Source organism: Paenibacillus sp. FSL K6-3182 (assembly GCF_037976325.1).
GTDB lineage: Bacteria > Bacillota > Bacilli > Paenibacillales > Paenibacillaceae > Pristimantibacillus.
Map to the genome: position 1 here is coordinate 15,001 of NZ_CP150265.1, position 57,671 is coordinate 72,671.

Consider the following 57,671-nt stretch of genomic DNA (forward strand, 5'->3'; position numbering starts at 1 on the left):
CCTGTACCACCGAAGATTGTTTGAGCAATGGGGTGACACAGAAGGGCAGTGACGCGGACTGATGGAATAGTCCGTCCAAGCAGTGAGGCTGATCGATAGGCAAATCCGTCGATCATGAAGGCTGGGCTGTGATGGGGAGCGAAAATTGCAGTAGCGAAGGTCATGTACTCCGGCTGTCAAGAAAAGCCTCTAGTGAGATCTAGGTGCCCGTACCGCAAACCGACACAGGTAGGCGAGCAGAGCATGCTAAGGCGCGCGGAAGAACTCTCGTTAAGGAACTCGGCAAAATGACCCCGTAACTTCGGGAGAAGGGGTGCCTCGGTAGGGTGAATAGCCCGAGGGGGCCGCAGTGAAAAGGCCCAAGCGACTGTTTAGCAAAAACACAGGTCTGTGCGAAGCCGTAAGGCGAAGTATACGGGCTGACGCCTGCCCGGTGCTGGAAGGTTAAGGGGAGCGGTTAGGGGTAACCCGAAGCTGTGAACCGAAGCCCCAGTAAACGGCGGCCGTAACTATAACGGTCCTAAGGTAGCGAAATTCCTTGTCAGGTAAATTCTGACCCGCACGAATGGCGTAACGACTTGGGCGCTGTCTCAACGAGAGATCCGGTGAAATTTTAATACCTGTGAAGATGCAGGTTACCCGCGACAAGACGGAAAGACCCCATGGAGCTTTACTGTAACTTGATATTGAACTTTGGTACGATCTGTACAGGATAGGTGGGAGCCTTTGAAGCATGAGCGCCAGCTTGTGTGGAGGCAACGTTGGGATACCACCCTGATCGTATCGGAGTTCTAACCTAGAACCGTGAAACCGGTTCGGGGACCGTGTCAGGTGGACAGTTTGACTGGGGCGGTCGCCTCCTAAAATGTAACGGAGGCGCCCAAAGGTTCCCTCAGAATGGTTGGAAATCATTCGAAGAGTGCAAAGGCATAAGGGAGCTTGACTGCGAGACCTACAAGTCGAGCAGGTACGAAAGTAGGGCTTAGTGATCCGGTGGTACCGAATGGAAGGGCCATCGCTCAACGGATAAAAGCTACCCTGGGGATAACAGGCTTATCTCCCCCAAGAGTCCACATCGACGGGGAGGTTTGGCACCTCGATGTCGGCTCATCGCATCCTGGGGCTGAAGTAGGTCCCAAGGGTTGGGCTGTTCGCCCATTAAAGCGGTACGCGAGCTGGGTTCAGAACGTCGTGAGACAGTTCGGTCCCTATCTGTCGCGGGCGCAGGAAATTTGAGAGGAGCTGTCCTTAGTACGAGAGGACCGGGATGGACGTACCGCTGGTGTACCAGTTGTTCCGCCAGGAGCACCGCTGGGTAGCCAAGTACGGACGGGATAAGCGCTGAAAGCATCTAAGCGTGAAGCCCCCCTCAAGATGAGATTTCCCAGTATGTAAGACCCCTTGAAGACGACGAGGTTGATAGGTTCGGGGTGGAAGCACAGCAATGTGTGTAGCTGACGAATACTAATCGGTCGAGGGCTTATCCTAAACACGTTTACTGTGACCCATACATCCAGTAGACAGCAGCATAAAGGCTTCAGCAAGCCTAATCTTTCGTATCCAGTTTTCAGCGTGCAACACGCTACGTTTGGTGGCGATGGCGGAGGTGAACCACGCGTTCCCATACCGAACACGACCGTTAAGCCCTTCAGCGCCGATGGTACTTAGACCGCAGGGTCTTGGGAGAGTAGGACGTCGCCAAGCACGAGAGACCTATCGCATGTGATGCGATAGGTTTTTTGTTTCTTCCGTGTCTAATTTAGATTAAAAATTGAGGCCTTAGAACGCTCTGTATGAGCTTCTAAGGCCTCTTTGTTATCTGCGATAATAAGATGCTTCTCTAGACTGAAGCCTAAGTACGCCGTCCTTCTGCTCCTTACGGAAAGAGAAGGACAGAAGCATACGCGGGATCAGCAGCCATAGGTGCCAACTTACAATGCTAATCATCAATGATTCTTTGATCCATGGATATAGAAGCGCAATGGCACAAAGGCCGATCCAGAACATATGACGATGAACTCGGCGAAATAGGAACAGCTTGATATCATTAGCTGGTTTAAATCCAATCCATGGCGGTGTAATACGCCAGACCCATTGCCTATCTGCTGCTTCGTCCACTCGGATAAATGTAAGCAGTATAATCGCGATATGGATGATTTGTACGACTGCAAAGCCGAAAAGCCATGAAAATAGACCATCCATTTCATACATGAGCATTTGGAAAGCCAATAATACGGCTGCAATAAGCAAATGGCTCTGAATAAGCTCAGGGCGAATGATTTTTCGTTTTACAAGCTGATATTGATAAATTGTAGCATTTTGTTGTTCGGATAATTTTTGACGCATATTTACTTTTCCTTTCCTTCTCAGAGATACTGTGACTCTCGTTAACTATATCGGTATTTACAAGCATTCTGTCCATAGCTTTATGAAACATTTTTACATATGCTGTAACCATTAGCCCATACGGGGCATACGATATATAAATATTTGAAATGCGCTATGAAACAAGTATAAATAGATAGACTATGTGTCATAATAATAGTTAATAAGGGACGATCAGAAAGCGGGGATTGTTATGGACGATAATCGCGAGTATCAGTGTATTATTTGTAACGAGGAAAAGGCTGAAGGTCAGGGTATTCGGATAGTGACCGGTTTTATCTGTGATACCTGTGAAGCGGAAATGATAAGAACAGATGTTAAAGATGCCAAATACCCTTTTTTCATTAATCAAATGAAGCAAATATTTTTGGGTAAAAATGCATGAGCGGTTTCTGATTACAGAAGCTGCTCTTTTTTTGTAGTGTTTATTGAATATTATATATAATAGAAATAGGAATGAATGTTTACTGGAGAGGATTGTACTTAAACAATGAAGCCCTTTATTGCTCCGTTATTTGAAGCGCTTGTGAATCATACCCGTACTAAGCCAGTCGGATTTCACGTACCCGGCCATCATGGGGGACAAGCACTTAAGCAACCATCATGGAATGATCAATTAAATGATGATGTAGTCGATTATTTTTATAAAATAATGCAGCTTGATTTAACTGAAATCTCATCAACCGACGATTTGCATCATCCTGTAGCTTCTATTAAAGAAGCACAGCAATTGGCTGCAAAAACATTTGGTTCAGAGGAGACTTACTTTTTGGTTGGAGGAAGCACCTCTGGTAATATGGCGCTGCTGCTCGCTGCATGTGATCCAGATGATATTGTTATCGTTCAACGGAATGTACATAAATCCATTATAAATGGTTTGAAGCTTGCTGGGGCTAAAGCAGTGTTCCTCTCGCCTCAGATTGAACCGTTATCGGGGTTAGCAACGATTCCTTCTGTACAGCAAGTGGAAGAAGCGCTTATTCAATATCCTGATGCAAAAGCTGTCTTTTTGACTAACCCGAATTATTACGGTATTAGTGTGAAACTTAAATCATATGTTGAGACTGTCCATCGGTATAATAAGCCGATTTTCATAGATGAAGCACATGGTGCGCATTATGGCTTGGAGCCAGCTTTTCCGCTGTCGGCAATGTCAGAGGGAGCAGACGGCGTTGTACAGTCAGCGCATAAAACATTGCCGACACTTACGATGGGGGCGCTTCTTCACATTCAAGGCAACAGAATATCAAGGGAATTGCTGCGTCAGTCGCTTGCGATGATTCAAAGCTCAAGCCCGTCGTTTCCGATTTTGGCTTCAATAGATATTTCCCGAGCAATGATTGATGCTTTGGGTACTGATCTTTTTAAACAAAGTCTTGAATCAGCGGCGTTTTTCCGTCAGTGGCTGCATCGTCACTCATCCGTTATACGGGAGATGAAAATCGATGGAAATAGCGAATCAGACTTGCGATCAGATCCGCTGCGACTAGTGTTATACGATTCTAGCGGTAAGCGAACCGGTTATGAGCTGCTGAAGCATATGGAGCAGCATGGCTGTTTTGCTGAGATGGCAGATCCTAAGTATATTGTACTTGTTGTCGGTATTCAGACATCATTAGAGGAGATAAAGAGGCTGCAGGAGGCTGTTGAGGCACTTGAGTCCAATGCTACGACAAATAAAAATTCTGATGGGCTGATGGCTGATGATAAAGAGGGGTGTGCGCTGCCAGCAGCTTCAATAATTACATGCCATGAGAGCCGCTTGATATCAGAGCCTGTTTCGTTTGCGAGATCTAGGTTTAAGAACAAATCAAGTGAGCGAATACAGCTGAAAGATGCTGTACATCATATATCAGCAGAGATGGTCATACCTTATCCGCCTGGCATCGCTATTTTGTATCCAGGAGAGAGAATCACGGCAGAGTTAATTGAGCATATACAACAGCTTGCCGAGATGGGTGCAAAGTTTCAAGGTGCTGCTGATGGAATGATGAATACCATAGCTGTTTACCCTGAATAAGCTGAAAAGCAGAACGATTATGAACTTGAAGTAAATGTTCATTGTACTAGGAGTACCGCTTTGTTAATATAGAAGAAAGTATAGTTAACATAACGTTAGGAGAAGCCTTAGTTTGAAAAAAGGTGTATTCATTACCATAGAAGGCGGCGAAGGAGCCGGCAAATCGACACTGATTGAACAATTGACGAATATAATGCTTCAAAGGGGAAAGTCGATCACGACGACGAGAGAACCAGGAGGCATTCCCATTGCAGAACAGATTCGCGCCGTTATATTGGATCGCGAGAATACTGCAATGGATGCAAGAACAGAAGCACTGCTGTATGCAGCTGCGAGAAGACAGCATTTGGTGGAGAAGGTCGTTCCAGCACTGGAGAAAGGCGAGTTTGTTATTTGTGACCGCTTCGTAGATAGCAGCTTGGCTTATCAAGGTTATGCGCGTGGGCTTGGGATAGATGAGGTCTGGGCCATCAATCAATTCGCGATTAAAGAAGTGATGCCTGATTTGACGATCTACATGGATGTGTCTCCGGAAGTAGGTCTCGGACGTATCGCACAAGCATCAGAGAGAGAAATCAATCGTTTAGACCTAGAGAAGCAGTCTTTCCATGAGAAGGTGCGAGAAGGCTATATGAAGCTGTTGCAGCAGAACCCGGAACGAATCGTGCTTGTAAATGCCGAAAATAGTGCGGATTTGGTGTTTGCTGACGTTTTATCAGCAATTGATGAGCGTTTTGCAGGATTTTTTGCAACCGATGTCAAACTTTAAAGTATAGACGAAATTCTATGCATCAAGAGATTTGTCGTTATGGGGCTTGAGATTCAACAAATGGTTTAATGGTTAAAATTGCAAGTTATTAATAACCTATTCTAATAGTAGTCAAGGGGGAATGAAGATGAAATTAGTAATCGCGGTTATTCAAGATAAGGATAGCAACAGACTGTCAAATGCACTTGTTCGTGAAGGGTTTAGAGCAACGAAGCTGGCAAGTACGGGTGGATTTCTAAGAGCAGGCAATACTACCTTTATGATTGGTATTGAGGACGAGAGAGTACATGAGGTTCTTCAAGTCATTAATGCAAATTGCAAAGTAAGAGACCAATTGGTTACTCCTGTATCACCGATGGGCGGATCAACAGATTCCTATATTCCTTTCCCTGTTGAAGTACAGGTTGGTGGAGCAGCTGTATTCGTAATGCCTGTTGAACGATTTGAGCATTTCTGAATGGGCGTGATATAGGGTGAAAATTGATCAAGGCTTTCGACCATTGGGACAAAACCGTACAAACAACGAAGCCACAAACAAACAGATACAGCCAAGAAGCTTTGCTGATGTGATGGTTCAGCAGGATGCTGATCGCACACAAGAGCAGCTTCAACTGAAGCTGCAGGACATTCATAGACAAGGTGATCGACTTGCTAGAGTGATGACTGTCCGTGAATTGAAAATTTATCGTCAAATGATCAAGCAATTTTTGGAGGACACCATCCGGCGCGGCGTTGTGCTGAAGGAAGTCAAAGGCTTCGATCGCAGAGGACGAATTAAACGATATAAACTGCTGGATGAGATCGATGCGACACTCGTCTCCATGGCTGAGGATTTACTCGACAGTGAGCAAGGAAGAATTGACTTGCTTAACAGGATCGGTGAGATACGAGGCCTTCTTATTAATTTATTGTTTTGATGATAAGAGAGCAGGGAAAGGTAAGGAATGGCGATGAGCTTCGAAAATATTCCGGGGCAATGGAAAGCGCAGCGGATTTTGACCCATGCTTTGCAGAGCGGTAAAATTTCTCATGCCTATTTATTTAATGGTCCTTCAGGTACGGGAAGAATGGCGATGGCTCGCGAATTTTCAAAGGCATTGTTCTGTACGGCAGGTATTGCCGCTGCTTGCGGGGAATGCTTGGAGTGCAGAAAATTTGAACATGGCAATCAGACAGACTTAACGACGATAGCGCCAGATGGCCAGTCCATAAAAATTGATCAAATTCGCGAGCTGCAGCGGGACTTTTCTTATCGCAATAGCGGGACGAAGCGCAAAGTGTATATGATAGAGCAAGCTGACAAAATGACGCTGCAGGCTGCGAATAGTTTACTGAAATTTTTGGAAGAACCGTTGTCGCCAGTTGTTGCTATTCTGATTACGGATAATGGACAAGCTGTTCTTCCTACTATTCGTTCTCGTACGCAGTGGGTGCCTTTCCTGCCGATGTCGCCTGAGATTATGCTGCAAACTCTTATTGCTGAGGGTGCTCCATCTATTTTAGCCCGAACCGTTGTTCAATTAACATCAGGTTTAGACGGTGCAAGACAATTTCTCCAGCAGAATCAGTTTGCAGAAATCAGAACCCTAGTGATACAATTAGGCAAGGAGAGTTTGACCCGATTCACCGCGGCGATGATCACTGCTGGACAACAGCTATTTAAAACAGATTTGGTAGAGCATACGCAACTGCTGTTGTCGTTATTAGTTATATGGTTTAAAGATTTGATACAGTTCCAGGCCGGCAGGCAGGACAACATCGTTTTTATAGATCAGTTGGATTGGATAAGTAAACATGCATTTAATCGTTCGTTCGCAGGTTGGGTGTCCTGCATCGAGCATACGTTAGAAGCGAGTAAGCGTATGCGAGCGAATGTTACGCCTCAGCTCGCATTTGAGCAACTATTGGTAAACTTACAGGAGGGCTAATTCTTGTATAATGTCATCGGCGTCCGCTTCAAGAAAGCGGGCAAGATCTATTACTTTGATCCGGTTGAGCATCCCGTGGATAAGGAACAACATGTTATTGTTGAAACAGCACGCGGAATCGAATACGGTAAAGTGGTGGTGGGACAGAAGCAAGTCGGTGAATCGGATGTTGTTCTTCCTCTTAAGAAAGTGATACGTATTGCAAGCGATGTGGATGCAAAAGTTGTTGAAGAAAATCGCGCCGCAGCCAAAAATGCGTTTTCTACTTGTCTTGAAAAAATTAAAGGTCATCAGCTTCGCATGAAGTTAGTTGACGTTGAGTTTACGTTTGACCGTAACAAAATTATTTTTTATTTTACGGCAGAAGGCCGAGTTGACTTTCGCGAGCTAGTAAAAGATTTAGCCAGCGTATTTCGAACTCGGATTGAACTCAGGCAAATCGGAGTTCGGGACGAAGCAAAGATGCTCGGTGGTATTGGTCCATGTGGACGAGTGCTTTGCTGCTCCTCTTGGCTGGGTGACTTTGAGCCCGTATCGATCAAGATGGCCAAGGATCAGAACTTATCGCTTAATCCGACAAAAATTTCTGGATTATGCGGTCGTCTCATGTGCTGTCTGAAATATGAGCATGACAATTACGAAAGCATTCGAGAAGAACTTCCGGCAATTGGAAAATTCGTAGTCACCTCATATGGTGAAGGCAAGGTAACTGGTATTAATACATCCACCAAAAGTGTGTATGTGCAATTATTTGATACACCAGGTAAACCGAAAGAACTGTCGATGGATGATGTCGTCATCAAATAAGCGGCAGAGTGCGATTCTCACGGGTGAGGTTACACTCACGCTTGAAGCTCTGGGGTGGGAACTTGGAGAAGAACAATATTTTTGCGAAAATGGATGAGCTGGATAACCAAGTAGGTGTGTTCCATAAGGAGCTTACGGACTTGAAGCAGAAGGTAAAAGAGCTGCTCGAGGATAATAAGCGTCTAAGTGAGGAGAACAACCAGCTGCGTCAGTTGTTTAAGAGAGAGGCTGAGCTAGAGCATGAAGTTGTTGCAGCTCCAGCCAAAGGAATTAAACCGGGAGTAAGCAAAGAGGAACAGGTCATCACTGACCATGCATTCGCGGAAGCGGGAGCAGCAATTGGTGAAGGCCATGACAACTTAACTCGGTTGTATCACGAAGGATTCCACATATGCAACGTTTATTACGGGCATTTGCGGACGGAAGGCGACTGTTTATTCTGTCTATCCTTTCTTAATAAATAGTGGAATCCGTACGACATGCCGCCCTTGCCGCAAGGGGCGGTATTTTTATTAAATATACAATCAAGGAGCGGCCCAAATCGTGTCGGAACATATAACCTTAGCAGAAAACGAACGTCTCGATGATCTTATGACAGAAAATGGTTTGAAAATTATACAAAGCCGGGAAGTGTTCAGCTTTTCACTTGATGCCGTATTATTGTCACGGTTTGCAAGTGTGCCAAAGCACGGGCGAATTGCTGATTTATGTACGGGTAATGGAGTTATACCGATGCTTCTTACAACGAGAACAAATGCGCAAATTGATGCGGTTGAGATTCAACCAAGATTGGCGGATATGGCTAGAAGAAGCGTGATGCTGAATAAGCTGACGGAGCAAATAAACGTTATTGAGCAGGATTTGAAATTGTATCCTAAGATTGCGGGTAACGGGGTATATGATGCGATAACGGTAAACCCGCCTTATATGCCAATAACAGCAGGTGAACAAAACGAAAACGAACACTATGCGATCGCAAGGCATGAGATTCATTGTACGCTGGATGATGTCGCTGAAGCATGTTCTAGGCTGGTGCGCCCTGGCGGCAAGGTTTCGATGGTTCATCGCCCTTCGCGTCTGCTTGATATTGTGGAAACGATGCGTAAATGGAGACTTGAGCCGAAGCGGATTCAATTTGTGCATCCTCATGCAAATGCAGAAGCAAACATGGTATTAATAGAAGCAATGCGTGATGGGAAGCCTGACATCAAGCTTCTTCCGCCAATAATGGTATATGAGAATGGGGTGCAGATCGTTTGAATATACAAAAAAGCTTTGCCGATGCTTCCAAAGAAAATGTTGGAAGCCTTTATTTGGTCGCGACACCAATTGGAAATTTAGAAGATATGACATTCCGTGCGATTCGTACATTGAAGGAAGTACAGCTTATCGCTGCTGAAGATACGAGGCAAACACGGAAGCTGCTTACACATTTCGAGATTGGAACTCGTATTGTCAGCTATCATGAGCACAATAAACAAGCCAGCGGCCCTGAGCTGATCAGATTGCTTCTAGAAGGGCAATCCATCGCATTAGTTAGTGATGCGGGTCTGCCGGCTATTTCTGATCCAGGTGCGGATCTGGTGAAGGACGCTATTGAAAATGGTATTTCCGTTATTCCTATTCCAGGAGCGAATGCAGCATTGTCTGCACTTATTATATCGGGTCTGCCTACGGACCGATTTTTGTTTGCTGGATTTCCGCCGCGCGAGCGAAAGTCATTAATGAAATGGCTGCTCGATATGCAAGCACAGAAAGGGACCCTGCTTTTCTACGAGTCACCCCATCGTATAAACAAAACACTTGATGCACTTCAGGAATGTCTCGGCGATCGCCAAATAGCATGTATCAGAGAACTGACAAAACGCCATGAAGAAGCGGTCCGCGGCCGAATTTCAGAATGTATAGCATGGTTTGAGGAGCATCCGCCACTCGGAGAATTTTGTGTTGTGGTGGAAGGATCAGAGGGTGAAGGGGCAAGTGAGCTGCCAGCGGCAGATATTTGGTGGTCTGAGCTTGATCTTGCTGCCCATGTTGCTCATTATGAGGAACAATTTGATCGTAAGGAAGCCATTAAGAAGGTTGCGCTCGATCGAGGTTTGCCTAAACGCGAAGTATATAATGAAGTAAATAGATAGATGATTATCATATATGTGAAATAGTAGACAAAAAAAAGACCTTCCTGGCCGGGTTCAAGCGCAGGAAGGTATCAAGGAGTATAAAAAAGGTTAGAATTAACAAGTTAATAAGTACAGTATAACTTATTTTTTTTATTTTGTCACAGGTGTTGGCATTTCTGACAAACAAACATGACAAACAATTTTTCCTTTGAAATAAGATACGTTTTCTGCGTTGCCACAGAAGATACATGCAGGCTCATATTTCTTAAGCATGATGCGCTCGCCATCTACGTAGATTTCAAGAGCATCTTTCTCGCCTATTCCAAGTGTACGGCGCAATTCGATCGGTATAACGACGCGTCCTAGCTCATCAACCTTACGAACAATACCAGTAGATTTCATCATAATCTATTATTGCCCCTCTCAAAATACGTTTCGTCATCGTTCGACATAGTTTTTGCTTTTATGATTACTATAATACCAACGATTACCATAATAGTCAACCAGGAATATTCCCCGGATAGCTGAATTCACAAGTATTTGACTAGTTAGTACGGTCATATTACTCTGTAATAGAATACAACAGCTTCGACAATTTGGAAACTAATTTCCGACACTATTCGACATGAAAATCATTTTTTGTGTCGAAAATATGAACAAAGGAGATGAGAGACTATGAAAAAACAGCTGACCGAAGAGAAAGTTTTTAAGGATCCTGTTCATCATTATATATATGTACAAGACCAAACGATTTGGGATTTGATCAATACAAAAGAGTTTCAAAGACTGCGCCGGATACGACAGCTAGGAACCTCCTATTTGACCTTCCATGGAGCAGAGCACAGTCGGTTTTCACATTCACTTGGCGTATATGAAATTACTCGAAAAATTATTTCTCAGTTTGAACGAAACAGCTATCCTGACTGGCCAGTCGAAGAAAAGCTAGTCTCGCTTTGTGCTGCTTTATTGCATGATGTTGGTCATGGTCCGTTCTCGCACTCCTTGGAAGAAGTATTCGACACGGATCACGAAGAGTGGACATGTAACATCATTTTGGGAGATACAGAAATCAATCGCGTGCTAAGTGCTGTATCGGAGCAGTTTCCTGCTCAGGTCGCTGCAGTCATACAAAAAAAATATCCAAAGCCGATTGTTGTTAGTTTGATTTCAAGCCAAATGGATGCTGATCGGATGGATTATTTGCTCCGAGACGCGTATTTTACAGGTGTTAACTATGGAACATTTGATTTAGAGCGCATTTTGCGCGTATTGCGTCCTTATAAAGGGCAAATTGTAGTTAAAGAGAGCGGTATGCACGCAGTTGAACATTATTTGATGTCTCGTTATCAAATGTATTGGCAAATTTACTTCCATCCGGTTACAAGAAGCTCGGAAATTATTCTACGTCAAATATTTCGTAGAGCACAGGAGCTTTACGTGGGTGGCTACTCCTTTCAGTGGATGCCTAAGCAGCTGAAATGCTTGCTTCAGAACACGATGACGGTGCACGACTATCTGAAGCTGGATGAAGCACTCGTTCAGACCGCTTTCGCAGAGTGGGCGGAGGAGCATGATCCTATTTTAAGCGATCTATGTGAACGATTTCTGAACAGGCATTTATATAAGTACATTACGCTTGAAAACCCGGATGAAGAGCTGCTAAATGAGATTAGCGAATGTTTCTCTTCTATAGGAATGAATCCGGATTATCATATGGAAATCGATTTTCCATTTGACCTGCCGTATGACGTATATCGACCAGATAAAAAAGAAGGAGAAAAGAAAGAAAAAGCGCCGATTTTGTTGTTAGATGGTTTGGAAGATATAAGCGAAATATCCTCTAAATCCGACATTGTTCGTTCTATTACTGGCCTGCATCAAGGACAATATCATCTTTATTATCCAGAAGAGCCGCTCAAACAAAATATTCATCGATTGCCGGAATCACTTCGTAAGCTTTTCAAACTAGATTGAAGGAGCATAACATCAACATGACATTACTTTTTGATACACATACCCATTTAGATTCGGAAAAATTTGATGAGGATCGCGACGAGGTCATCCAGCGTGCGAAGGATGCAGGCGTGCATATGCTTGTCAATATTGGTTTTAACCGTGAAACGATCCCTACAACGATGGCGCTAGCAGAGAAATATGATTTTATATACGCAGCAGTTGGTTGGCATCCAGTTGACAGTATAGATATGCTTCCAGAGGATTTGGAATGGATTGAACGTCTATGCGCGCATGAGAAGGTTGTCGCCATTGGTGAGATTGGACTCGATTATCACTGGGATACTTCTCCAAAAGAGGTACAACAAAGGGTTTTTCGTGAGCAAATTCGTCTTGCTCGTAAGGTGGGCAAGCCAATTGTCATTCATAATCGGGATGCTCATGAGGACATTATTCGTATTCTTCAGGAAGAGAATGCAGCAGAGGTTGGCGGTGTCATGCATTGCTTCTCCGGCAGCTGGGAAACGGCTAAACAATGTCTTGATATGAACTTCTATATATCATTTGGAGGACCCGTTACTTTCAAAAATGCAAGGGTGCCAAAAGAGGTGCTTAAGCAGGTTCCGATCGACCGAATTTTGATCGAAACTGATGCTCCATATTTAACTCCTCACCCGTTCAGAGGGAAGCGAAATGAGTCCTCTTACGTCTCTTTAGTTGCAGAGACAGCAGCCGAATTATTGGGCAAAACGGTAGAAGAAATAGGCGTAATTACGACTGAAAACGGTCGAAGATGTTTTGGTATTGTCTAAAAACGAGAGGAATAATGAGAAATAGAGACCTTTATCGCGTAAAAACTAATTTTTATAGCGATAATCGCTTATTTTTTCCTGCTTTATCCTGCTTTTTCGCTTAAATCGTCTTTTATCGTATCTTTACAATTGACCTCGTATGAAGGTATGATTCATCTCAGAGCAATAAAATTTTGTATTGGATTTCCAGTTTACGCTTAATCTCCATTCGGAGAGCGGGGGAACCATGTACGGTTTTTGAAACCGTATTTTGAATTCTTCAGGGGTGAATTTCGAAGCCATTGCCATGAGCATTGTGTAACGAATAGGGCGACTCTCTTGTCCGAATCCGTCAGCTAACCTCGCAAGCGTTATAGAGAGTGATCAACCTCGTGCATCCATTTTTCTGTATCCCAGTGAATCATTTAACCGGGAAGCCACGAAACAGATCCTCTGTCGACGGCTTCTTTTTATTTTCGAATAATCGGGAATTTGTCGACATAGGGATAAAAGATGGGGGTGGGAGGATCGATAGCAGTACTGGATTGCGTGCTCGCACGCCAATATACTATAGTCGCGTCAGTTGTATCATGCGTAACACTTGGCGGCGGGGCTATGAAGGAGGACCGATGAAGTGGGAATACTCCAGGTTAAGGACACCCATGGGAAACGATCATCCAGCATGTCTTTCGCATTGCGATGGAAGCGTGAAAACTTGCGTTTGATTCTTTTGAGTGCTACTATCTCAATCGCTATGACTTTCATGTTTTTGGTGTTGTTGTACGGAACGGCTGTCAAAAGCGTCTCCGTAGTAGTGAACGGACAAGAAACCATTGTGGAAACGAAGCAATGGGTCCTGCAACGCCTACTGGATGAACAAGCTATCGCAATTGGACCACATGATGAGGTGTCCATACCGCTTAATGCGGCAATAAAGGACGGAGATCGTATAGAGGTGACTCATGCGATACCGGTAATTGTGAAGGCTGATGGCAAGACCTCTACTGTATATACGACAGAGAGAACAGTGCAGGCAGCGATCGAGGAATTACATATTCCAGTTCGTGGTCAAGATAAAGTAATACCTCCGCTTCATACCGTTTTGGACAACGAAATGACTGTAACCGTCGTTCGCGTAGATAAGAAGGTAGCTGAGACAGAGCGTGCAATGCCATTCTCTATTGTGAAGAAGAACGATCCAACGCTGGAAGCGGGCAAGCAGAAGCTTGTTCAACCCGGCAAGGAAGGTCTGATCGTAGAGAGTATCGAGAAGCAGTACGAGGATGGAATTCTTATATCGAAGAAGATGGTCAGCAAGGTGGTTGAAACCGCTGCGGTTAATCAGGTTGTCGCCATCGGAACGAAGAAGGAAGAGCCTAAAGTATCTGTGCTCTCGAACAAGAGCCCGAGCTTTACTTCGCTTACGAAGAGCGGTGTAACGTTTAAGGCTAGAAAAGTACTTAAAAATGTCACGTTGACTGCTTATTCTGCAGACCTCTCTTCAACAGGCAAAGATGAAAGCCATCCGGAATACGGGATTACATCATCAGGCACTCGGGTGCAAGAGGGTCGGACGATAGCTGTTGATCCGAAGGTAATTCCCATCGGTTGGTGGGTTTATATTGAAGGAATCGGTTTCCGCCGCGCTGAGGATAAAGGAAGTGCGGTTAAAGGCAACAAAATCGACGTATACTTTGATAGTACAAAGATTGCGAACAAATTCGGCAGGAAAAAAGGCATCACCGTATATGTGCTGGGGCCGAATAAACCAACTGCAAGCTAATTGTGCGGTTACCATCATCTTATCGCAATAATCAATTAAATATGCCATCATAAGGAGAGGCACTGCCTCTTCTTTTTGCATGTCTAAGGGTCAAATACAGTTTATGTAGAAGGGGATGATCTTGGTGATCAAAGAGATCATTGTCGTTGAAGGCAAAGACGATACCGTTGCAATAAAAAGGGCGGTAGATGCAGATACCATAGAGACGAATGGTTCCGCTATCGGTGAGGATGTATTGAAGAGGATTGCGCTGGCCAATGAGCGTCGCGGCGTTATTATATTCACTGACCCTGATCATGCAGGAGAACGCATTCGCAAAATTGTTGCACGTCATGCGCCAGGATGCAAGCATGCTTTTTTGCCGCAGGAGAAGGCTTTGTACAAAGGGGACATCGGCATCGAAAATGCGAGTCCTGAAGCTATTCGTGCGGCGCTCTCTGAGCTCCGTACAGAATCGGCAGATGAAGCGGGAGAAATTAGCTGGGAAGACTTAATGGATGCAGGTCTGATTGTACATCCTGATGCGTCTAATCGTCGCTTGGTTATAGGCAAGCTGCTCGGAATTGGTTATGCGAATGGCAAGCAGTTCTATAAGCGCTGTACAAGCTTTCGGATTTCCAAAGCAGAGTTTACGGAAGCTTTCCGTCAAATGGAAAAGGAACTGGAGGGATAGCTGAATGAGTCAAGAGCATAGTGAGCTTAGCAAGGAAACGGTAAAGCCATCCGCGATAGAGGTGGCTACGCCCAAACGCACCAAAGAAATCATTGCGAAATACGGTTTTTCCTTCAAAAAGAGTTTGGGACAAAACTTTCTGATCGATCAAAATATATTAAATAACATCGTAGCGGCAGCTGAGCTTGATGAAACGAAGGGCGCGCTTGAAATCGGCCCCGGTATTGGCGCGCTCACACAGCGGCTTGCCAAAGCGGCTGGTAAGGTGACGGCTGTCGAAATCGACAATAGGCTCATTCCGATTTTGAAGGATGTGCTGGAGGGCGAGGAGCATACAACCGTCATTCATGGCGATGTGCTTAAGCTTGATTTGAAGAAGCTGTTCGAAGAGCAGTTTGCGGACGTAACAGGTGTAAGTGTTGTTGCCAACTTGCCTTATTATGTGACAACGCCAATTCTTATGAAGCTGCTTGAAGAGAAGCTGCCGCTTGAGCATATCGTCGTCATGATTCAGAAGGAAGTCGCGGAGCGGATGGCAGCGAAGCCAGGCGGCAAGGAATATGGCAGCCTCAGTGTAGCCGTTCAATATTACTGCGTGCCTAAGGTTGTCTGCATGGTGCCTCATACGGTGTTTATACCGCAGCCAAATGTAGATTCAGCCGTTATTAAGCTGTCATTGCGTGACAAGCCAGCTGTTGATGTACCCGATGAGGATCATTTCTTTAAAGTGGTGCAAGCCAGCTTTGCACAGCGACGGAAGACACTGGCGAATAATCTAACTGCATTCGTGGGCAAGGAGCGCCGCGAAGCATTAACGGAAATGCTTTTAAGCAACGATATTGACCCTATAAGACGCGGTGAGACGTTGTCGCTCGAGGAATTTGCGCGGATTAGCCGCAGCATGCTGGAGGCCGGCTGGTAGAGCTAGGCCGTTTCATCATAAAATACTCACCATTCGCACGCTCTGCCCATAGGATAGACGAAGAGGTGATTTACCCATGAAGCAAGGGGACCTGGTCGTCCGCAAATCGTATGGCGGTGACGTGCTGTTCAAGGTTGAGGCTATTCGTACACATACTGCCGTTCTGAAAGGCACGGATTACCGATTGCTTGCGGATGCTCCGATTCCTGATTTGTCGGTCATACGCGATCCAGAAACGACAAGTGCGGTGCAAGAAGTTCGAATTAAAGTGAATGATTCATTAAGACGCATGCATTCTGAACGGGAACGTCAAGCGGTTGAGAATGAGGAGCATATTCGGCATGCGCTGCAGCAGACTCAACCATTCTTTGAAGTGCCAGGAAAGGTACTTCACCTTGATGGTGATAGTAATTATTTGAAGAAGAGCATGCAGCTGTACAATACGATGCAAGTTCCTTCCCACGGTCTCCATGTGCATGAGTCTCAGATGGCTGATGTGCTTTACCGTCTGCTGCCCCAAATTCAACCGGATATTGTCGTAATAACAGGTCATGATGGCGTACTGAAAAGCCGTTTGCCCATGGATCTGTACAGTTTAAGCAGCTATAAAAACTCACAACATTTCGTTAATGCCGTACGCGTCGCTAGAGAATATGAGAGAAGCCGTGACGGGTTGATCGTTATTGCAGGTGCTTGCCAATCCCATTTCGAAGCTTTGCTGCAAGTGGGCTCAAACTTTGCAAGCTCGCCAGGACGAATATTGATTCATGCGCTCGATCCTGTTTATATAGCGATTAAAGCAAGCTATACATCCATAAAAGACACGATTAACTTAGCAGATGTCATTCATGGTACGATAAGCGGAATTGACGGCGTGGGCGGTATTGAGACAATGGGCAGCTTCCGTGTAGGTCTGCCAAAGCCAAAAATTACGTCACCGAACTCTGTATTAAAGCAGTAACAGATAACGATATGTTCTGAAGGGATGAATAGAGACTATTTTCAGGCTGAAAATAGTCTAATCAAACATGTCCTTTTCGCCACAATTTTGTATCAAATGTTACGTTTAAATTGAATCAACTTCTTAATATGTATATTTTTTGCTTCGTTATGTATGGTTTTTTAAAAAATGGGTGAAATCACCGTTGACAAGTAAATATACCGACTGATATAATATTTTGCTTTGTTTGACAACCCTCCTCCTTTTGGTTATAATGGACAAGGAAAGAGGTGGTAGTGGACAATGGCAAAAAATGCGCTATTGGATATTAAACGCAGCTTGGAAGCTCATGTTGGCTCCAAAATCCGTCTTCGAGCGAACGGTGGACGACGAAAGACCATCGAACGAACCGGTACGTTGGAAGAAACCTACCCTTCTGTTTTCATTGTAAAGCTGGATGAAGAGCAGCATGCCTTTAAGCGTGTCTCTTACAGCTATGCGGACATACTGACTGAGTCGGTGGAAGTGACCGTATGCAATGATGAAGGTCAAGTCCGTATCGCCCATTTGCAACAATAGAATATATATCGCCTAGTGAGGCATGTTAGCGCAGATCGCATCTGCGCTTTTTTTTTGCATTCATTCATTTACCTTTGCGAAAAGAAGGCGGCCATTTCCATCTCCGTATGGTCGCTTGTCATTTGAAGCATACTACCTGTGCAATAGTGACAGCCGTATATTTTGATTAGAATGACGTAAATTTGAATATGGAGGTAATGAAATGGGTCGCAGAAGACGCGGAGTAATGTCTGAGGAATTGAAATATGAGCTTGCTAAAGATCTTGGTTTTTATGATACGGTGCAGCAAGAGGGCTGGGGAAGCATACGCGCGAAGGACGCCGGAAATATGGTGAAACGCGCAATACAAATCGCTGAACAGGCTGCTGCCAAAACAAATCAACCCTAAGTGATGGCTCCTATTTATACGTGAAAAAGCTAAGCAGATGACTGTCGAAAAACATTCGATTGTCATCTCTTAGCTTTTATTGCGTTGGTTTGATATAATGATGCTTAAGCTTACGAACGAACGGGTGAACTTATCAGATGAAAATTTATGAAAAAGCTCCTGCCAAAATTAATTTATTGCTCGATGTACTCCGCAAGCGTGATGACGGCTACCATGAAGTCGAAATGATTATGACGATGGTTGACCTTGCAGACCGACTTGAAATGGAAGAGCTACCTAGAGATACGATCATTATTTCAAGCCAAGTTGGATACATACCGTTAGATGAGAAGAACTTAGCGTTTCAGGCAGCTAGGCTTATTAAAGACCGTTATGATGTTAAGCAAGGCGTATATATTCATTTAGACAAAAAGATACCAGTCGCTGCGGGACTCGCTGGCGGTAGCAGTGATGCTGCTGCTGCTTTGCGAGGGCTAAACCGTTTGTGGAAGCTGCAGATCCCTGAGGACGAGCTGTGCAAGCTAGGCGCAGAGCTTGGCTCTGACGTTCCGTTCTGTGTAACAGGCGGCACTGCAATCGCAAGGGGGCGTGGTGAGAAGCTTGAGCATATCGCCAACCCTCCGCAATGCTGGGTTGTACTTGCCAAGCCGCCAATCAATGTATCGACGGCTGACGTATATGGCAGATTCCGCGCAAATGAGCTTAAAGAGCATCCATCCATTTCAAATATGGTTGGTGCACTTGAGCGCGGTTCTTTTGCCGATATATGTGAAGGACTTGGCAACGTACTCGAGAAAGTTACGCTGGACGTGCATCCTGAGGTTATGCAGCTGAAGGAAAGTATGATTCGGCTTGGTGCCGATGGCGTGCTTATGTCAGGCAGCGGACCTACTGTATTCGGCCTTGTGTCGAAGGAAGCCAAGCTTCCTCGTATTTATAATGGGCTCCGCGGTTTCTGCAAAGAAGTATATGTGGTAAGAATGCTCACATAAGGCTGACGTTCTCCTTGATTAAATCCGTATAAAAATGTTATATTTACATTATAATATTCGGATTTAGGTGGGGGGAGATGTGTTTGAAAAAGTTGAAACGGAGCTCGCGGTTGGTAGAGATGACCCAATACCTGTTAAGTCGACCCCACACGTTAATTTCACTGACAGCATTTGCTGATCGATATCAATCGGCAAAGTCTTCAATTAGTGAGGACCTGGCGATCATAAAAGAAGTGTTTGAGGAAGAAGGTATCGGCGAGCTTCATACACTTGCAGGAGCAGCAGGCGGAGTAAGATATACGCCTAAGATGCAAGAAACGACGGCTCTTACCATTATGACAAGCATATGCCGCCAGTTAGAGCAGCCTGAAAGGGTCCTTCCCGGCGGTTATTTGTATATAACGGATATGTTAGGCCAACCAGAGCTTCTCGCGGATGTCGGCAGAATGTTTGCAACTGCGTTCGCAGACCGGAAGATTGACGTCATTATGACCGTTGAGACAAAAGGAATACCACTAGCTTACGCTACAGCTGCGTGCTTGAATATTCCGGTTGTTATTGTACGGCGTGACAATAAGGTAACGGAAGGCTCTGCAGTGAGTATCAACTATGTATCAGGATCAACCAAGCGGATTCAGACGATGTCACTCGCACGTAGAGCGCTTAAGGAACAATCCCGCGTTCTCATTATCGATGACTTTATGAAGGCAGGCGGAACGATCCAAGGCATGATGGATTTGCTGTTTGAATTTAAAGCTATCGTCGCAGGCGTTGGCGTATTTGTTGAGTCAGGCGAGGTAGAACTCGAGGAACGGCTTCTTGAGGACTATGTCTCACTAGCTAAACTGACGGCTGTTGATATGAAGACAAAACAAACGACGGTAATTCCAGGCAACTATTTTAAAGAATAGATACGTGTAAATGAGAGCTTATTACATCTTGTTAGGAAGGCTGGGACCATCATGACAACAAAGCAACAAATGCAGGTGATTGCAACGGACAAAGCTCCTGCAGCGATCGGACCTTATTCGCAAGCGATTAAGCTCGGAGGATTATTGTTCACTTCAGGACAAATTCCACTCGATGCGGCTGGGCAGCTTGTTGATGGCGGCATTGAGGAACAAACGCATCAGGTGTTTAGAAATTTGGAGGCCGTGCTTGCTGCTGCAGGTGCCAGCTTTCAAGATGTCGTAAAAGCGACCGTATTTATGAAAGATATGAATCAATTTGCAACGGTAAATGGCATTTACTCCTCTTACTTCGGAGAGCATAAACCGGCTCGTTCGGCCGTGGAGGTCGCAAGGCTGCCAAAGGATGTTCTTGTCGAAATAGAGGTCATTGCATCGACAATTGTCGAATGAAAACGAAAAAGATTCAAAATAAAAAAAATATTTTAAATTGAGTATGATTTTACCAAAAATGTAGAAGGAATTGGCACAAAAACGTGGAAGTATACACCAAGTCTCTGATAGACAAAGGTGGTGAACACAAGTGCAAATTACTGATGTCAGACTCCGCCGTGTAAATTCCGAAGGGCGTATGAAGGCAATCGCATCCATTACTATTGATAATGAATTCGTTGTTCACGATATTCGTGTCATCGATGGAAACAATGGTATGTTCGTTGCAATGCCAAGCAAACGTACTCCGGATGGAGAATTTCGGGATATCGCTCATCCGATCTCTTCAACCACCCGGGAGAAAATCCAGGCTGCTGTTCTCGCAGAATACGAGCGCGCAGCAGAAGAAGTTGCGATTGAAGAAGGAGCTTAAGGCACTGCATTTTATGTTTTTGGGGTTGATTGGAGAAGAGAGCCATGGCTCTCTTCTCTTTTTTTTGCGAGAGGTGATTGCTAAGCATGTGATTACGTGCGACTTATCTTTTTACTATGAAACGAATAGGTTGTAGTGTAGAATGACAGGCAGCGATTCCATACACTTGGAAATCGAGCAACATATTCGTATAATGGAATAGGATGTACGACTTGAATCTTTGCAGCTTTCAGCGTTTGCTGATGAAGATAGCACTTTTTTCACACTTATAAAGCTATACTAAAATAATCATTTATTGCAGGTCTAGGGGGTCTTTCATATGAAAGTTATGGCGATTGTGCTTGCTGCAGGACAGGGCAAGCGTATGAAATCGAAGTTATATAAGGTGCTGCATCCGGTGTGCGGCAAGCCGATGGTAGGCCATGTGCTTGATGTTGTGAAGGAAGCGGCTGCGGAGCGCGCGGTCGTTATTGTAGGTCACGGAGCTGAAAAGGTTAAATCGTATTTGGGCGATGGCGCTGAATACGTCTTGCAGGAGCAGCAGCTCGGTACCGGTCATGCGGTGCTGCAAGCGGAAGCACTGCTTGGCGGCGAGAAAGGTACGACGATTGTGATTTGCGGCGATACTCCGCTTGTGCAAGCATCGACAATTGAAGCCATGCTTGAGCTGCATCATTCGAGCGGAGCTGCTGCAACGGTGCTGACAGCCGCTTTTGACGATCCTACAGGCTATGGCCGCGTTATTCGTGGCGAAGATGGCACTGTACAGCGGATTGTTGAACAAAAGGACTGCTCAGCTGAAGAAGCGGCAGTTAAAGAAATTAATACAGGCACATATTGCTTCGACAATGAGAAGCTGTTCGCTGCGCTTGCTAAGGTAACGAGTAATAACGCACAAGGCGAGTATTATTTGACGGATGTTATCGGAATATTCCGTGAAGCGGGCGAATCTGTTCAAGGCTACTGCACGACAGATGTGTCAGAAGCCATAGGCGTGAATGACCGCGTGGCGCTTGCTGAGGCAGAGCGTTTCATGCGCGATCGAATTAACCGCAATCATCTGCTTGGCGGCGTCACTTTGATTGATGCGTCCTCAACTTACATCGAAGCGGGTGTTCAGATCGGATCTGACACTGTCATATATCCAGGTACAGTGCTTCGCGGGTCAACAATTATCGGAGAAGATTGTGTTATCGGTCCTCAAGCTGATATTGCGGACAGTACGATCGGCAACGGCGTCGCGATTAAATATTCAGTTGTTTCTGAATCTGTAATTGGCGATACAAGCGCTGTGGGGCCATACGCTAATTTGCGTCCAGGCTCGAAGCTTGGCGTTGGCTGCAAAGTTGGTGACTTTGTGGAGCTCAAAAACGCATCACTTGATGATGGCAGCAAAGTATCGCATCTAAGCTACGTTGGTGACGCTAAGGTTGGCAAAGACGTGAATATCGGCTGCGGCGCCATAACGGTCAATTATGACGGTTACAATAAATTTGTAACGGAAATCGGCGATAATGCCTTCATTGGCAGCAATGTCAATTTGATTGCACCATTGAAAATTGGCGATGGCGCATATGTTGTTGCCGGCTCTACGGTTACGCATGATGTACCTGCTGGTGATCTTGCGATCGCACGCGAACGCCAAGTGAATAAATCAGGTTATGCGGATAAGATCCGTGGACGTGCAAAAGCAAAAAAAGAAAAGAAACAATCATAATACCAAATGGTTGATATAGAGGATGCAGTGACGATTTCAGAGGATGAATTCGTTGCTGCATCTTTTTTTATGCAAATGTCGTTTAGAGTTTAATTTTTGGCTGTAGTGGGTAAGTTATAGGGAAATCAAAACAGAAGCGAGTTTTTGCTTCACAAAAACTAAGCGTATGCTTACGAAGCGAGTTTTTGCTTCACAAAAACTTTAGGAGGTAATCAATATGGCGATAGCTATGAACGCGGATCAACGAACTGGCACGACGAAAGGTGAGTTGCGCCAATTGCGGCTCCAAGGGAAAATACCGGGCGTTATTTATGGTAAACAGTTGAGTGATGCAGCACAAGTCATAGTGGATAGTAAGGAACTGCAGGCTTTGCTGCGTTCTCAGCCGAATGCGGTGCTTGAAATTAATATTCCATCCCATGGAAAAACCTCCGTTATGATCGCAGAGGTGCAACGTGATTCTTTGAGCAGGCAAGTGCTGCACGTTGATTTCCATCAAATTAATATGAACGAGAATGTGCGGGCGAACGTTCGTATTCATGCAGAAGGCGATTCTCAAGGTGTACGCGAGGGCGGTATCTTGCAGTTGATTTTGCATGAGCTTGAGGTGCAATGCTTGCCGGGCAGCATTCCTGATTCTATTTCCGTCGACATCTCGTCGCTGGAGATTGGCGGAAGCATACTCGTAAGCGATTTGAAGTTGCCGAGCGGCGTGGAATTACTAGCCGAGCCTGAGCAGGTCGTTGCAACGATTCTTGCGCCGCAAAAAGAGCTTACAGAAGAGGAAGCAGAGGCTGCTGCAGTGGAGCTTACAGAAGCAGAGTCACGCTCCAACGAAGCGAAGCTTGAAGGCGTTAAGAGCCTGTAGAATCTCTTTTGAAAAATTACGTATACTACGCAGTACCGAGCATATTCAGGCGCCGTCCTCCATCAGGGCGGCGTTGTTTGCTTTTTGGGCAAAATAGAATGAAAGTTCTGACGCAGAACGGCTTCCGATGTTTACGCTTGTAATAGATTATGTTACATTTGTCCGTAAAGGAGTGGAGTGAGCAATGAGGTGGATTGCAGGACTTGGCAATCCCGGTGCTGCTTATCAAGGAACCCGGCATAATGTCGGATTTATGGTTGTTGATGAGCTTGCAAGGCGCTGGGGCATTAGTGTAACGCAAAATAAATGCAAGGCATTAATCGGAGAAGGCAACGTACAAGGCACGAAGGTTGTCCTTATTAAACCGATGACATATATGAATTTGTCTGGAGAGTCAGTAAGATCATTTCTAGATTACTTTAAGGCTGAGGTTCAGGACGGCTTAATCGTTTATGATGATTTGGATACGGAGATCGGCAAGCTTCGCCTTCGTTATCAAGGCAGTGCGGGCGGGCATAACGGAATCAAATCATTGATTCAGCATTTGGGCACGCAAACTTTTGACCGCGTTCGGATGGGCATTTCGCGCCCGCAGCCAGGCATGAACATTGCGGACTATGTGCTCTCCACTTTTCCGAAGAGCGAGCATGAGAAATTGTCTGCTATGGTTGCTGACGCTTGTGATGCTATTGAGTTTAGATTGAAGGCGCCTTTCGAGGAGACAATGGCAAAGTTTAACCGATAATCTGTTAGAAATTGATTATGAGGGCATACTGAAGGATATAACTACCCTTCAGGAGGCATACATATGGCAGTAAACTATATTTGTCGGCACTGCAGAACATCGATGGGGTCGCTTAGCGGGTCAAATATAACGGAGCATCAACTGGGCTTCCATTTCTTGACCCCCGAAGAACGCAGCGATATAATAGCGTATGACCCAAATGGGGATGTAACGGTAAAAGTGGTCTGTGATTATTGCCGCGAGGCGATTGATGCGAACCCAGAGCTTCATTTGGTAACTAGTCCTCTTCAATGACGGAAAGTGAATAGTATGAGCCTTAGCAGATGGCTGAGGCTTATTTTCAATGTACAGGGAGCGATCGTATCACTCTCCGATTGTGTAAAGAAACGGGGTGTCGCAAAAGTTGAAAGCTTTAATTAATGCTTTTGCCGCGGATACGGACGTTCAGTCCGTTATATCCGGTATTCGTAAAGGCATGCGTGAGCAGATGATATCTGGCCTCGCAGGCTCTTCCAGACAAGTGCTCATTGCAGCGCTGCGGGAGGATGTAGAGCGTCCTATGCTTGTTGTGACGCATAACATGTTCTCTGCGCAGAAGATTGCGGAGGACCTGCAGGAATGTCTTTCGTCAGAAAATGTATTATTATATCCCGCAAATGAGCTGGTAGCTGCAGAAGCGGCGATCTCGAGTCCTGAGACGCTTGCGCAGCGAATGGATGTGCTGATCAAGCTGTCCCAAGGCTATCGCGGGATTGTTGTCGTGCCCTTCTCCGGCGTTCGGCGCTATTTGCCTATAAGCAGTGTTATGGCTGAAGCGCAAGTAGAGGTTCAAGTTGGCCAGTCACTGCCGATAGATGCTTATCTGCGGCAAATGACCGCTCTTGGTTATACACGGGCTGACCGCGTAGAATTGCGCGGCGATATGAGCGTGCGCGGCGGGATTGTTGACTTCTATCCGCTTACGGCTTCACAAGCGTACCGGATCGAGTGGTTTGGCGATGACGTTGATTCCATACGTACCTTTGATCCAGCAGATCAACGTTCTTTGGATCGCTTGGAATCTTATGTGGTTCCGCCATGCCAAGAGCTGCTCGCAGACGGACACCGTATGGAGACAGCGGCTAATCATGCGCAGCGGCTGCTAGAGAAGCAGCTCGATAAGATGACAGATCGTACAGCCAAGGATCGACTTCGCACGGAGCTGGGCGGAGAGATTGAAAGGCTGCGTGAGCATGTTTATTTTCCGGAAATTTATAAATATATTTCGTTGTTATACCCAGAGCGTCAAACGATTCTTGACTATATGCCAGCCGACACGCTGCTAATACTAGACGAGCCAACGCGTTTAATAGAGACAGCGAAGCAATTGGAGCGGGATGAAGCGGAATGGTCCATGCATTTGCTGCAAAACGGCAAGTCGCTTCCGGATCTTGCTCTTGCCCGCGATACAGAGGAGATTTTGCATCACCGTCCGTTTCCAACGCTTTTCTTGTCCTTATTCTTAAGGCAAATTCCGCATTCGCAGCCGCAAAATATATTGAACATGACAAGCCGCTCGATGCAAAATTTTCATGGGCAAATGAATGTGCTGAAGGCAGAAATGGAACGTTGGCGCAAGACGGGTGCCACAGTAATGATGCTTGCCGGCAATGCAGAGCGCATGGAACGCATGCGCCGAGTTCTTGACGACTATAGCATTGAGACGCCTACTCTGCTAGAAGGTAATTTGCAGTCCGGTTTTGAGCTGCCATCCTCTCACCTTGTCATTATTACTGAAGGCGAGATGTTCTCCCAAAAGCAGCGCAAAGCCCGGAAAATGGATAAAAAAGTTGATAATGCCGAGCGTATTAAGAGCTATACAGAGCTTAAGGTCGGCGACTATGTCGTTCACCATAACCATGGTATAGGCAAGTATGTAGGCATTGGCACGCTTGAAATAGCAGGTATTCATAAAGATTATTTGCATATTCTCTATGCTGGCGGCGATAAGCTGTCTGTTCCAATCGAGCAAGTGGATATGATTCAGAAGTACGTCGGCAATGAAGATAAAGAGCCTAAGGTCAATAAACTCGGCGGCAGTGAATGGACACGGGCGAAGAGCAAAGTAAAAGCATCCGTTCAGGATATTGCTGATGATTTGATCAAGCTGTATGCGGAGCGGCAGACGGCACCGGGGTACGCTTTTGGACAAGATACGTCGTATCAGAATGAGTTCGAAGCGATGTTCCCTTATGACGAGACGCGTGACCAGCTCAGAGCGATCGAAGAGATTAAGAAGGACATGGAGAAAACCCAGCCGATGGATAGGCTGTTATGCGGAGACGTCGGTTACGGAAAAACCGAGGTCGCCATTCGTGCTGCCTTCAAATCAGCAATGGACAGCAAACAGGTAGCGGTGCTAGTTCCGACGACAATTTTGGCGCAGCAGCATTATGAGACATTCCGCGAGCGTTTTGCAGGTTATCCGATTAACGTTCAGGTGCTCAGTCGTTTCCGTTCACGCAAGGAGCAGAATGAAACGATGAAGGGCCTGAAGGCGGGAACAGTAGATGTCGTTATTGGGACGCATCGACTGCTGTCGCAGGATATTATTTTCAAGTCGCTCGGCCTTCTGATCGTGGATGAGGAACAACGTTTTGGCGTATCGCATAAGGAAAAGTTGAAGAAGCTGAAAACTAATGTCGACGTGCTTACGCTGACTGCAACACCAATTCCAAGAACGCTTCATATGTCGATGCTTGGCGTGCGGGACTTGTCTGTTATTGAAACGCCGCCGGAAAATCGTTTCCCTGTGCAAACCTATGTTGTGGAGTACAGCCCGTCCCTCGTACGGGAGTCGATAGAGCGCGAGCTGGCACGTGGAGGCCAAGTCTATTATTTGTATAACCGTGTTCAAGGCATCTACCAAATGGCGGAGCAAATCAATGCCCTTGTACCAGGTGCTAGAGTTGCGGTCGGCCATGGGCAAATGTCAGAGCAGGAGCTGGAGAAGACCATCCTTGATTTCCTCGATGGTGAATCCGATGTTCTGGTAAGCACCAGCATTATTGAGACAGGCGTCGATATTCCGAATGTGAATACGCTTATTGTGCATGATGCTGATAAAATGGGACTCTCTCAGCTGTATCAGCTGCGCGGACGCGTTGGTCGTTCGAATCGTATTGCATACGCGTATTTCACGTATCAACGGGATAAGGTGCTTACGGAGGTTGCCGAGAAGCGTCTGCAATCCATCAAAGAATTTACTGAGCTCGGCTCAGGCTTCAAAATCGCGATGCGCGATCTATCGATTCGTGGAGCGGGCAACTTGCTCGGGGCGGAGCAGCATGGCTTTATTGCCTCGGTAGGCTTCGACATGTATTCGCAGATGCTGGCTGATGAGATCGCGAAGCGCAAAGCGGAGATGAGCGGCGAAGAAATCAAAGAAGAGAAGCCAGTTAGCATGCTTATTGATATTAGCGTAGATGCTTATTTGCCTTCGGATTACATTTATGACAGCATCCAAAAAATTGAGATCTATAAAAAAGTGGCTGCTATCCGAACGTTCGAAGAGGCAGATGATGTGATTGATGAGCTTGTGGATCGTTTTGGCGATTTACCGCAAGCGGTAAGCAATTTGCTCGCAGTGGCTAGATTAAAAGTGTATGGCACGATGTATGGTATTGAACAGCTCAGCGGCAAAGGTGATGATCTGCTGCTTCGTTACGCAGCTAGCGAGAAGCGGAGGATTGACCGTAAGAAGGTTGATCAGCTTTGTCTGAAGCATGAGAACCGCTTTAAGCAGGGCAGCGAGCAGGAGCCAAACCCAAGTATTTTGCTGCGCGGCAAGGGATTGAATATGGAGCAGAAAATTCATATGATTGAACAATTTTTGCAAGCGTACAAGGATGTTCTCCTTTATAAAGACGAATTGCAAGATGCGACAACATAGACAAGATTCGCTTTATACGCCCCTTTTCTGATACAATACTATCAAGTTCTCAATATGAAAGGGGATTCAACATGTTACACAGTTCACGCAAATCGGCATGGCGCAAAGGCGCGCTGCTTATTGTGGCAGTCGTGCTGGTCTTGACGATGGCGGCATGCGGCGGCGCGAAGGAAACAGAAGTTGCAACCTATAAAGGCGGCAATGTGACAGACAAGGAATTCAACAAGTATTTGGATGTATTTACGGTAATGCAGCCAGCGTATGCGCAAGTTATTGAAATTCCGCAATTTAAGGAGCAGCTGCTCCAGCAGTATATTTCCTACAAAATTTTAAGCGGCCAGGCTTCTAAGGAAGACGTTAAAAAGGCTGAAACAGAAGTAAAAGAACAAATGAAGCAGTACAAAACAGCACTTTCCCAAGATGCGGAATTGAAAGCTGCTGTAGATGCTAAAAAATTAAAAGACAAAGATATGGAAAACTATTTGCTTATGACTTCCAAGCTTGTAGCTCATATGAACGCTCAAGTAACTGAGGAAGAAATGAAAGCAGAATATGAAAAGAACGGTATTAACTATGCAACCGTTTCTGTTCGCCACATCTTGGTATCAACCAAAACAACGGATCCAACTACACAAGAAGAAAAAGAGATTCGCACGGATGCAGAAGCATTGGCTCGTGCTAAAGAAGTGAAAGACAAGCTGGCAGCAGGCGGAGACTGGGCTGCCCTTGCCAAAGAATACTCCGACGATCCAGGCTCGAAGGACGCAGGCGGTCTATATGCGGACAAGAAGAATGGTCAATGGGTAGAAGAGTTTAAACAAGCTGCTTATAAACAAGAAATTGGCGTTATCGGCGAGCCTGTGAAAACAGATTTTGGCTACCATGTTATCCTTGTTGAGAAACGTGATACGCCAGCATTTGATAAATTAACTGATGCAGATAAAGAATCAGTAAAAGGTACAGTTGCTTCTGAGAAAATGAACAAATACATGACAGACGAGCTTCCTAAGCAAGAAATCGTCATTAAGCTTCCAAAAGCAAGTGATACTCCTGCTAGCGATGCTCCTGCTGGTGAAGAAACGCCGGCTACGGATGCTCCAGCTACAGAAGCACCTGCAACGAAATAAGTGCAAAACAAACATGTCAGACCCTTTAACCATTCACCGGTTAAGGGGTCTTTTTCTGAAACTATGCTGAGTAAGGATGAATTGTACGCTGAACACAAATCAATATTTGCTGCGTGAAGCCAAAAGCGGGCCGTGAGAAGCTGAAAGGTGTTGTCGATGAAAATACGACAGTCGGCATTTTTGAACTTACAGATAAAGGAGAAATATGGATGTTTGGCGAAAATTCGGGCAGATCGGGTCAAGCCGTGTATAATGCACTGGGTCTAAAAATTCCTGAATCGATTAAAAAGCAAGTGGATGCCAACGACGGCTTTTTCCAGCTGTCTAAAGAAGAACTTCCTGAGTATTCGGCAGATTATATGTTTATGACCGTCTATGACCCGGAGAAGAAGGGTGAGGCGATTAAGCAGCTGACAGACTTAGCGGTTTGGAAAAGCGTAGACGCCGTGAAAAACAATCAATATTTTGAAAATGATTTTAATACATTCTATCGTTATGATCCTATTGCTATAAGCGGACAAGTCGATCTAATTGTAGACATGCTTATTGCAAGAGCAGAAGAAAATAAAAAATAACATTTGAATTTAAACATGTAAACCCAACTTGAGGCATTTGCCTTAGGTTGGGTTTTTTATGTGAATAAAAATGTCATACAATCAACCCTCCGTACATAAAAGAAGTACATCGACAAACAAGTGTCATTATACCTAACATAAATGCGGATGGAACGCCCCTAAATGACCATTTTTAAGTATAAATGTATCCCTTGAAAAAATTAATGTTAACTATATTGACATTAACTTAATTCCCAATCTATAATAAAAGCACGAACAATGGGAGTTAATTCCATGTAAATGTTCGGAAATATAGAGACAAATATGAAGCGATGGGGAGTGGGAAGATGAAAAAGAGAATGTTTTATTCATTTGGCCTTATGTTTGTAGCTTTAACAATCGTATTGACAGGTTGTGGCGCAAACAACAACAAACCAGCATCTACGAATGGGGAAACAGATAAACCTACGAATGCTGCCAATGCCGGATCGGGAGCAGACGGGGAAATAAAAGTGGGAATATTGCACTCACAGAGCGGCACCATGGCAATTAGCGAGGTATCGGTTATCGATGCTGAAATGATGGCTATCGATGAAATTAATGCTGCAGGCGGCGTTTTAGGCAAAAAGATTGTACCTGTACTTGAAGACGGCGCTTCGGATTGGCCGACCTTCGCTGAGAAGGCACGCAAGCTTATTTCCGAAGATAAAGTGGCTACCGTATTTGGTGGATGGACTTCCGCAAGCCGGAAAGCAATGAAGCCGGTATTTGAAGAGTTAAATGGCCTGCTGTGGTATCCGGTGCAATATGAAGGTCTTGAATCTTCTCCGAATATTTTTTATACAGGCGCTACAACAAACCAACAAATCGTTCCATCTGTCTCGTGGCTGCTTGAAAACCGCGGCAAGAAATTTTACTTACTCGGATCGGACTATGTATTCCCTCGTACCGCAAACCTCGTAATAAAAGAACAGTTGAAGGCTGAAGGAGGCGAACTGGTTGGAGAAGAATACACGCCGCTAGGCCATACAGATTACAGCACGCTAATCAGCAAGATTAAAGAAGCTAAACCAGATGTCGTATACAACACGCTTAACGGTGACAGCAACGTTGCGTTCTTCAAGCAATTGAAGGATGCAGGCATTACAGCTAAAGATTTGACTACATTGTCAGTATCGGTTGCAGAAGAAGAGATCCGCGGTATTGGCGTCGATGTGCTGGAAGGCCATTTGGCGGCGTGGAACTATTATCAAACAACGGATACGCCAGCTAACAAAACATTCGTCGAGAACTACAAAAAGAAATACGGTGATGAGCGTGTAACGGCTGACCCTATCGAAGCCGGCTATACAGCGGTCTACTTGTGGGCAAAGGCGGTCGAGAAAGCAGGCTCCACGGACGTAGATAAAGTAAAGGAAGCAGCCAAAGAGCTGGAGTGGGATGCTCCAGAAGGAAAAGTGAAAATCGACGGCGCTACTCAGCATATTTACAAAACGGTTCGTATTGGCGAAGTGCAAGCGGACGGCCAATTCAAGGAGCTGTGGAACTCAGGTGAAGCGGTTAAGCCGGATCCGTATCTCAAAGGCTACGACTGGGCAGCAAGCATTCAACCAACGCAATAATTCATAAGCAAACAATGGTCTAATACACAGCAATTAATGGGGGAGTATTCGATCGCTTCGAATGCTCCCTTCTGCTTTTTTTGTGACAGAGGAAGGCGACAGCCGTTTACGCTAGAGAGGAGCGGTCATATGGAAGTGTTTCTGCTGCAGCTATTTAATGGTTTAAGCATCAGCTCCATTTTATTGCTGGTTGCTTTGGGGCTTGCGATTACGTTTGGCTTGATGAAGGTCATCAATATGGCGCATGGTGAGTTAATTATGATCGGTGCGTACTCCACGTATTTGACGCAAAATGTGTTTCATGATTATTTGCCGAAATCGATGTTTGATTGGTATTTTGTATTGGCTATTCCGGTCAGCTTTATCGTTGCATTTATCATTGGTCTCATTCTCGAAATGTCGCTGATTCGCTTTCTATATGGACGGCCGCTTGATAGCTTGCTCGCCACTTGGGGTGTGGGTCTCGTGCTGCAGCAGCTTGCAAGATCTATCTTTGGGGCGCCAAACGTTGCAGTCACAAGCCCAGCATGGCTAAATGGCGGCTTAAAGATTATGGATGGAACATTGCTTCCTTACAAAAGGTTATTCATCATCGGACTCGTCATCGCTTGTTTAGTTGCTATGTATTTCTATATTTACCGCAGCCATGAAGGCAGAAGGATGCGGGCAGTGATGCAAAATCGCGATATGGCTGCATGCCTTGGCGTTTCGACAAGACGAGTGGATGCGATGACCTTCGCTATCGGCTCGGGTATTGCCGGCATTGCCGGCTGTGCGTTAACGCTGCTTGGTCCTATCGGTCCGTCCCTTGGCACTTATTATATCGTTGATGCCTTTATGGTCGTCGTGCTTGGCGGAGTCGGCAAGCTGGTTGGGACGGTGCTCGGGGCAACAGGGATTGGAATGTTTAATACGTTGTTTGAGTATTGGACGAATGCTTCGCTTGGCAAGGTGCTAGTGTTTGTCTGTATAGTTGCTTTCCTCCAATGGAAGCCTATGGGACTCGTTGCCATGCGTTCGCGGTCGCTTGACTAGGGAAAAGAAAGGTGGAACGCTTATGCGCTTGCAAAAGTTTACTCCTGCGCGGATATGGATCTTAATTGGCTATGCGGCAGCAGCGGCAGCACTCTTCTCCGCTCCGCTATTTGTAAGTGATTTTCGGCTCAATTTGTTAGCGAAATTTCTAGCCTTTGCCATAGTAGCATTAGGGCTTGATCTGATATGGGGCTACACCGGCATTTTAAGTTTAGGGCATGGCATTTTCTTTGGCTTAGGCGCCTACGCTATGGCGATGTATTTGAAGCTGGAGGCAAGCGGAGGAAGGCCGCCGGACTTCATGGGCTGGAGCGGTCTTAAGGAGCTTCCTCTATTCTGGCAGCCATTTCAGAGCTTCTGGTTTGCGGTAGCGATGGGAATTGCCATACCTGCGCTGCTCGCGCTTGTGCTTGGTTACGTCACGTTCCGCAACCGAATTCGCGGCGTTTACTTCACGATCTTGACGCAAGCGCTCGTTATTATTACGACGACACTGCTCATTGGTCAGCAAGCTTTTACAGGCGGTACGAATGGGATAACAGGCTACTCCACCGTGCTTGGCTTCTCTATAGGTTCTCCTGAGACGAAGCGCGTGCTTTACTATATTACCGTCATTGCTCTCATTGCTATCTTCATCTTTTGCCGCTACGTCATCGGCAGCCGCTTCGGCAAGGTGCTTCGCGCGATTCGCGATGGCGAGAACCGGGTGCGGTTTATCGGCTACAATCCCGCAATTTATCAAATGGTTGTATTTACGATTTCGGCTGGCATTGCAGGTATAGCGGGCATGCTGTTTGTACTCCACGTCGGTATTATTTCACCGTCGATGCTCGGAATTGTGCCTTCGATTGAAATGGTTCTTTGGGTAGCGATTGGCGGACGTGGAACGCTGGTTGGAGCCGCACTCGGCGCTATCCTCATGAACTGGGCTAAAAGTGAGTTCAGTACCGCTTATCCGCAGGGCTGGTTATTCTTTATGGGGTTGCTGTTTGTGGTCGTGGTCGTATTTATGCCTAAAGGTGTTGCTGGCTTAGTTGGCCAATTGAAATTACGCAAAAAAGGGAGGGAGCCGAAGCATGAAGGAGTCCGCAATCCTGCTGTGTGATGATGTGACTGTTGAGTTCGATGGCTTTAAAGCGGTCCAAGGCATGAACCTAAAGCTTGAGAAAGGGGAGCTTCGTTTCCTCATTGGGCCAAATGGAGCCGGCAAAACGACAATTCTGGATGTGATTTGTGGGAAAGTAAGGCCTACGGCGGGACGTGTCACATTCGGGAAGGTAGATATAACGAAAAAGAAAGAGCATCAAATTGCTGAGCTTGGCATCGGTCGTAAATTTCAAGCTCCCTCGATATTCCCTTCGATGACGGTCGCTGAGAATTTGGAAATCGCAATGCGTCAGAAGCGTACCGTGTTCGCGACGTTGTTTGCGAAGATGGTTGAGGATGAGCGGGCTAAAATTGACGGGCAGCTCGTTATGATTGGTTTGCAGAAAAAATCGAGCTGGCGGGCAGGCGGTCTGTCGCATGGAGAGAAGCAGTGGCTCGAAATTGGCATGATGCTGCTCCAGGAGCCGGAAATACTGCTGCTCGATGAGCCGGTGGCGGGGATGACCGATAAGGAGACGGATAAAACGGGCGAGCTTCTCCACCAGATAGCCCGTATGCGGTCGATTGTAGTCGTGGAGCATGATATGGAGTTTGTTCGTAATTTTGCGAGCAAGGTCACCGTTATGCATGAAGGGAAGCTACTAAAGGAAGGCTCGATGGACGAAATTCAACGAGATGACCGCGTGGCGGAAGTGTACTTAGGGAAAAGGCGGGATGCCGATGTTAGCCGTTCAACAGCTTGAGGCCGGTTACGGCGAAAGCATTATTTTGCGGGATGTGTCGCTGAAAGTGAAGCAAGGGCAGGTTGTATGTCTGCTCGGGCGGAATGGCGTTGGCAAGACGACGCTGATGAAAAGCATTATGGGATTGCTGAAGGCGCGTGAGGGTTCTGTTTCTTACAATGGTTCGGATTTAACGAAGAAAGCGCCGGGACTGCGGGCTAAAAGCGGAATCGGCTATGTACCGCAAGGACGAGAAATCTTTGCTCAGCTGTCGGTTTATGAGAATTTGCTGCTTGGCCTTGAGGCTTCAAAGTCGAAAATATCTTCTATTCCGGAAGAAGCTATTGCGAAATTTCCTGTACTTCCGGCAATGTATACGCGCCGCGGCGGCGATCTCAGCGGCGGACAGCAGCAGCAGCTCGCCTTCGCGAGGGCGTTAGCTTCAAGGCCTCAAGTATTGCTGCTTGATGAGCCTTGTGAGGGGATTCAGCCCTCCATTGTCGATGATATTAGGGATGTTATTCGCTCAATTAAAGCGGATGGCAAGACGGCTATTTTGCTGGTGGAGCAAAGCCTGGATTTCGTTAAGAGTGTAGGAGACTACTTCTATGTGCTGGAAAAAGGGGCGATTGCGTGGGAGGGCGGCTTGGAATCGCTGGATGATGAGGTCATACGCAAATATTTGACGGTATAAAGCGAATGATGAGCTAGAAGCGCCTTTATGAGAGGCGCTTTTTGCTTTGTGTTGTTAGAGCTGTTTTTGAGCTGTGATGATAGTGGTTTATTCATTGCTTATTAAGGACTTCCAGTAACGCCATGCTTGTAAGTAATCGTCTATATCGTGAGGGTGATGCTTGAGGCAAATGCCTAAGCGGTAATAGAGCTGAATGATCACTTCTTCAATTAGCCTTGGTTGATCCGCCTCCGATTGATTAAGCATAACGAATGCAGGCATTAACGTCTCTATGCTCAAGTCATCAGATGAGGAACAGAATGCATAAAGCAAGTCATAGAGCGGAGGTCCGATTATTGGTGAAGGATCGATAACGCCAATTAACTCGTTATGACTAAAGATGAAGTTGTGAACACCGCAGTCGCCGTGAAGCAAAAATTTCCCCTGAGATTCGCTCATTGTTGCTTTCTTTAAAAGTGGTTTTACAAGGGTATGATCCTCTAATGGCAAGCGGTCGCCGATATAACTTCGAGCGTAATCGACGTTCTCCTCCATAAATTCTCGCCAAGTATTGCGGGGATTCTCCAGCCAATCTCCCCATTTCTGTGAGGGTGAGCAGCTTATGTAATGCTGAATAAGTCCGTTCACTAAAGCCTTCAACCATTGCTCCTTAGAGCCGCCAACATAATCGGTTGAACCCTTGAGAAATGTATAAACGATATATGTTTTATCTGGAGCGGTGTAAGTAAGCTTAGGCAATAGAGGGGCATCTGGATATGTTTTTTTATATTGTTCAACTAAAGAAAGTGCATCTGGCTGATCAAGCTTTAGCACATATTTGGGTGATTCATCAACTTTAATGAGATATACAAGACCTTTCGTCGTTCCGTCCATTTGTTTATGGATTTCGGACTGTTTTTCAATGGCGCCTATATGCCGAAGATTTTCGATGATTTCCTGCACGCCGTTCTTTATTTTCATGTAAATCCCCCTGTATATGGAATGCTTTATGCTTCATCTGGTGAAGTGCTTTTATATTTCTCAGTCCAGCTTTTACGCCACTCTTGATAAGACATTCCTTGAATATCTTCTAAACTTTTGCCGTCTATAGACCAATACCCGCCGTCTGTAGTGTCTCCGTATGGAAATGAAGTTCCTCCTATAGGCTGACCATCAGCCAAATAAACAAAAACATCTACTTTCCCTTTGCTCAGCGGATGGTTCGTTACGGTAAATTTCTGTATATGAATCGTTTTTCCAATATAATCGGAGGGGTTCACGCGCTGCGACCCCCAGTACATCATATAGGGCAATACTGATAATTTCTGTTCGGTAAGCTCATAGCTCTCAACTTGCCCTTCTTTTGAGCTGATTCGATATCCTTTTCCTTCAAGATAGTTTTGAGAAATGGATTGCTCTGACGTTGTTTTGGTTTCTCCTGTACAACCGATCGATAAGGAAAGCAGAAATAGGATTAATAAATATTTCAATGTATTCATCCCTTCTTAATCTCTTTGCATTTTGTGACGAAGCAGCAGCTCCCATTGTTGCAGAAAGAGGTTGGATGTAAAAAGAAATAATTGCTTATATATGTAAAAAGTGATATCATATTTATATCAAAACAATATAGAAAAAGATGAAGGAGTGGGGTTTAATGAACGAGAAGAAAGCCTGGTATGTGAGCGGATACATGGCATTGCTGTTTTCGGTAGTTGCTGCTGCTGGCGGTATTTTTCTAACGATATCGGAAGCATCCAAGGACAGCGGGTCTGGGGTAATTATCGGTGTTGGCGCTTTTTTAATTTTGCTGTCAGTTATTTGTTTATCCTCTCTTACGATCGTGCAGCCGAACGAGGCGAAGGTGGTTACTTTTTTCGGAACGTATATGGGTTCTGTTCTTGAAAGCGGCTTATGGATGGTTCTTCCGCTTACGAACAAGGTTAATATTTCACTTAAAGTACGCAATTTCAACAGCCAAACTCTAAAGGTGAATGATGCGGAAGGAAATCCGGTGGAGATTGGTGCGGTTGTTGTATTTAAAGTAATGGATACGGCAAGAGCGAGCTTCGACGTTGATAATTATGAGCGTTTTGTAGAAATTCAAAGCGAGACGGCGATACGTCACATTGCCGCGCAATATCCTTACGATGTTTTCTCTTCAGACGCGGCTTCCTCACTTAGAGGCAATGCGGATGAGGTAGCGGCGGAGCTAGGCAACGAGCTGCAAAACCGTCTTGCAGTTGCCGGCGTAAAGGTGCTTGAGACTCGCTTGACTCATTTGGCGTATGCTCAAGAAATCGCTAGTGCAATGCTTCAAAGGCAGCAGGCGATTGCGATTGTAGCGGCACGTTCCAAAATTGTTGAAGGTGCAGTTGGTATGGTAGATATGGCACTGCGGCAGTTGGAGGAAAACGGGATTAGCTTGGATGCCGAACGGAGAGCGGCGATGGTGAACAATTTAATGGTGGCGATTGTATCTGATCGCGCAGCAACTCCAGTCATTAATACAGGAACTCTTTACGGCTAGAGGCTGATTATTATGGCTAAAGAAAAGAAAGCATTTCCGCTTCGTTTGGATCCCGATATCCATCGTGCTCTTGAGCAATGGGCCGCAGACGAATTCCGCAGCGTCAACGGGCACATTGAGTTTTTGCTCAGAGAAGCGCTTGGCAAGGCAGGCAGGCTCAAAAAAACGAATCTGATGGACAATAATGAAGGTAAATAATATTCAGGAAAAGGGCGGTTATCGATTCAAATCGATAACTGCCTTTTTTAATCCATAAACAATTAAAAAGCATTTGCTTCTCATGCAAGCAAAAGGGAGAAATGGGGAATGCTGAAAACGAGCTCGGGGAAGCGTAAAACGAAGGCTGGACGATACGTCGACGGCCTTTTTCACAAAGAGATGGAACGTTTGGCTTGAACTGTAGTCCGTGCATAAGAAATTGGGAGCGGATGAATACTATGGTCAGATTCAAAATCTTTTGAAGGAAGTTTCTTCTTCGTTATAAACAAGCTGCAAGAATCCAGTCGATTCAAAATCCTCTAGGAAAGCGGGGCAACAAGAAATGAAAGCAACTGGAATTGTACGTCGCATCGATGATCTCGGGCGTGTCGTCATTCCGAAGGAGATCCGCCGTACACTGCGTATTCGCGAGGGAGACCCTCTAGAAATATTTGTAGATCGTGATGGCGAAGTTATTTTGAAAAAATATTCTCCTATCGGTGAGCTTGGCGACTTCGCTAAGGAATATGCGGAATCGTTATTTGAGGGAACAAATCATGTTACATTGATCACGGACCGGGATACCATAATTGCTGTAGCTGGAGCCTCCAAGAAAGAACTGCTTGATAAGCAGGTAGGCACTGTTCTGGAGAGCTGTATGGAAAATCGCAAGACGCTTGCTGAAGCAAATGGCGGTGCCTTTGAAATTGTGAAGGATACGCAGGAAACTTACAGCTCCTTCGTTATTGCACCGATCATTGCTGGTGGCGACCCCATTGGAACAGTCGTGCTGCTTAGCAAGGATGAATCGGTAAAAATGTCTACTATGGAAACAAAAATGGCTGAAACGGCAGCGGGCTTTTTGGCAAAACAGATGGAGCAATAGTAAGAAATGTGGCTATAACAGCTTCTTTGATCGAGATACACTCGATTGGGGAAGCTTTTTCCACGTTTACGATTGTGAGGTATAATAGATACCAATAGAAATCGTGCGATAGGCAGGAGTGAACGGAATGAACCGCAAGCCGGGGGAAAATGGGCAATCGGCGGAAATGCTGGGGCAGGCGGGCGAGCGAAAAACAAGCGCGGGAGTGGTCGAAGCACGCCAAGCTGAGGCTGAACTCACGGAGAGCCAAGAGCGACCTTATGACGGCGAACAGTCGCTAGCTAAAGCAGCAGAAACAACAGTTGAAGGACGGGTTCAAGTAGAACGAAGCTCGAAGCAGCATCTCATGAAAGGCGTGGCGCTCATGGCGGGTGCGGCGCTGCTGTCAAAGTTGATTGGTGTTTTTCAAAAAATACCGCTGCAAAATCTAGCTGGGGACCGCGTGTTTGGCATTTACAACGCCGTGTATCCGTTTTATCAGCTGGCAGCTGTTCTAGCCACTGCGGGATTGCCAACGGCCGTATCGCTTCTCATTGCAGAGAGGCTTCGCAAGGGAGATGATGCAGAAGGCGTCAGGCGAACGTTATACGCTGCGCTTTTGCTGCTTGGTGTGACGGGTATTATTTCGTTTGGCTTGATGTGGGGTGGAGCGAATCAAGTAGCAGGTTGGATTGGCGATGCGGAGACGGCTGGTGCAGTGCGCTCGGTCTCGTTTGCGCTGCTGCTTGCTCCATTCGTTGCTGCGTTAAGAGGATATGTACAGGGAATCGGACAAATGGTATTGTCTGCCGCCTCACAAGTTGTTGAGCAAATGATTCGTGTAGGCGTAATGCTGCTAGTGCTTGCATTAAGCTGGTCCGCTGGATGGGCAGATGCATCTGTAGCGTCTGGTGTGATGAGCGGTTCGGCATTCGGAGCTTGCGCATCGCTTTTGCTGCTGGCTATATATTTATGGCGCAGACGCAGCGGGGAGCGGCTTAATCGAATGGCAGGGGCAATACGAGCAGAGATGAGAAAGCTTGCCGTTATTGCACTGCCTGTCGCGCTTGGCGCGGTGGTTGTTCCTGTTCTTGGCGTTGTGGATGCCTTTATGGTTCCTCGCTTATTGCAGGAAGGAGGGGCTTCGGAAGCTGCGGCAATGACATCGTTTGGCGTGTACAGCCGAGCGCAGCCGCTGGTGCAGCTTGTTGTTATGGTGGCTGGAGCGGCGGCAGCGGCGCTCGTACCAAGCATTGCGTTAGCACGTATGCGGGGTGCATACGGACAGCTTCGAGTACAGCTCTCGCTTGCTGAGCGGGCGGCTTGGGCAATCGGCGCTGCAGCAGCCATCGGCTTGGCACTGCTCGCGGAACCGCTCAATATGATGCTGTATTCCGATACTCAAGGCACATTTGCCTTCGCTTTGGTTGGCTGCACTGCTCTTGCGGGCAGTGTGAATGCGGTGACGGCTCCTGTGCTTCAAGGATTGGGCGCTGTACGTATTCCAGCTATTCTGCTGCTGGTTGCAGCGCTGCTTAAAGGCGTAATTAACGCTGTGCTTGTGCCCACTTATGGCATTGAAGGCGCAGCCATCGCAGGCGTCGCGGCGCTAAGCGTGGCGGCTTTGCTTGGGATCATTGCAGTGCGGTATGCAGCAGCGGGTTCTGGAGCGGCGCTAGCTGGCGGACGAGCGGGAGTGGAAGGGCGTGTGAAGCCGCGTGAGCGAGTGGTTGGTGAGAGGGTAGTGCGAGAGCGGGTGCTGGGGGAAGAGCGGGGAGAAGTGCAGGAGGAAGGGCAGGGACGAGTGCAAGAGCAAAGTCAGGAGCAAGGGCAGGAGCAAGAGCACGGGCAGGAGCAAGATTGGGAGCAGGGGCGAGTGCGAGAGCAGGGGCGAGTGCAAGGGCGAGAGCAAGGTCAGGAGCAGGAGCAAGAGCACGGGCGGGAGCAAATGCTGAAGGAAGAGCAGGGGCGAGTGCAAGGGCGAGAGCAGGAGCAGGAGCAGGAGCAGGAGCAGGAGCAGGAGCAGGAACAGGAGCAAGAGCACGGGCAGGAGCAAATGCTGAAGGAAGAGCAGGGCCGAGTGCGAGAGCAGGGGCAGGGGCGAGTGCAAGGGCGAGAGCAGGGCCGAGTGCAAGAGCAAGGGCAGGAGCAAGAGTGGGAGCAGGAGCGAGTGCATGGGCGAGAGCAGTGGAGAGAGCAAGAACGAGTGCTCGAGGAAGAGGGACGCCAGCCGTCGCATGGGCGAGCGGCGGCTGGCACGGTCTTTGCGCTCGCGGTCATGGCCGCGGCGCTTGTTATCGCCGAGCGAGCGCTGAGCGCTGCGCTTGGCGGGCTGCCGCCTAGGGCGGCAGCAGCTGCGCTTGCGCTGACGTGCGTTGCCGTCGGCGCTTGCGCCTTTGGCGCCGCAGCTTTGCGCGGCGGCGCTATCAGCGCGCGCGAATTGCGCGCGTTGCCGGGCGGCGCGGTGCTGGCCGCCCGTTTGCAGCGCTGGCGGCTTATTCCGCCAGCGAAAGATGAGCGCTAGCGCCGCAAGTTGGCGGCGGTGAGCGCTTGTAAAGCAAGTGTTTTTCATGGAGTAATATGAAAAACGCCAACTGTCTGAGCTTCACAGGTTACCTCGTGTAGATTATTAGGGTTTTCTCTAAAGTTGAGAAAACCTAAGTATTTTTTCAGCACAATCATTGCTGTGCGGCATCGCTTGCCACGGTTGAACATGTAATTTCTCAACGTGATGAATCCACAGATCTGTTTCTGAACATTCCGCATTTCTAATGCCGAATGGCAAAAAAATGATGCGAAATAAGACTAATATCTAAGCTTATTAGTGGAATATTGATCATTCTGAAGCAAATAGAACTAAATTCTAGTCCTATTTTCGACCATTCCGCACTTCTGCTGCCCATTGGCAGAAAGCGCTACAAGATAAGACTAATATCTAGGCTTATTTGTGGAATATTGATCATTCTGAAGCAAATAGAACTAAATTCTAGTCCTATTTCCGACCATTCCGCACTTCTGCTGCCCATTGGCAGAAAGCGCTGCGAAATAAGACTAATATCTAAGCTTATTTGTGGGATATTGATCATTCTGAAGCAAATAGAACTAAATTTTAGTCCTATTTCCGACCCTTCCGCGCTTCTGCTGCCCATTGGCAGAAAGCGCTACAAGATAAGACTAATATCTAGGCTTATTTGTGGAATATTGATCATTCCAAAGCAAATAGAACTAAATTCTAGTCCTATTTCCGACCATTCCGCACTTCTGCTGCCCATTGGCAGAAAGCGCAACAAAATAAGACTAATATCTAGGCTTATTTGTGCAATTTTGGTCATTCTGAAGCAAATAGAACTAAATTCTAGTCCTATTTCCGATCATTCCGCACTTCTGCTTGCCCAGTGGCAGAAAGCATCGCAAAATAAGACTAATATCTGCACTTACTTGTGCAATATTGGTCATTTTGAAGAAAATAGATCTAGTTTCTAGATCTATAACAATCTCTAGGAATCTAGCAATTATGAGCAGAATTAGTAGAGGTTATTGCATAATCATTACATATTTTTATAAATAATTCTGTTAAATAGGTTAGTTTCACGGGCAATAAACCTGGTCACCAGCTCATTTATTCTGATCAACAACTCTCTCAATTGATGAACTATTTTTGATAGATATATGTCATTAAGACTAAACTATCCGCTATACCCATATTCCATATTGTTTCCTACAAATTGACTATTTCAACCATGAACATCCAGTGTGATATGCTAATCGCAAGCATTTTTTACGGCTATATTGAAGTTTATGTCAAATTGGTTCATTATTGATTTTTGAGCAAAAATAAACGATGATTAATCGTGTTTTTATGTATGTGAGCTCGATTTCGAACTCATTTTCGAATGCATCCGAGCTCTTACCGAACACACTTCCGAACTCGTTTCAATCCCTATAAACGACCCCAAAAGGTCTTTTTGCAAGTCGCTGGCATTATAGCTACTCCATCAAATTTCGACCATAATACGAATGAATAGTTAAGGAGGCTTTACCACTATGGCAACCCCAAATCTTACTGTTGTTGGGCTCGGCTCAGGTGACCCTGACCAAATGACGCTTGGCGTATGGCGCAGGCTGCAAGCAGCGAAGAAAATTTTTGTCCGTACGGCTGAGCATCCTGCAATGTCGATGCTTCTGGAAATCGGTATGGAATATACCTCATTTGATACTTTGTATGAGCAGCATGACTCCTTTCCAGATGTGTACAAGGCAATAGCTGAGGCGCTTATTTCCGAAGCGAAAAGCATGAGCACAAGTGTGGACGAGCCTATTATTTATGCGGTTCCCGGGCATCCAATGGTGGCTGAACGCACGGTTCAGCTGCTGCGTGAGCAATGTCCGGAAGCGGGTATTGAGCTGCAAATTATCGGCGGTGAAAGCTTCCTTGATCAAGCTTTTATTAGTCTTGGAATCGATCCAATAGAAGGTTTTGCGCTGCTTGATGCAGCTGAATTACAGCCGTCTTTGTTGCAGCCGCAGTTGCATACACTGATTGGACAGGTGTATGATGCCTTCACGGCATCTGATGTTAAGCTTGCGCTTATGGAGCGTTATCCCGATGACTACGAGGTTGTGGTTGGGCATGCTCTTGGTGTTGCGTCCCAGCAGCAGATCATTCGCGTTCCGCTATACGAGCTTGATCGCACACCTGGTTACGGTAATTTATCGCTGATTTGGGTACCGCGCTCTGATGATGCAGCGCTTCGCAATCGTTCCTTTGAGCGATTGCATGAGATTGTATCTATTCTTCGCAGCCCTGAAGGTTGTCCTTGGGATCAGGAGCAGACGCATCAGTCTATCCGCAAAAATTTTATCGAAGAGCTGTATGAAGCGCTTGAAGCCATCGATAATGATGATCCGGATGCCATGCAGGAGGAATTTGGCGATGTTATCCTGCAAGTGATGCTTCATAGCCAAATGGAAGAAGAGACTGGCGCATTTTCCGTCTATGATGTGATACAATCACTTAACGAGAAGCTTATTTTCCGCCATCCGCATGTATTTGGGGACGTTGATGCGAGCAATTCGGAAGAGGCGCTGGTTAACTGGGAACAAATGAAGGCTGAGGAAAAACGGATTAAAGGAACCGATGTTTCGCGTACGTCGGTACTGGATGGCATTCCGCCAGATCTGCCAGCACTCATGAAAGCCTACAAGCTTCAGAAAAAAGCGGCTAAGGTAGGTTTTGATTGGGACGAGCTTGGCCTTGTGCTTGCCAAGATTGAAGAGGAGCTTGCAGAGCTGCGCGCAGCGATAACCTCGCAATCGGAAGAGGAGCAGGCATCTGAGCTTGGTGATTTGTTATTTGCAGTCGTCAATGCCTCACGTTTCATCCACGCTGATCCGGAAGAGGCGCTTTCCCGCACGAACAAAAAATTCCGCAGTAGATTTGAATATATTGAGGAACAGCTTCGTATAAGCGGTAAAAATTTTGACCAGACTGATTTAACAGAAATGGATCGTTGGTGGGAAGAGGCAAAGCGTCAATCCTAGCTTGCAATTCGTCATGAATCGCCTTTATTCCGCAACAAACGCAAAAAAATTTCAAATAGCGGCAGGATTTATTTGCTACAAGGCAGAATAAGTATTCTTCGTGAGAGTAAAAATGGGAAGCAAAGGCGGCGCCACAAGCGCCGACCACAAATAATGGTTAAAAATTAGGAGGATTTTATAATGAACAAAACAGACTTGATCAACAACATTGCAGAAAAAAGCGGTTTGACTAAACGTGACGTAGAAGCAGTACTTAACGGCTTCTTGGGCGAAGTAACAGATGCACTTGCTGGTGGCGATAAAGTACAATTGATCGGCTTCGGTACTTTTGAAACTCGCAAACGTGCTGGACGCACTGGCCGCAACCCGCAAACAGGCGCTCCAATCGAAATTTCAGAAGCAAAAGTTCCTGCATTCAAAGCAGGCAACAAGTTGAAAGAAGCTATCCAATAATTTATGCGATTAGATAAATTTCTTAAGGTATCCCGGCTGATCAAACGCCGTACCGTTGCGAAGGATGTATCCGAGCAAGGTCGCGTATGGATCAACGGCCGCGAAGCGAAAGCTAGCAGCGCCGTCAAAGTCGGTGATGAGCTCCAAATCCAGTTCGGTCAAAAAATCGTAACCGTTCGCGTTGAGCGAATTGCGGAGACGACCCGTAAGGATGAAGCCGGAGAGCTGTATACCTTGGTGAAAGAAGAGCAACGCCAGCGCGAGAATACGCTCGACTGGGAAGTACCGCAATAACAACAAGACTGCCTACAAGCATAATACTTGCAGGCAGTCTTTTTTTTGTGCCCAATAAGCAGCTTCTAAATTTTACGAGATTCCCTGTTTCAACATCATAAATTATGTTTATATACTCGGAGGACTGTTCGATGAATCATCTGCAGCTGCCCATTCCCGAGTATCGGCGAAAGGGCTTTTCATTGCTTGCGCATGCTTGTGCTCTCTATTTCAAAAACATTGTACCCATTCTATTTCTAACAGCGATAATTACGATTCCGGTTGAGGCTATTAAAAACTATTACTATTTTGAACCGGAAGACGGCTTTATTTATATGCCCGTCAACAGCATGGATAGTGTGACCAGTCTATTTTTCCTATGTGTCATCACGCCGATGATTATGTATTACATACTTGGTAAAATGTCGGGGAATAGCAGTGGCATTGTGCTGCCCATTCTGTGGGGGCTTCGCAAATGGCCGCGCATGATTGTGTACACTTTTCTACACGGCATCATTGTAATTGCGGGATTTATCGTATTTATTGTTCCGGGTTTCTTGTTTGTCGTATGGCTGATGCTGATGCCTATTATTGTTTCTATTGCTGATACATCGCGGATAAATCCGATGACAGTTAGCCGTGATTTGGCACGCGGGCGTTATTTCAAGCTTGTAGGCTATGCGATTGGCGGATACGTTATGGTCATAGTGCTTACCAGCATTATCGTTTTTATTTTCTCTCTTTTTGTGAATCAATCATTGATAACCGCGACGATATTTGATTTATGCTATAGCCTATTTAACCAGTTGGTAACCATTGTACTATTGCTAGTTTTTCTACAGGTATATACAGAAAGAAACGACGACGCGCTGAATGCTATGAATCAAGCAGATTAGGTTCTAATTCTCGTCCACGCACCATAAGCTAGTCTTAACATATAAGACAGGATAAGCTTCACGCCTATGCCCTTCTTATATTTGAACGCGAAACGTATGCTGCGCCGCACTAGCTCGGCTGTAGCCGTTTACGCCAAGACATGTTAACGAAGCGGAGGACGAGTCTATGGTTGACCAAGGCAAGGGGCAGAAGCGTCAGGAAGTCAAAATGCTAAATCGCAAGCTGCTGGAGCTTACCGGCGTCGTAAACGTAGAGAGCTTTGACAGCGAAGAGTTTTTACTCGAAACAGAGCTTGGCTTCTTGGAGGTTAAGGGCCAAAATTTGCATATGAAGCTTCTTAGCCTTGAACAGGGAATGGTAACTATTGAAGGACTCGTCCATTCGCTCGCCTATATGGACAGCAACAATTCCTCCTCTAAATCCAAAGGGTTGTTCGGGAAGCTATTTAAGTGACGCTTAATATGCAATGGTTAACGATGGCGGTCATGCTATTATCAGGCCTTGGCATGGGAACAGTATTCGACGGCTACCGAGTCGTGACGAATGAGCTCAAGCTTCCGCGCTGGTGGCTTCCGGTGCTTGATGTCGTTTACTGGATGGCAGCGGCATTGATCGTCTTTCGGGTACTGTACGCTAGCAACAATGGCGAGGTGCGAGCGTACGTTTTTATCGGACTGGCTATTGGGATGGTCATCTATTATTTCTTTTTTAGCAGAATCGTTATTCAAGTCGTAAAATGGATCATCGGAGCCGTTCGCAAACTAATCCAAATTGTGCTAAAATGCCTGGATATTCTTATCGTTAAGCCGATTTTACTGCTCTATAAGTTGGTAAAGGTAATTTTGGCATTTGGGTCTGCGCTCACTATTTTCACTCTAAAAATTGTGATACAATTAGTCCGTCCATTTTGGAAATTGTTTGTTTGGATGGCAGGTCCAGTCATTCGTCCGCTTGGACGGTGGCTATCGCGCTACGCTGCCAAATGGCAATTAGTTGGCAAGCTGAGAGGATTTGGACAACGAATAGCTCGATTGTGGAGCAAATGGTTTAGGAGGTAACACCGCTCATGGCAAAAGCAGCTGAGAATAAAACGCCAGGGAATGCTGGCACAAAACGCCGGTTCAAACTATGGATGATGTTCATCGTGCTATTTATGGGCTGGGCGGGGTATACAATTTTTGGCCAAATGCAGCAGAAGAACGCAACAGGTTTGAAGCTGACTACAATTCAAGATAAGCTTGATGTTACCACCAAAGAAACCGAGGAGCTTAAACGTCAAATTGAACGATTAAACGACCCAGAATATATCGAACAGCTAGCAACAAAAGAGCAGGGCATGGTAAAGAAGGGCGAGCAGCAAATTTTCAGTGACTAATTAGGGCGTCAATTCGGGTGAACGTCTGTTGACCTTACTTGAACGGTTCGGTTATAATCACGTTAATAGCGTTTTCGCAAAACTTTTAGCATATGCTTATGAATTCAGTTTTGCTTCGCATAACTTTTAGGGAGGAACATTTTATTTTATGGCAATTGAAGTGGGCGCTAAGTTAGAAGGAAAAGTGACAGGCATTACGCATTTTGGGGCATTTGTCGACTTGTCGGGAGGTGTCACGGGTCTTGTTCACATTTCGGAAATTGCTGATAATTACGTCAAAGACGTGAAGGATCACCTGAAGATCGACGATGTCGTGAAAGTCAAAGTGATCAACGTGGACAAAGACGGAAAGATCGGGCTTTCCATTAAGCAAGCCATTGACCGGCCAGAAGGCCAACCAGCGCCACAACAACGCGAGCGTCACAGCGGAGGCGGCGGTGGAAGCACTGGCGGTAGTGGTGGTGGTGGCGAACGTTTCAACCGCGGTGGCGGTGGTGGTGGCGGCGGACGTCCCTTCAACAAGCAATCGGCTGGCAGACCGGCATACGGTAAACCGTCATTCGAGGATAAAGTGTCACGGTTCCTGAAAGACAGCGAAGAGCGCATCTCCTCTTTGAAGAAGAATACGGAGGGCAAACGCGGCGGACGCGGTGCCAAGCGAGTATAAGCTGAATCGTCATAACATTATACATGAAGCAGAACCTAACCGGTTCTGCTTTTTTTGCATCCAGCTGCACAATATTTCCCGCGATAATGTATAAGCGCATACAGGTTGCTGTCGAAGCAGGACAATAAGACTGCGTATATGCTGGTGAATGTTTGGATGAGCCTCTAATTGTCACGGTCAATGTCGTTTGTAAAGCGCGCAGAATCGTAAAAAAAATACTTTTCTCTAATCCTCCATCATTCCCGACACATTATAACCTCGATTCGCCATCATTTCGAAAGTGCACAACACATATTTTGTTGTCGGACCTGTGTGATTTGGTTGTGCAAGAGGCATTGAAATCCCATACGGGATATATGTTTGACAGTGAAATGACAATGACCGCAATGCCATTTATTTTTGTCGGAAAAAATTTACAATTCAGTTGCTTTAACTGACAAACTTTATGCGGACAACCTCCTATAATGAAAAACACATTACATTCGGAATGGTGGTGTCTGCTCATGGAAAAGGAAAACGCGGTTGTGCTTCCAGGTATGAAACGGTTAGGACTAGCTCAGACGATGTTGCAGAAAGGTCGGGAATGGGCGGCTGCAAGGCGGTTCATTCAAGTCATTTTAGCAAAAAAGTGGACGTTTCTACTCGTAGGTGTAGCTTTCTTGCTCGGAAGAGCGGTTATACTCGAATCGCTGATGCCGTTTGCCATTGCTTATTTCGCCGTTATTTACTTTATGAGAAGGGATATTTACCCGTGGGTAGCGATATCCTTAGTAGCCGGGAGCTGGTTTGCAGCTGATCCTGCCCCGATGTGGATTGCGATGGAGATTGCTGTACTCTTTCTTTTCCTAAAGGGATTAGAAACCTACGAGAAGGCAGAACTGTCGTCGGCGCCCATTCTAGTGTTCGCATCAACGTTAATGGTGCAAATGTTCAGCGTGTTTATAGGGGACGAGCTGAGCTGGTACAATTTCATGCTCGTTGTGGTGGAGGCAGCACTTGGTTTTGTGCTCACATTAGTATTCATACAAGCGATACCAGTGCTTACAATGACCAAAAAATCAGCTTCTCTCAAAAACGAGGAAATCATTTGTTTAATGATTTTGCTTGCGTCGGTTATGACGGGGGCGGTTGGATGGGTGTTTTACGGAATGTCGGTAGAGCATGTGATGTCACGTTATATGCTGCTCCTCTTTGCTTTAGCAGGGGGTGCGCCGCTTGGCGCTTCGGTCGGTGTAGTTGCAGGACTCATTCTAAGCTTGGCTGATTTTGGTGCAGTCGTTCAAATGAGCTTACTCGCTTTTGCGGGCTTGCTGGCTGGTCTGCTGCGTGATGGCGGCAAAATGGCAGCGGCATTCGGAATGTTGCTTGGAACATCGATTTTATCCATATATGTAGGAAGTCAGGCTGATGTTATGAGCTCAACCTGGGAGTCGGTAGCAGCCGCAACGCTGCTTATGCTGACGCCGCGTATTATGATCCGCACAATATCAAGGTATGTGCCGGGTACGAATGAGCACGCCAAATCGCAGCATGATTATGCGAAGCGGGTACGTGAGGTGACTGCGGACCGCGTATCACAGTACTCAGAAGTGTTCCGTCAGCTGTCAAAGAGCTTTGGCCAACTCAATAGCAGCGTTACGACGGTTAAAAGGGAGGATGAGATCAGCCATTTTATGAATGCGGTTGCTGAGCGAAGCTGTGCCAGCTGCCATAGGCAAAATGCTTGTTGGGAGGACAAGTTCTTTCATACGTACAAAATGATGACCGATATGATGACGGTTGTAGAGGAGAAACGGATTCCGTCCCCTAAGGAAATACCGCGGGCTTGGTCGGCGCATTGCGTGAAATCGTCACAGGTTCTTGTGGATATGAGCCAGCAGTACGAGCTATATCAAAATAATATGCACTGGAAGAAGCAAATATGCGACTCCCGTCAGCTTGTAGCGGATCAATTGCAGGGTGTATCGCAGGTAATGGAGGATTTGGCGAAAGAAATTAAAAGGGAGGGACAAACGCTTCATCTGCAGGAGGAGCAAATTCGAGAGGCGGTGGAAGGACTCGGTTTATCCGTACAGGGAATTGATATTGTGAGCTTAGAGGAGGGGAATGTGGATATAGAGGTGTATCATACGTTTGGACAAGGCTATGATGAGTGCCGAAAAATAATCGCGCCGCTGCTTAGCGATATTTTGGGAGAGCATATTGCAGTGAAGTCGGAGCACTCCCCAACGAGAAGCGGTGAGCCGTCCCTGGTCGCGTTTGGCTCAGCCAAGCAGTACGAGGTGGAGACGGGTATAGCTGGTGCAGCTAAAGGAGGAGATCTGCTGTCTGGCGATAGCTTCAGTATGGTGGAGCTTGGAAATGGCAAGTTTGCAGTTGCGATCAGCGATGGTATGGGCAATGGTGAGCGTGCGCGTCAGGAAAGCAGCGCGGCATTGTCGATTCTGCAGCAGCTGCTGCAGTCAGGCATGGATGAGAAGCTGGCCGTGAAGTCAGTTAACTCGGTGCTCTTATTGCGCTCATCTGATGAAGTATTTGCTACCGTCGATTTAGCGATCGTTGATCTGTATACGGCGCAAACGACGTTTATGAAAATAGGATCAACGCCAAGCTTTATTAAACGAGGAAATGAGGTTATTCCGATAACAGCGAACAATTTGCCGATTGGCATTCTTCAAGATATTGACGTCGACTTCGTATCGATGCAAATGCAATCGGGCGACACGCTAGTCATGATGAGTGACGGCATTTATGATGCGCCGGGCCTTGCGGTTAATAAAGAGCTCTGGATGAAGCGAATTATTAGCGAGCTGGCGACAGATGATCCGCAGGAAATGGCAGATGCGCTGCTTGAGAAGGTGGTTCGTCATCATAATGGAGAGATTATTGATGATATGACCGTGCTTGTAGCGCGTATCGATAAGCATTTGCCGGAATGGGCATCCTTCCGTTTTCCAGGTGTGACGCGCATGGAGCGCCCAAGGACGGTGAGCTGAGTATAGAAATAAAATATGGAATGTGAAATCATTTATAAAATTAAAACAATGATGAATGGATACTTGAACGGTGAGCTTGTATCTATGATATTCATTGGGCAAGCAGTAGCCTATTTTGTTGTCGGCTGACTCACGCTGACAGGAAATGGGCTATTGTTATTGTTTGTTACATAATAGCGAGCGTATAGTACATAAAAGCTTTAACGTAACAAAGACATGACATGCTCTGTTGAATTGAACCGCGAAGCGGAATTCACACTAATATTAATACATACACGTAGATTTTATTTTTGAAACAACCATTTGTTGCTGTATTCATTTATCACTCAATTACGACCGATGAAAGATAAAGGGGCATATGAAGTTTAGTAATTCTCAACTGTGGTACATAGTAAATGCTCAAATAAAATAGTTATACATATTGCTATGAATATCAAACCTATTTTTAGTGAGTAAACGGATGTGCCTTATTAATACAAGTAATATTGGTTTGTTATATGTGTAAATATCAATTTTTAACTAGTCTAGCTGTTTATCCCTCTCAAAAAAGGCAAAGCTAATAGAAAGGCAAAGGGCGAAGCCTATGCTTACGAAGCTGCGTTTGATTCTCAAACGCTAAGCCTATGCTTACGAAGCTGCGTTTGATTCTCAAACGCTTGAGGAGGGTAAATCATTATGAAGCAAATATTGTTGATTACAGATGGATGCTCTAATGTGGGTCTAAGTCCAGTCATAGCGGCGGCACATGCACAATCGGAAGGGATTTCAGTAAATGTAGTAGGCGTACTCGATCATGGCGATGTAGGTGAGCTTGGCGCGGCTGAGATTGATGAGATTGCGCGTGCGGGCGGCGGTCTAAGCAGGATGGTAAATATGCGTCAGCTGTCGCAGACGGTACAAATGATGACTCGCAAGACTGTAGTGCAGACGATTCAATTAGCAGTTCAGAAGGAATTGAAGCAGGTGCTTGGCAACGGCTCAATCGAAGCATTGTCGCCGGAGAAGCGTGGCGATGTTGTACGTGTTATCGACGAGCTGGGGGAGACATCAAATTTGCAAGTGGCGCTTCTTATTGATGCCAGCGCCAGCATGAAGCCAAAGCTGGCGGCTGTGGAGGAGGCTATACGCGATTTAATGCTCAGCCTGCAAGCGAGACAAGGGAAAAGCGAAATCTCGGTATTTCATTTCCCTGGCTCAAGACATGGGGATGACTGTTTGATGGATTTGAGCTGGACGAGTCACTTGAATGGTGTTCACGCCATCTTTCCGAAACTGCAAATGAGCGGAACCACGCCGACGGGCCCTGCGATTATGCATGTCATTGATTTTTATCGCCAGGGCGATTATGGTAGACAGAGCAGAGACGAAACGGATGGGATGATGAGTGACTACGTCGTTTAAAGTTGATCTTCGCCGTGGCATGGTGGTGGTTGGCAAGTGGAAACAAGGGCGTTACCGGGTAGAGAGGTTGCTTGGAGAGGGCGCAAACGGTAAAGTATATCTCGTACAGCGTGATCGCAGCTGGTATGCGATGAAGCTCGGTTTAGATGCACTTGATCTGCAATCGGAGATCAATGTGCTGCAGTCGATCGCCAAGCAGAAGCAATACGGGCAGGAATCCTTTTTGTTCGACGTAGATGATCTGTACGGTCCGGATGGAAAGGAATATCCTTTTTATATTATGCGCTATGTACTGGGATCTAAGCTGGACGATTACCTAAAGCAGCACGGTTCGGAGTGGTTTCCGTTAGTTGGCTTGAATCTGCTGGGCAAGCTGACGAAGCTGCACCAAGCAGGATGGGTGTTCGGCGACTTGAAGGTGGAAAATGTGCTCGTTGCCGATTATGGTCATGTTGAGCTGGTTGATTTCGGCGGGGTGACTGCAGCAGGCAAAGCCGTTCGCCAATTTACTGAGATTTATGATCGGGGCTACTGGAATGAAGGCTCGCGATCTGCTGATCCGAGTTACGATTTGTTCTCGTTTGGCGTGCTTTGCATACAGCTGCATGAACCAAAACGGCTTCATCAGTTAACGGTGGAGCTATTGCCGCAAAATCGCTCGGCTGTGGAGCTCATCCAGATCGCTGAATCCAGTTCGGTTTTAAAGCCAATTGCCGGATGGCTGCGTAAAGCTTTTGCAGGACAGTATTCGGATGCGGGTGAGGCTTCAGCGGCTTGGCGTTTACTGATGCATAGACGAGACACGCATAGACCCTCAGCTACACCAGGGTGGTTAAAGGGGCTTGCTGCCCTTTCAGCGGTCTTGCTTGGAACGTCGGTTTACTGGCTCATACGCAATGTGCTGTAGCGGCAGCACGCAACGGGAAATGAAGGTGAGGTACAACCTATGAATCTGCGAAACGAGCTTGAGAAAACAGCTGCAGACCGCAGGCTTTGGTCGAAAGGGGATTGTATTGTTGTAGCCGTGTCCGGAGGTCCGGATTCAATGGCGCTGCTGCATATGCTGTCTGCTGTAGCGAAGAGCAATGAAATCTCCATTATTGCAGCTCATGTGAATCACGGCTTTCGAGTAGAGGAGTCGGCGCATGAGCTGATTGTCGTTAAGCAATTTGCGGAGCAGCTAGGGGTCATTTGTGAGACGGTAACGTTCGACATGCCGTCTTATATAGAAGAAACCCGAATGAATGGACAAGCTGCCTCACGCGAGAGGCGGTACGGCTTTTTGCATGAAATCGCGACTCGATATGGAGCTTCGCGTATCGCGCTCGCCCATCATGCAGATGATCAGGCGGAAACCGTTCTTATGCGCGTCATTCGTGGGACAGGCTTAACTGGTTTGGCGGGAATTCTCAGTAAAAGAAGAGAAAAAAACGTGGAACTTATCAGGCCGCTGCTTCGTATGAACAAGTCAGACCTTCTGCGTTACTGCGAAGAACACCAAATTCCTTACTGCACGGACAGCAGTAACAAGGAACGCCATTATTTCCGAAACATCATTCGGTTAGATATTTTACCGTATTTATCAAAGCATAATCCGCACATATCCCAATCCCTTCAACGACTTGCTGAAGTAGCGGGTGCGGAAGACGAATGGATGGAGAAACAAACCGAAGCGTTATTTGCGCAGCTCGTTACGTTATCCCCGGGTGGATGCGCGATAAGCTGCGACGATTTGCATGGTCTCCACGTCGCTTTACAAAGGAGATTGATTAAACTAATATTAAGTTATCTTTCTAAGGAAACGGAAAAGATATCTTTCGAGCAGATTGAGACGATGAGGCTTGCTGCTTCCACTCATGCGCCTGCAACTTGGCGAATCGATGCTGGTGCCGGCATTTGCTGCGCTCGTGAATATGATAGAATGCGGTGGATTCAAGTGCCACAGCATGTATCCAAAGAAGCGAGTGTCTATTTGTGCGAGGTGGGAAGGGATAAAGCTAGCCTGGCGATCGAGCAATGCGGGTGGACATTTGAGTTTGCTTATACATCAGCGTTAGAAAGTTGTAAGCCTGCATCGCGTTATGAAGCCTGCTTTGATGCGTCGGAACTAACGTATCCGCTCGTTGTTCGAAATCGGCAGCCGGGAGACAGAATTCAGGTTTTAGGATTAAATGGTTCGAAAAAAGTGCAAGATATGTTCGTTGACGAGAAAGTTGCTCCGCTGAAGAGAGAGCTGTATCCACTGCTGTTTGATGGATCAGGCAAATTACTCTGGATTCCGGGCATTCGCAGATCAAGTCATGCGCTTACGGATGTACACACAAAAGACGTGTTATTCATAAGGGCAGGCAACGAATAAGAAGCACTGGTACACTCATAAACATAGTTAAGCGTAGGGGGATTTACACTTGCAGAACGATATTCAAGAAGTATTGTACGACGCGCAGCAAATTGGTGAGAAGGTTAAGGAACTTGGTGCAACACTGAGTAAAGATTTTAATGGGCGTAATCCGCTCGTTATTTGTGTTTTGAAAGGCGCGTTTATTTTCATGGCTGATTTGGTTAAGGAAATTACAGTGCCGCTTGAAATTGATTTTATGGCTGTATCTAGCTACGGACAATCCACGAAATCATCTGGCGTTGTCAAAATTATTAAAGACCTTGATGTATCTGTCGAAGGCCGAGATGTTCTAATCGTTGAAGATATTATCGACAGCGGATTGACGCTTAGTTACCTAATTGACGTGCTAGAGCGTCGCAATGCGAAGTCTGTTACAGTTGTAACTTTGTTCGATAAGCCTGCTCGCCGTACAGTTGAATTGGAAGCAGACTATAAAGGCTTTACACTGCCTGATGAGTTTGTTGTCGGTTATGGACTGGATTATGCAGAGAAATATCGTAATCTCCCTTATATTGGTATTTTGAAGCCGCAAGTTTATCAAAAATAATTGCGATTCACCCGTACATGCCCTTCTCCGTACACCTCTATTGTTATGGAAAGTCATGATATGGTAAAATATTTTAAGCGTCTGAGAGGAGGTTGGGGATGAATCGGATCATCCGTAATACTGGTTTTTATTTAATTATCTTTTTGGTGACCGTTGGGATTTTTCAATTTATCAGCAGCCAAAATAACACGACCGTTGGATTGCGTTACGATGAACTCGTTGCAGCAATTGAGTCAGGGAATGTTAAAGAGTTAAGTGTTAAGTACGAGAACCAATCTTATTTTGTTTCCGGAAAATATAAAGTGAAACCTGCGGATGCAGAAAACGATCAATTCGTATCAAGGACCGGCGTTAGCGCTGAGCCTAAGATCGCTGAATGGTCGAAGCAGTATGGATTCGCTTATGAGACGAAGGAAATGGATCAGCCAAGCATTTGGCTTACATTCCTTACCTCCATTATTCCGTTTGTCATCATCTTTGTCCTGTTCTTCTTCTTGATGAATCAAGCTCAGGGCGGCGGCGGCAAAGTTATGAACTTTGGCAAGAGCAAAGCGCGGCTTTACGATAATGAGAAGAAGCGGATTACATTCGAAGATGTCGCAGGCGCAGACGAGGAGAAGCAAGAGCTCGTTGAGGTTGTAGACTTCTTGAAGGACCCGCGGAAATTCAATTTAGTAGGCGCTCGTATACCGAAGGGCGTATTGCTTGTTGGTCCTCCGGGTACAGGTAAAACATTGCTTGCACGTGCAGTAGCAGGCGAAGCGGGCGTGCCGTTCTTCAGCATTTCCGGTTCTGATTTTGTAGAGATGTTCGTCGGTGTCGGTGCATCCCGTGTACGCGACTTGTTTGAGAACGCGAAGAAAAATGCTCCTTGTATCATCTTTATCGATGAGATTGATGCGGTGGGTCGTCAACGTGGCGCTGGTCTAGGCGGCGGGCATGATGAACGTGAGCAAACGCTCAACCAATTGCTCGTTGAAATGGATGGCTTTGGTGCCAACGAAGGTATTATTATTATTGCAGCAACAAACCGTCCGGATATCCTTGATCCAGCGCTTCTGCGTCCAGGCCGTTTTGACCGTCAAATTACGGTTGACCGTCCAGACCTTAAGGGCCGTGAAGCGGTGCTTAAAGTACATGCGCGCAATAAACCGCTATCCAAGGATGTTAAGCTTGAAGTTATCGCAAGACGTACAACAGGCTTTAGTGGCGCTGATTTAGAAAACTTACTTAATGAAGCAGCTCTTTTGGCTGCCCGTCGTAATAAGAAAGATATCGCAATGGTTGAAGTTGATGATGCAATTGACCGAATCATTGTTGGTACGGAGAAGAAAAGCCGTGTTGTCAGTGATCGTGAGAAACGTATTGTCGCTTACCATGAAGCAGGTCATACGATTGCAGGCTTCTTCTTGGAGCATGCGGATATGGTGCATAAGGTTACGATTATTCCTCGCGGACGTGCTGGGGGATATGTCATCATGCTTCCAAAAGAAGATCGTATGCTTGTAACGAAACAGGAGCTTCTGGACAAAATCACTGGTTTGCTTGCAGGCCGTGTAGCAGAGGAACTGTTTATTGGTGAAATTGGTACAGGTGCATATAGCGACTTTAAACAAGCGACAGGCATCGTACGCAGTATGATTATGGAATACGGTATGAGCGACAAGCTTGGACCGATGCAATTCGGCAGTTCACAAGGCCAAGTATTCCTTGGACGTGATATTGGACATGAGCAGAACTACTCTGATGCCATTGCATACGAGATAGATCAAGAAATGCAATCCATTATTACAGGCTGTTATGATCGTGCGAAGAAGCTATTAACAGAGAAGAGCAAAGAAATGCATTTGATTGCTCAAACACTGCTTAATGAAGAAACGCTCGAAATGGATCAAATCAAACGTTTGGTTGAGACTGGTACTTTGGAAGGCGGTCCTTCTACTGATGCAGTTGAAACAAATGAGCCGACAACCGAGCCTATTATTGAGACGGTTGGAGACGTAAAGGTGCGCATCCAAACTCGTGATCAGGACGAAGCGAAAGCTCCGAACCTTGAGAAACGTGATGTAACAGAAGATCCAGATAAGAACGAATAGTATTTTATGGATAATTGTTAACGATAGTCGCTTTGCTACTTGTAAAGAGTAGCGGGCGACTATTTTTTTCTTTATTAATGTTCGGATTTAGCCTATAATACGTGTATAAACCTCGGATGAAAAACAGAAATGCTTACATGGAGGTTTTGTCTATATTGGTCATACGTTACATAGATGTTACATGATGACGGTCATAACGTTTTTATGTCACTTAAACTGACATAAGTTATTGACGTTTATTTTTTTGTAACTATAATGAAATAATAGCGGCCAGTATCAGCAAGAATAAGAATGTAACAGGGGTTGCCAAGTTACACAAAAATTAGAGCAGGGGAGAAAAAACTCATGAAAAAGACATTTAGCTTTATGCTTGTAATGATGATCGCGTTGACACTAGTGTTGTCAGCTTGCGGAGGGAAGAAAAACAACGAGGGTGGCACGAACGGAGATAAAGGTACTACGCCTGCAGTTGAAAACGATGGTACTGGAAAAGGCAAGAAAATTGGTATG

At 46.0% G+C, this 57,671-nt stretch carries 56 protein-coding genes, 2 rRNA genes, 1 pseudogene and 1 riboswitch (2 of these 60 only partly in view); of the genes and pseudogenes, 55 read left to right on the forward strand and 4 right to left on the reverse strand.

All coding sequences use genetic code 11. The features are described from left to right. Together MHH56_RS00060 and rrf are read left to right on the forward strand one after the other, a co-directional pair. Positions 1 to 1,488: ribosomal RNA gene (locus tag MHH56_RS00060) — 23S ribosomal RNA — on the forward strand; it begins 1,445 nt to the left of the window's first position. 99 nt (positions 1,489 to 1,587) lie between these two features. Continuing rightward, positions 1,588 to 1,704 (forward strand): 5S ribosomal RNA (rrf, locus tag MHH56_RS00065). A gap of 111 nt (positions 1,705 to 1,815) precedes the next feature. Here rrf and MHH56_RS00070 read toward each other — a convergent pair. Next, a complete protein-coding gene (locus MHH56_RS00070) occupies positions 1,816 to 2,346 on the reverse strand; it encodes a hypothetical protein (protein WP_076271261.1) in 531 nt (176 codons plus the stop codon). Between the two features lie 232 nt (positions 2,347 to 2,578). On the opposite strand from MHH56_RS00070, the gene MHH56_RS00075 reads away from it, so the two are divergent. From MHH56_RS00075 to rsmI, 10 genes are all read left to right on the forward strand, one after another. Further along, positions 2,579 to 2,770, forward strand: coding sequence for a sigma factor G inhibitor Gin (locus tag MHH56_RS00075; protein WP_339205847.1), 192 nt, complete (start codon positions 2,579 to 2,581; stop codon positions 2,768 to 2,770). A gap of 105 nt (positions 2,771 to 2,875) precedes the next feature. Beyond that, positions 2,876 to 4,405, forward strand: coding sequence for an aminotransferase class I/II-fold pyridoxal phosphate-dependent enzyme (locus MHH56_RS00080; RefSeq protein ID WP_339205849.1), 1,530 nt, complete (start codon positions 2,876 to 2,878; stop codon positions 4,403 to 4,405). 112 nt (positions 4,406 to 4,517) lie between these two features. Next, entirely contained in the window at positions 4,518 to 5,174 is a 657-nt protein-coding gene (tmk, locus tag MHH56_RS00085; RefSeq protein WP_339205851.1) for a dTMP kinase, read from the forward strand. A gap of 127 nt (positions 5,175 to 5,301) precedes the next feature. After that, positions 5,302 to 5,631: a cyclic-di-AMP receptor gene (locus MHH56_RS00090; protein ID WP_054025787.1), complete on the forward strand. Its 330-nt coding sequence runs from the start codon at positions 5,302 to 5,304 to the stop codon at positions 5,629 to 5,631. A gap of 16 nt (positions 5,632 to 5,647) precedes the next feature. Continuing rightward, the gene (locus MHH56_RS00095; protein ID WP_076271265.1) at positions 5,648 to 6,091 is read left to right on the forward strand and encodes a YaaR family protein; all 444 of its coding nucleotides are present in this window, start codon (positions 5,648 to 5,650) and stop codon (positions 6,089 to 6,091) included. Positions 6,092 to 6,124: 33 nt separating this feature from the next. Beyond that, complete coding sequence (gene holB, locus MHH56_RS00100; RefSeq protein WP_076271266.1) at positions 6,125 to 7,102, forward strand: DNA polymerase III subunit delta'; 978 nt, start codon at positions 6,125 to 6,127, stop codon at positions 7,100 to 7,102. A 3-nt stretch (positions 7,103 to 7,105) separates the two neighbouring features. Then, a complete protein-coding gene (locus MHH56_RS00105) occupies positions 7,106 to 7,909 on the forward strand; it encodes a stage 0 sporulation family protein (protein ID WP_053373398.1) in 804 nt (267 codons plus the stop codon). A 62-nt stretch (positions 7,910 to 7,971) separates the two neighbouring features. Further along, positions 7,972 to 8,373, forward strand: a complete 402-nt coding sequence (locus MHH56_RS00110) for a DNA replication initiation control protein YabA (RefSeq protein ID WP_076271267.1) — start codon at positions 7,972 to 7,974, stop codon at positions 8,371 to 8,373. A gap of 127 nt (positions 8,374 to 8,500) precedes the next feature. Beyond that, on the forward strand, positions 8,501 to 9,169 hold the full coding sequence (locus MHH56_RS00115) for a tRNA1(Val) (adenine(37)-N6)-methyltransferase (RefSeq protein ID WP_076271322.1): 669 nt from the start codon (positions 8,501 to 8,503) through the stop codon (positions 9,167 to 9,169). Continuing rightward, entirely contained in the window at positions 9,166 to 10,047 is an 882-nt protein-coding gene (gene rsmI, locus MHH56_RS00120; RefSeq protein WP_339205854.1) for a 16S rRNA (cytidine(1402)-2'-O)-methyltransferase, read from the forward strand. The genes MHH56_RS00115 and rsmI overlap by 4 nt, the downstream gene beginning before the upstream one ends. 132 nt (positions 10,048 to 10,179) lie before the next feature. On the opposite strand, the gene MHH56_RS00125 is transcribed toward rsmI, so the two are convergent. After that, positions 10,180 to 10,434, reverse strand: a complete 255-nt coding sequence (locus MHH56_RS00125; RefSeq protein ID WP_054025791.1) for an AbrB/MazE/SpoVT family DNA-binding domain-containing protein — start codon at positions 10,432 to 10,434, stop codon at positions 10,180 to 10,182. Between the two features lie 270 nt (positions 10,435 to 10,704). On the opposite strand from MHH56_RS00125, the gene MHH56_RS00130 reads away from it, so the two are divergent. The 24 genes and pseudogenes from MHH56_RS00130 to urtE all read left to right on the forward strand — a co-directional run bounded on the left by MHH56_RS00130 (position 10,705) and on the right by urtE (position 34,945). Further along, the gene (locus MHH56_RS00130; RefSeq protein WP_339205857.1) at positions 10,705 to 12,003 is read left to right on the forward strand and encodes an HD domain-containing protein; all 1,299 of its coding nucleotides are present in this window, start codon (positions 10,705 to 10,707) and stop codon (positions 12,001 to 12,003) included. Positions 12,004 to 12,020: 17 nt separating this feature from the next. Further along, positions 12,021 to 12,794, forward strand: a complete 774-nt coding sequence (locus MHH56_RS00135; protein WP_076271270.1) for a TatD family hydrolase — start codon at positions 12,021 to 12,023, stop codon at positions 12,792 to 12,794. Between the two features lie 184 nt (positions 12,795 to 12,978). Further along, positions 12,979 to 13,159, forward strand: a riboswitch (cyclic di-AMP (ydaO/yuaA leader). A 248-nt stretch (positions 13,160 to 13,407) separates the two neighbouring features. Then, positions 13,408 to 14,556: a ubiquitin-like domain-containing protein gene (locus MHH56_RS00140; RefSeq protein WP_339205860.1), complete on the forward strand. Its 1,149-nt coding sequence runs from the start codon at positions 13,408 to 13,410 to the stop codon at positions 14,554 to 14,556. A 124-nt stretch (positions 14,557 to 14,680) separates the two neighbouring features. Next, positions 14,681 to 15,229 (forward strand): ribonuclease M5, encoded by a 549-nt coding sequence (rnmV, locus tag MHH56_RS00145; RefSeq protein ID WP_076271272.1) that lies wholly within the window; start codon positions 14,681 to 14,683, stop codon positions 15,227 to 15,229. Between the two features lie 4 nt (positions 15,230 to 15,233). Continuing rightward, positions 15,234 to 16,151 (forward strand): 16S rRNA (adenine(1518)-N(6)/adenine(1519)-N(6))-dimethyltransferase RsmA, encoded by a 918-nt coding sequence (gene rsmA, locus MHH56_RS00150; protein ID WP_076271273.1) that lies wholly within the window; start codon positions 15,234 to 15,236, stop codon positions 16,149 to 16,151. Positions 16,152 to 16,227: 76 nt separating this feature from the next. After that, a complete protein-coding gene (yabG, locus tag MHH56_RS00155; RefSeq protein WP_076271274.1) occupies positions 16,228 to 17,112 on the forward strand; it encodes a sporulation peptidase YabG in 885 nt (294 codons plus the stop codon). Between the two features lie 282 nt (positions 17,113 to 17,394). Further along, complete coding sequence (locus MHH56_RS00160; protein ID WP_053373389.1) at positions 17,395 to 17,670, forward strand: Veg family protein; 276 nt, start codon at positions 17,395 to 17,397, stop codon at positions 17,668 to 17,670. Positions 17,671 to 17,872: 202 nt separating this feature from the next. Further along, positions 17,873 to 18,058: a small, acid-soluble spore protein, alpha/beta type gene (locus MHH56_RS00165; RefSeq protein WP_054025797.1), complete on the forward strand. Its 186-nt coding sequence runs from the start codon at positions 17,873 to 17,875 to the stop codon at positions 18,056 to 18,058. 137 nt (positions 18,059 to 18,195) lie between these two features. Beyond that, positions 18,196 to 19,050, forward strand: a complete 855-nt coding sequence (gene ispE, locus MHH56_RS00170; protein ID WP_339205863.1) for a 4-(cytidine 5'-diphospho)-2-C-methyl-D-erythritol kinase — start codon at positions 18,196 to 18,198, stop codon at positions 19,048 to 19,050. Between the two features lie 83 nt (positions 19,051 to 19,133). Next, entirely contained in the window at positions 19,134 to 19,961 is an 828-nt protein-coding gene (gene purR / locus MHH56_RS00175) for a pur operon repressor (RefSeq protein ID WP_076271323.1), read from the forward strand. A gap of 51 nt (positions 19,962 to 20,012) precedes the next feature. Then, on the forward strand, positions 20,013 to 20,411 hold the full coding sequence (locus MHH56_RS00180; RefSeq protein WP_305953918.1) for a RidA family protein: 399 nt from the start codon (positions 20,013 to 20,015) through the stop codon (positions 20,409 to 20,411). 130 nt (positions 20,412 to 20,541) lie between these two features. Next, positions 20,542 to 20,823 carry a septation regulator SpoVG gene (gene spoVG, locus MHH56_RS00185; RefSeq protein WP_028609566.1) on the forward strand — a complete coding sequence of 94 codons (282 nt, stop codon included), beginning with the start codon at positions 20,542 to 20,544 and terminating at the stop codon, positions 20,821 to 20,823. Between the two features lie 319 nt (positions 20,824 to 21,142). Further along, entirely contained in the window at positions 21,143 to 22,540 is a 1,398-nt protein-coding gene (gene glmU, locus MHH56_RS00190; protein ID WP_339205866.1) for a bifunctional UDP-N-acetylglucosamine diphosphorylase/glucosamine-1-phosphate N-acetyltransferase GlmU, read from the forward strand. Positions 22,541 to 22,757: 217 nt separating this feature from the next. Beyond that, positions 22,758 to 23,408 (forward strand): 50S ribosomal protein L25/general stress protein Ctc, encoded by a 651-nt coding sequence (locus MHH56_RS00195; protein ID WP_339205868.1) that lies wholly within the window; start codon positions 22,758 to 22,760, stop codon positions 23,406 to 23,408. A gap of 184 nt (positions 23,409 to 23,592) precedes the next feature. Next, positions 23,593 to 24,153, forward strand: a complete 561-nt coding sequence (gene pth / locus MHH56_RS00200; RefSeq protein ID WP_339205870.1) for an aminoacyl-tRNA hydrolase — start codon at positions 23,593 to 23,595, stop codon at positions 24,151 to 24,153. 63 nt (positions 24,154 to 24,216) lie between these two features. Next, the gene (locus MHH56_RS00205) at positions 24,217 to 24,447 is read left to right on the forward strand and encodes an anti-sigma-F factor Fin family protein (RefSeq protein WP_339205871.1); all 231 of its coding nucleotides are present in this window, start codon (positions 24,217 to 24,219) and stop codon (positions 24,445 to 24,447) included. 109 nt (positions 24,448 to 24,556) lie between these two features. Continuing rightward, complete coding sequence (mfd, locus tag MHH56_RS00210; protein ID WP_339205873.1) at positions 24,557 to 28,084, forward strand: transcription-repair coupling factor; 3,528 nt, start codon at positions 24,557 to 24,559, stop codon at positions 28,082 to 28,084. Between the two features lie 71 nt (positions 28,085 to 28,155). Then, positions 28,156 to 29,211, forward strand: coding sequence for a peptidylprolyl isomerase (locus MHH56_RS00215; RefSeq protein WP_339205874.1), 1,056 nt, complete (start codon positions 28,156 to 28,158; stop codon positions 29,209 to 29,211). Between the two features lie 128 nt (positions 29,212 to 29,339). Next, positions 29,340 to 29,786: pseudogene (locus MHH56_RS00220) on the forward strand (ABC transporter substrate-binding protein); the annotation flags it as partial. A 326-nt stretch (positions 29,787 to 30,112) separates the two neighbouring features. Continuing rightward, positions 30,113 to 31,387, forward strand: a complete 1,275-nt coding sequence (gene urtA / locus MHH56_RS00225; RefSeq protein WP_076271283.1) for an urea ABC transporter substrate-binding protein — start codon at positions 30,113 to 30,115, stop codon at positions 31,385 to 31,387. 129 nt (positions 31,388 to 31,516) lie between these two features. Continuing rightward, positions 31,517 to 32,422: an urea ABC transporter permease subunit UrtB gene (urtB, locus tag MHH56_RS00230; RefSeq protein WP_339205875.1), complete on the forward strand. Its 906-nt coding sequence runs from the start codon at positions 31,517 to 31,519 to the stop codon at positions 32,420 to 32,422. Between the two features lie 22 nt (positions 32,423 to 32,444). Beyond that, positions 32,445 to 33,527, forward strand: coding sequence for an urea ABC transporter permease subunit UrtC (gene urtC / locus MHH56_RS00235; protein ID WP_339205876.1), 1,083 nt, complete (start codon positions 32,445 to 32,447; stop codon positions 33,525 to 33,527). Continuing rightward, complete coding sequence (urtD, locus tag MHH56_RS00240) at positions 33,499 to 34,272, forward strand: urea ABC transporter ATP-binding protein UrtD (RefSeq protein WP_339205878.1); 774 nt, start codon at positions 33,499 to 33,501, stop codon at positions 34,270 to 34,272. Before urtC ends, urtD begins: the two co-directional genes overlap by 29 nt. Then, positions 34,250 to 34,945, forward strand: a complete 696-nt coding sequence (gene urtE / locus MHH56_RS00245; RefSeq protein WP_076271287.1) for an urea ABC transporter ATP-binding subunit UrtE — start codon at positions 34,250 to 34,252, stop codon at positions 34,943 to 34,945. Before urtD ends, urtE begins: the two co-directional genes overlap by 23 nt. Before the next feature lie 87 nt (positions 34,946 to 35,032). Here the strand turns inward: urtE and MHH56_RS00250 are convergent, their stop codons facing one another. Both MHH56_RS00250 and MHH56_RS00255 read right to left on the reverse strand, forming a co-directional pair. Further along, positions 35,033 to 35,905: a phosphotransferase gene (locus tag MHH56_RS00250; RefSeq protein ID WP_339205880.1), complete on the reverse strand. Its 873-nt coding sequence runs from the start codon at positions 35,903 to 35,905 to the stop codon at positions 35,033 to 35,035. A 26-nt stretch (positions 35,906 to 35,931) separates the two neighbouring features. Continuing rightward, on the reverse strand, positions 35,932 to 36,423 hold the full coding sequence (locus MHH56_RS00255) for a DUF4830 domain-containing protein (protein ID WP_339205882.1): 492 nt from the start codon (positions 36,421 to 36,423) through the stop codon (positions 35,932 to 35,934). Positions 36,424 to 36,578: 155 nt separating this feature from the next. On the opposite strand from MHH56_RS00255, the gene MHH56_RS00260 reads away from it, so the two are divergent. From MHH56_RS00260 to MHH56_RS00350, 19 genes are all read left to right on the forward strand, one after another. Next, entirely contained in the window at positions 36,579 to 37,451 is an 873-nt protein-coding gene (locus tag MHH56_RS00260; RefSeq protein WP_339205884.1) for an SPFH domain-containing protein, read from the forward strand. Between the two features lie 12 nt (positions 37,452 to 37,463). Further along, positions 37,464 to 37,649 (forward strand): hypothetical protein, encoded by a 186-nt coding sequence (locus MHH56_RS00265; RefSeq protein ID WP_339205886.1) that lies wholly within the window; start codon positions 37,464 to 37,466, stop codon positions 37,647 to 37,649. A gap of 343 nt (positions 37,650 to 37,992) precedes the next feature. After that, positions 37,993 to 38,535, forward strand: coding sequence for a stage V sporulation protein T (gene spoVT / locus MHH56_RS00270; RefSeq protein WP_054025813.1), 543 nt, complete (start codon positions 37,993 to 37,995; stop codon positions 38,533 to 38,535). Positions 38,536 to 38,662: 127 nt separating this feature from the next. Beyond that, the gene (locus tag MHH56_RS00275) at positions 38,663 to 41,038 is read left to right on the forward strand and encodes a polysaccharide biosynthesis protein (protein WP_339205888.1); all 2,376 of its coding nucleotides are present in this window, start codon (positions 38,663 to 38,665) and stop codon (positions 41,036 to 41,038) included. Positions 41,039 to 42,558: 1,520 nt separating this feature from the next. After that, complete coding sequence (gene mazG, locus MHH56_RS00280; protein ID WP_339205889.1) at positions 42,559 to 44,055, forward strand: nucleoside triphosphate pyrophosphohydrolase; 1,497 nt, start codon at positions 42,559 to 42,561, stop codon at positions 44,053 to 44,055. Positions 44,056 to 44,235: 180 nt separating this feature from the next. Continuing rightward, on the forward strand, positions 44,236 to 44,508 hold the full coding sequence (locus MHH56_RS00285; protein ID WP_053373361.1) for an HU family DNA-binding protein: 273 nt from the start codon (positions 44,236 to 44,238) through the stop codon (positions 44,506 to 44,508). A 3-nt stretch (positions 44,509 to 44,511) separates the two neighbouring features. Further along, positions 44,512 to 44,802, forward strand: coding sequence for an RNA-binding S4 domain-containing protein (locus tag MHH56_RS00290; RefSeq protein ID WP_076271293.1), 291 nt, complete (start codon positions 44,512 to 44,514; stop codon positions 44,800 to 44,802). Between the two features lie 131 nt (positions 44,803 to 44,933). Next, the gene (locus tag MHH56_RS00295) at positions 44,934 to 45,677 is read left to right on the forward strand and encodes a hypothetical protein (RefSeq protein WP_339205891.1); all 744 of its coding nucleotides are present in this window, start codon (positions 44,934 to 44,936) and stop codon (positions 45,675 to 45,677) included. 166 nt (positions 45,678 to 45,843) lie between these two features. After that, a complete protein-coding gene (yabP, locus tag MHH56_RS00300) occupies positions 45,844 to 46,131 on the forward strand; it encodes a sporulation protein YabP (protein ID WP_076271295.1) in 288 nt (95 codons plus the stop codon). Continuing rightward, the gene (yabQ, locus tag MHH56_RS00305) at positions 46,128 to 46,736 is read left to right on the forward strand and encodes a spore cortex biosynthesis protein YabQ (RefSeq protein ID WP_339205893.1); all 609 of its coding nucleotides are present in this window, start codon (positions 46,128 to 46,130) and stop codon (positions 46,734 to 46,736) included. The genes yabP and yabQ overlap by 4 nt, the downstream gene beginning before the upstream one ends. Positions 46,737 to 46,744: 8 nt before the next feature. Further along, positions 46,745 to 47,053, forward strand: a complete 309-nt coding sequence (locus MHH56_RS00310; RefSeq protein ID WP_076271297.1) for a septum formation initiator family protein — start codon at positions 46,745 to 46,747, stop codon at positions 47,051 to 47,053. A gap of 148 nt (positions 47,054 to 47,201) precedes the next feature. Beyond that, a complete protein-coding gene (locus tag MHH56_RS00315) occupies positions 47,202 to 47,720 on the forward strand; it encodes a S1 domain-containing RNA-binding protein (protein WP_076271298.1) in 519 nt (172 codons plus the stop codon). A 503-nt stretch (positions 47,721 to 48,223) separates the two neighbouring features. After that, a complete protein-coding gene (spoIIE, locus tag MHH56_RS00320) occupies positions 48,224 to 50,716 on the forward strand; it encodes a stage II sporulation protein E (RefSeq protein ID WP_339205896.1) in 2,493 nt (830 codons plus the stop codon). Positions 50,717 to 51,391: 675 nt separating this feature from the next. Further along, positions 51,392 to 52,117: a VWA domain-containing protein gene (locus MHH56_RS00325; protein WP_339205898.1), complete on the forward strand. Its 726-nt coding sequence runs from the start codon at positions 51,392 to 51,394 to the stop codon at positions 52,115 to 52,117. Continuing rightward, complete coding sequence (locus MHH56_RS00330; protein ID WP_339205899.1) at positions 52,101 to 53,024, forward strand: serine/threonine protein kinase; 924 nt, start codon at positions 52,101 to 52,103, stop codon at positions 53,022 to 53,024. The genes MHH56_RS00325 and MHH56_RS00330 overlap by 17 nt, the downstream gene beginning before the upstream one ends. Before the next feature lie 39 nt (positions 53,025 to 53,063). Then, entirely contained in the window at positions 53,064 to 54,476 is a 1,413-nt protein-coding gene (gene tilS, locus MHH56_RS00335) for a tRNA lysidine(34) synthetase TilS (RefSeq protein ID WP_339205900.1), read from the forward strand. Positions 54,477 to 54,525: 49 nt separating this feature from the next. Next, entirely contained in the window at positions 54,526 to 55,065 is a 540-nt protein-coding gene (gene hpt, locus MHH56_RS00340; protein ID WP_339205901.1) for a hypoxanthine phosphoribosyltransferase, read from the forward strand. Between the two features lie 98 nt (positions 55,066 to 55,163). Continuing rightward, positions 55,164 to 57,161, forward strand: coding sequence for an ATP-dependent zinc metalloprotease FtsH (gene ftsH / locus MHH56_RS00345; protein ID WP_339205903.1), 1,998 nt, complete (start codon positions 55,164 to 55,166; stop codon positions 57,159 to 57,161). Positions 57,162 to 57,506: 345 nt separating this feature from the next. Further along, positions 57,507 to 57,671, forward strand: partial view of a BMP family protein gene (locus MHH56_RS00350; protein ID WP_339205904.1) — the beginning only. It continues 891 nt past the right edge of the window; only the first 165 of its 1,056 coding nucleotides appear in the window; the start codon lies at positions 57,507 to 57,509; its stop codon lies beyond the right edge, outside the window.

Bases quoted from the DNA above. Each gene is read 5' to 3' on its own strand.
- MHH56_RS00070 (WP_076271261.1), bottom strand. From the start codon at position 2,346: ATGCGTCAAAAATTATCCGAACAACAAAATGCTACAATTTATCAATAT.
- MHH56_RS00075 (WP_339205847.1), top strand. From the start codon at position 2,579: ATGGACGATAATCGCGAGTATCAGTGTATTATTTGTAACGAGGAAAAG.
- MHH56_RS00080 (WP_339205849.1), top strand. From the start codon at position 2,876: ATGAAGCCCTTTATTGCTCCGTTATTTGAAGCGCTTGTGAATCATACC.
- MHH56_RS00090 (WP_054025787.1), top strand. From the start codon at position 5,302: ATGAAATTAGTAATCGCGGTTATTCAAGATAAGGATAGCAACAGACTG.
- holB (WP_076271266.1), top strand. From the start codon at position 6,125: ATGAGCTTCGAAAATATTCCGGGGCAATGGAAAGCGCAGCGGATTTTG.
- MHH56_RS00115 (WP_076271322.1), top strand. From the start codon at position 8,501: ATGACAGAAAATGGTTTGAAAATTATACAAAGCCGGGAAGTGTTCAGC.
- MHH56_RS00125 (WP_054025791.1), bottom strand. From the start codon at position 10,434: ATGATGAAATCTACTGGTATTGTTCGTAAGGTTGATGAGCTAGGACGC.
- MHH56_RS00130 (WP_339205857.1), top strand. From the start codon at position 10,705: ATGAAAAAACAGCTGACCGAAGAGAAAGTTTTTAAGGATCCTGTTCAT.
- MHH56_RS00135 (WP_076271270.1), top strand. From the start codon at position 12,021: ATGACATTACTTTTTGATACACATACCCATTTAGATTCGGAAAAATTT.
- rsmA (WP_076271273.1), top strand. From the start codon at position 15,234: ATGAGTCAAGAGCATAGTGAGCTTAGCAAGGAAACGGTAAAGCCATCC.
- yabG (WP_076271274.1), top strand. From the start codon at position 16,228: ATGAAGCAAGGGGACCTGGTCGTCCGCAAATCGTATGGCGGTGACGTG.
- MHH56_RS00160 (WP_053373389.1), top strand. From the start codon at position 17,395: ATGGCAAAAAATGCGCTATTGGATATTAAACGCAGCTTGGAAGCTCAT.
- MHH56_RS00165 (WP_054025797.1), top strand. From the start codon at position 17,873: ATGGGTCGCAGAAGACGCGGAGTAATGTCTGAGGAATTGAAATATGAG.
- ispE (WP_339205863.1), top strand. From the start codon at position 18,196: ATGAAAATTTATGAAAAAGCTCCTGCCAAAATTAATTTATTGCTCGAT.
- MHH56_RS00180 (WP_305953918.1), top strand. From the start codon at position 20,013: ATGACAACAAAGCAACAAATGCAGGTGATTGCAACGGACAAAGCTCCT.
- glmU (WP_339205866.1), top strand. From the start codon at position 21,143: ATGAAAGTTATGGCGATTGTGCTTGCTGCAGGACAGGGCAAGCGTATG.
- MHH56_RS00195 (WP_339205868.1), top strand. From the start codon at position 22,758: ATGGCGATAGCTATGAACGCGGATCAACGAACTGGCACGACGAAAGGT.
- pth (WP_339205870.1), top strand. From the start codon at position 23,593: ATGAGGTGGATTGCAGGACTTGGCAATCCCGGTGCTGCTTATCAAGGA.
- MHH56_RS00205 (WP_339205871.1), top strand. From the start codon at position 24,217: ATGGCAGTAAACTATATTTGTCGGCACTGCAGAACATCGATGGGGTCG.
- MHH56_RS00215 (WP_339205874.1), top strand. From the start codon at position 28,156: ATGTTACACAGTTCACGCAAATCGGCATGGCGCAAAGGCGCGCTGCTT.
- urtA (WP_076271283.1), top strand. From the start codon at position 30,113: ATGAAAAAGAGAATGTTTTATTCATTTGGCCTTATGTTTGTAGCTTTA.
- urtB (WP_339205875.1), top strand. From the start codon at position 31,517: ATGGAAGTGTTTCTGCTGCAGCTATTTAATGGTTTAAGCATCAGCTCC.
- urtC (WP_339205876.1), top strand. From the start codon at position 32,445: ATGCGCTTGCAAAAGTTTACTCCTGCGCGGATATGGATCTTAATTGGC.
- urtD (WP_339205878.1), top strand. From the start codon at position 33,499: ATGAAGGAGTCCGCAATCCTGCTGTGTGATGATGTGACTGTTGAGTTC.
- urtE (WP_076271287.1), top strand. From the start codon at position 34,250: ATGTTAGCCGTTCAACAGCTTGAGGCCGGTTACGGCGAAAGCATTATT.
- MHH56_RS00250 (WP_339205880.1), bottom strand. From the start codon at position 35,905: ATGAAAATAAAGAACGGCGTGCAGGAAATCATCGAAAATCTTCGGCAT.
- MHH56_RS00255 (WP_339205882.1), bottom strand. From the start codon at position 36,423: ATGAATACATTGAAATATTTATTAATCCTATTTCTGCTTTCCTTATCG.
- MHH56_RS00260 (WP_339205884.1), top strand. From the start codon at position 36,579: ATGAACGAGAAGAAAGCCTGGTATGTGAGCGGATACATGGCATTGCTG.
- MHH56_RS00265 (WP_339205886.1), top strand. From the start codon at position 37,464: ATGGCTAAAGAAAAGAAAGCATTTCCGCTTCGTTTGGATCCCGATATC.
- spoVT (WP_054025813.1), top strand. From the start codon at position 37,993: ATGAAAGCAACTGGAATTGTACGTCGCATCGATGATCTCGGGCGTGTC.
- MHH56_RS00275 (WP_339205888.1), top strand. From the start codon at position 38,663: ATGAACCGCAAGCCGGGGGAAAATGGGCAATCGGCGGAAATGCTGGGG.
- mazG (WP_339205889.1), top strand. From the start codon at position 42,559: ATGGCAACCCCAAATCTTACTGTTGTTGGGCTCGGCTCAGGTGACCCT.
- MHH56_RS00285 (WP_053373361.1), top strand. From the start codon at position 44,236: ATGAACAAAACAGACTTGATCAACAACATTGCAGAAAAAAGCGGTTTG.
- MHH56_RS00290 (WP_076271293.1), top strand. From the start codon at position 44,512: ATGCGATTAGATAAATTTCTTAAGGTATCCCGGCTGATCAAACGCCGT.
- MHH56_RS00295 (WP_339205891.1), top strand. From the start codon at position 44,934: ATGAATCATCTGCAGCTGCCCATTCCCGAGTATCGGCGAAAGGGCTTT.
- yabP (WP_076271295.1), top strand. From the start codon at position 45,844: ATGGTTGACCAAGGCAAGGGGCAGAAGCGTCAGGAAGTCAAAATGCTA.
- MHH56_RS00310 (WP_076271297.1), top strand. From the start codon at position 46,745: ATGGCAAAAGCAGCTGAGAATAAAACGCCAGGGAATGCTGGCACAAAA.
- MHH56_RS00315 (WP_076271298.1), top strand. From the start codon at position 47,202: ATGGCAATTGAAGTGGGCGCTAAGTTAGAAGGAAAAGTGACAGGCATT.
- spoIIE (WP_339205896.1), top strand. From the start codon at position 48,224: ATGGAAAAGGAAAACGCGGTTGTGCTTCCAGGTATGAAACGGTTAGGA.
- MHH56_RS00325 (WP_339205898.1), top strand. From the start codon at position 51,392: ATGAAGCAAATATTGTTGATTACAGATGGATGCTCTAATGTGGGTCTA.
- tilS (WP_339205900.1), top strand. From the start codon at position 53,064: ATGAATCTGCGAAACGAGCTTGAGAAAACAGCTGCAGACCGCAGGCTT.
- ftsH (WP_339205903.1), top strand. From the start codon at position 55,164: ATGAATCGGATCATCCGTAATACTGGTTTTTATTTAATTATCTTTTTG.